This window comes from Ruegeria sp. SAZA006 (assembly GCF_059613465.1).
Genome location: NZ_JBXWSO010000014.1, coordinates 1 through 54,589, shown reverse-complemented (window position 1 = coordinate 54,589; position 54,589 = coordinate 1). Strand labels below are relative to the sequence as shown.

Below are 54,589 nucleotides of genomic sequence, written 5' to 3'. Positions count from 1 at the left end.
CCCCGGCGGCATACAGGTCGTCGGCGAACCGGGCCAGTTGCGAGCCATTGGTGGTCAGCGTCAGCTCTTTCAGTGCGCCGCTGTCCAGATGCCGGGTCATCGAGTCGAAGAAGCCCATGATCCCACGGCGCACCAGCGGCTCGCCGCCGGTGATCCGCAGCTTTTCCACGCCCAGCCGGATGAAGGTCGAGCACATCCGGTCCAGTTCTTCCAGCGTCAGCAGTTCATTCTTGGGCAGAAAGGTCATGTTCTCCGACATGCAGTAGACACAGCGGAAATCGCAGCGGTCCGTGACGGAGACGCGGAGATAGGTGATTGCGCGGGCAAACGGGTCGATCAGCGGAGCAGTCATGCTCAATAGGTAAAGCGCACGGTGCCTTGCGACAAGTCAGAACTGCGCTTGAGGGGTGGAACGCGGGCGCGGGCAGGGGTAGGCTGGTCGCATGCGATACCTGTTTGTCCTTCTTCCTGCGTTTCTGACCGGCTGTGATGCGGTGCGGCAAGGCCTTGATCGCGCCCCGGATGCGGAACCTGCGCAAGCGACAGAAGCCGCCGCTGCCACCGAAGAGGTGGCAGCAACGCCTGTTGCGGCTGTGAACACCGGATGGGCCGGTGCCAAGACAACGATTGCCGGACTGGGCGATCCGAACAAACCCGGACGCTGGCTTGAAACGCCGTTGGTCGAAACTGAGATCAATGGCCGGGTGGTCGTACCCAAGACGGGCGCGCAGGCTTACATCACCCTTGTGCCAGCACCCTCGGGCGGCAGCCGCCTGTCGGTTGAGGCGATGCGTGCGCTGCTGGTGCCGTTTGACGAACTGGTCGAACTGGACGTTTATTCCAATTGATCTTTCAGGTACTTGCCAGCCTCTTTGCGGGCAAAGGGCTTCATCGCGTCACCGTACGTGACCAGAAACGCCCGGACCCGATTGGGATCGTGTTTGGACAGGTCGCGCAGCCACCAGGCCACCGCCTTCTGGATGAACCAGTCGCGATCGGGGACATACTTGGCGGCCCAACCCAGGATGCGGTCGCGGCGCTGTAGGTCCTCGGGCTTGGGGTGGTTTTGCTTTGTCCAGGGCAGGGTGGCGACCAGTGCCGCGCGTCGGGTCCACATGTGATCCGAGGTCGTCCAGCCTTCGACCTGATCCAGCCGCGACGGATCGGCCCACAGGCGCTTTTGCATGGCCATGCTGGCATGGTCGGCCACCGCCCAAGCGTCGAAATCGGACAGCCAGCTTCGCAGCAGGTCCCAAACCGCCTGATCGGGGCGGATGCGCGCCTGCGTCAGCAGCTTGGCGGCGGCCAGCCGCGCCTCGTGAATGTTGGTCTGCCACAGCTGATCGGCCAGCGCGACACGGGCGTCCACGTCCATCTGCTGCCGCCAGCTTTTGGTCAGATCATTCAGCACCGGGTTCGGTACACCAAGATAGGGGCGATCGACCTTGTGATAGGCCGCCATCTGGGCGGCCCGGTCCGGGTCGGCATACGCCTTGATCTGGTCCAGAGGGCTGTCCGGCATGACGGCTTACTCGACCGTGACGGATTTCGCCAGGTTGCGCGGCTGGTCCACATCGGTGCCCTTGGCGACCGCCGTGTGATAGGCCAGTAGCTGCGCGGGCACCGAATACAGGATCGGCGCGACCGAGGCTTGGGCATGTGGCATGCGGATCGTGCTCCAGACCCCGTCCTTGGCATCTGCGATCCCGTCGTCGTCCGAGACCAAAATGACCTTGCCCTTGCGCGCCATGACCTCTTGCATGTTCGACACGGTCTTGTCGAACACCGCATCGCGCGGGGCCATGACCACCACCGGCATGTGCTTGTCGATCAGGGCGATAGGGCCGTGCTTCAGCTCGCCCGAGGCATAGCCCTCGGCGTGGATATAGCTGATTTCCTTGAGTTTCAGCGCGCCTTCGAGGGCCAGCGGGTACATCAGGCCGCGTCCCAGGAACAGAACGTCGCGCGCCTCGGACAGGCGCTGGGCGGATTTCCGGATCGCCTCCTCCTGGTCCAGCGCGGCATTCAGCAGTGTCGGCAGACCGCGCAGCGCGGTGGCGTGATCGGCCAGCGCATCGTCGTCCAGTGTGCCCCGGTCGGCCGCGGCCTTGAGCGCCAGCATCAGCAGAACGCTCAGCTGGCAGGTGAAGGCCTTGGTCGAGGCCACGCCGATCTCGACCCCGGCATGGATGGGCAGTGCCACGTCGCTTTCCCGCGCGATCGAGCTTTCGGGGACATTGACCACCGAAACGATCTTGTCGGCCTTGCCCTCGCAATAGCGCAGCGCGGCCAAGGTGTCGGCGGTTTCGCCCGACTGGCTGACGAACAGGGCCAGCGTGCGGTCGGTGATCGGCGGTTCGCGATAGCGGAACTCGCTGGCGATATCGACCTCGACCGGCATCCGGGCCAGCTGCTCGAACCAGTACTTGGCGGTCAGACAGGCATAGAAGGCCGTGCCGCAGGCCACCATGGTCAGGCGGTCCAGCTTGGAGAAATCAAGATCAGTGTCCGGCAGAACCACCCGGTCGCCGCCGGTGGGCAGGTACGAGCGGATCGCCTCGGCCACCACCACCGGCTGTTCGGCGATTTCCTTGGCCATGAAGTGCTTGTGCCCGCCCTTGTCGGTCCGGGTCTGATCCAGCTGGATCTTGCGGATCTCGCGATTTGCGATCTCACCGGCCTCGTTGCGGATCTCGACCGAAGTGCGGGTGACCACGGCGCGGTCGCCTTCCTCCAGATAGGTGATCCGGTCGGTCAGCGGCGCCAGCGCAATGGCGTCCGAGCCGACGAACATCTCGCCATCCCCGTGCCCGATGGCCAGCGGCGAGCCTTTGCGGGCGGCGACGATCAGGTCATCTTCGCCGTCGAACAGGAAGGCCAGCGCAAAGGCGCCTAGCAGCCGGTCAATGGTCTTGAAGGCGGCCTCGACCGGGCTCAGCCCCGATTTCATGTAGAATTCCGTCATCAACGCGACGGTTTCGGTGTCGGTCTCGGTCTGGAAATCGATGCCGTTCTCAGCCAATTCGGCCCGCAACTCGCGATAGTTTTCGACGATGCCGTTGTGGACCACGGCGACCGGCCCGGCCTGATGCGGGTGCGCGTTGCTGACAGAGGGTGCGCCATGGGTCGCCCAACGCGTGTGCCCGATGCCGGACTTGCCAGGCAGGGGGTCATGCACCAGCAGGTCACTGAGATTGACCAGCTTGCCCACCGCGCGCCGACGGCCCAGCTTGCCGCCGTTTACGGTTGCGATGCCCGCACTGTCATAGCCGCGGTATTCCAGTCGTTTCAGTGCTTCGACCAGGATGGGCGCCGCCTCGTGCTTGCCCAATACGCCAACAATTCCACACATTTACTCAGGCTCCCTTGTCCCGGCGTGCCTTTTTCGCCTTCAGCATCTCGAACAGCTTGCGGGCATAGCCCGGCTTGTTTTCCTGTTTGGCGCGGCCCACCGCCAGGGCGTCGGGTTCGACGTCGCGGGTCACGATGGTGCCGGTGGCCGTCATCGCGCCGCTGCCCACGGTGACCGGGGCCACCAGCATGGTATTCGAGCCGACAAAGACATTCTCGCCGATCACCGTGCGGTGCTTCATCACGCCATCATAGTTGCAGGTGATGGTGCCCGCGCCGATATTCGTACCCGCGCCCACCGACGCATCCCCGACATAGCTGAGGTGATTGACCTTTGCGCCCTCGGCAATCTCGGCATTCTTGATCTCGACGAAATTGCCGATGCGGGTGTTTTCGGCCAGTTCCGCCCCAGGGCGCAGGCGGGCATAGGGGCCGACCACGGCGCCGCGGCTGACATGGCAGCCTTCCAGGTGCGAAAACGCCCGGATCGTCGCGCCGCTTTCGACCGTGACACCGGGGCCGAAGACCACGTTGGGTTCGATCACCGTGTCGCGGCCGATCACCGTGTCGGCGGCCAGATAGACCGTCTCGGGGGCCATCAGGGTGACGCCCAGATCCAGCAGCTCGGCCCGGGCGTGGGCCTGGAACACGGCGTCGGCTGCGGCCTGATCAGCGCGCGAGTTCACGCCCAGCGTCTGCGCCTCGTCGCACGAAACGGCGGTGACCTTCAGGCCGCGGTCGCGCGCGATCTCGACCACGTCGGTCAGGTAGTATTCGCCCGACGCGTTGTCGTTTCCGACCGCGTCGATCAGGTCGAACAAGGTGCCCGCGTCACACGCCAGAAGGCCGGAGTTGCAGAAGGTTATGGCGCGTTCTTCATCTGACGCGTCCTTGAACTCGACGATCCGCTCCAAGGTGTCGCCGTTCATCACCAAGCGGCCATACCGGGCCGGGTCGGCGGCCTCGAAGCCCAGGATCACCAGATCGTTGTCAGCCCGCGCGGCGATCATGCGCTCCAACGTGTCGGGCTGCAGAAACGGGGTGTCGCCGTACAGAACGACCACGTCGCCGGTGAACCCGTCCAAAGCCGCGCGTGCCTGGGCGACGGCATGGGCGGTGCCCAACTGTTGGTCCTGCACGACGATGCGGGCGTCTTCATCCTCGGCCCGCGCGACCTTGGCCACCTCCTCAGCGCCGTGGCCGGTGACGATGACCGTGCGTTCGGGGGCCAGAACCGACCCGGCGCGCATGGCGTGCACCAGCATCGGAACCTGGGCGATCGGGTGCAGAACCTTTGGGATATCCGAATTCATCCGGGTGCCTTTTCCGGCGGCAAGGATGACAAGGGCAGTGCTCATGAATGCGTTTTCTCTTTTGTTTTGTCGCGGTCCGTTTTATCCGCTGAGGGCAAAGGCGCAAGCCGTTCGGCCATCAAACAAGATTGCCGTTTGCAACACGACATGGCGGAAAACTGCCGAGCAAGGAGACAGAATGCGCACGGTCATCTTCGATCTGGACGGGACTTTGGCCGATACGTCGGGCGATCTGCTGGCGGCGGCGAACCACTGTTTCCGGCAGATGGGGCATGGCGATGTGCTGGTGCACGGGCAGGATGCGGCGGTGGCTTTGCGCGGCGGGCAGATGATGCTGACCCACGGTCTGAAACGTCTGGGCGCCTACGACGAAGAAACCGTGAATGCCTATTACCCGGTCCTTCTGGATGCTTATGCGCAGGCAATCGACACCCACACCACCTTCTATCCCGGCGCGCTGCAGGCGGTCGAGGCGCTGAAGGCCGCCGGGTACGGTGTCGGCATCTGCACCAACAAGCCGGAGGCGCTGGCCGAGCTGCTGATGACGCGGCTGGGCGCGCGGGCGCTGTTCGGCTCGCTGGTGGGGGCGGATACGCTGCCAGTGCGCAAGCCCGACCCCGCGCCGCTGCGTGAAGCGGCGCGCCGGGCCGGTGGGCATCCCGACCACTGCATTCTGGTGGGCGACTCGGATACCGACAGGAACACGGCCCGTGCCGCAGGGGTGCCTTCGATCCTTGTGACCTTTGGCCCATCCGGCGATGACATGGCCGCGCTGCAGCCCGAGGCGCTGCTGCACCATTTCGACGATCTGCCCGCAATCGTCGCCGAGCTTGTGAGCGCGGCGGTCTGATCCCTTGACCCGCGCTGCGACTGGCCCCACAAACGACGCCATGACCGAGCGATTTTCTGGCAGTTTCACCCAGCAAGAGCCGATCCCCGACGAGGCGATCGAGGCTGCGCTGGCTGTTCTGCGTCACGGGCGGTTGCACCGCTACAACGTGGCCCCCGGAGAGTTGAGCGAAACCGCCCTGTTGGAACAGGAATTTGCCGCGCAGATGGGCGCGAAATACTGTCTGGCCGTGTCCTCGGGCGGCTATGCGCTGGCCACGGCCCTGCGTGCCGTGGGGGTCCAGCCGGGGGATGCGGTTCTGACCAACGCTTTCACGCTGGCCCCGGTGCCGGGGGCGATCGCCTCTGTCAATGCGCGCCCGGTTTTCGTGGGCGTGACCGAGGGGCTGACCATCGATCTGGACGATCTGGAAGCCAAGCTGGACCGCGCCAAGGTTCTGATGCTCAGCCACATGCGCGGGCATCTGTGTGACATGGACCGGTTGATGCAGATGTGCGACGCCGCCGGAGTGACGGTGATCGAGGACTGCGCCCACACGATGGGCGCCGCCTGGCGCGGGCAACTGTCCGGCCGTCAGGGGGCGATCGGCTGCTATTCCTGCCAGACCTACAAACATGTGAACTCGGGCGAGGGTGGTCTGCTGGTTACAGATGACGAGATGCTGGCGGCCAAGGCCACAATGCTTTCGGGCTCGTACATGCTGTACGAACGCCACCTTGCGGCGCCGGGTCCCGAGGTGTTCGAGCGGATCAAGTACACCACGCCGAACGTGTCGGGGCGGATGGACAATCTGCGCGCGGCGATCCTGCGGCCCCAATTGCGCGATCTGGATCGGCAGGTGCGGCGCTGGAACGAACGTTATGCCGAGATCGAGTCGGGCCTGCGCGGCACGCCCGGCCTGACCATCGTCGAGCGGCCAGCCGAGGAGAGCTATGTCGGCTCGTCGATCCAGTTCCTGCTGCTGGATTGGGTGCCTGAGCAAATCGCCGAGGTTTTGCGGCGCTGCGCAGATCGCGGGGTCGAGCTGAAATGGTTCGGCGGGGCCGAGCCAACCGGGTTCACCTCGCGCTATGACAGTTGGCGCTATGCCGAGTCGGAGCGGATGCCCGAGACCGACCGGATTCTGCGCGGGATCATCGACATGCGCGTTCCGCTGACCTTCTCGCTGGACGATTGCCGCCTGATTGCCGGCATCATCCGCGCCGAGGTCGGCGCTGTTTTCCGACAGTAAATCAATCGAGTGCGCCATGCGGCGCATGCTCGAACCCTGCAAAAGCCGCTCAAGGGGCGGCTTTTTCATTTGGGTCACGCGATGATTGACCGCGCGGGGAAAGGTCTGTATCAGTTTATTGAACACCTGTTCATTAACGCGAAAGAGGAGAGCGCGGATGTTCACGGCGACAATGCAATTCGATCTGGGTGAAGATGTGAACGCGCTGCGCGAGATGGTGCACCGCTGGGCGCAGGAGCGGATCAAGCCGATGGCGGCCGAGATCGACAAGTCCAACGCCTTTCCCAACGAGCTGTGGAAGGAAATGGGTGAACTCGGTCTGCTGGGCGTAACCGTTCCCGAACAGTATGGAGGCGCTGAGATGACCTATCTGGCGCATACGATCGCGGTTGAAGAAATCGCACGCGCTTCGGCATCGGTGGCGCTGTCCTACGGGGCGCATTCCAACCTCTGCGTCAACCAGATCAAGCTGAACGGCACTGAAGAGCAGAAGCAGAAATATCTGCCGCGCCTGATTTCAGGCGAACACGTAGGTGCCCTGGCAATGTCGGAACCCGGCGCGGGGTCTGATGTTGTGTCGATGAAGCTGCGGGCGGAAAGGCGCAACGACCATTACCGCCTGAACGGCAACAAATACTGGATCACCAACGGTCCGGATGCCGATACGCTGGTTGTCTATGCCAAGACCGACCCGAAGGCTGGCTCCAAGGGCATCACCGCCTTCCTGATCGAGAAGGACATGAAGGGATTCTCGACCTCGCCCCATTTCGACAAGCTGGGCATGCGCGGTTCGAACACGGCCGAACTGGTCTTTGAAGATGTCGAGGTGCCGTTCGAGAACGTGCTGGGCGAAGAGGGCAAGGGCGTTGCGGTGCTGATGTCGGGCCTCGACTATGAGCGTGTGGTGCTGGCCGGGATCGGCACCGGGATCATGGCGGCCTGCCTGGACGAGATCATGCCCTATCTGGCCGAGCGCAAGCAGTTCGGCAAGCCGATCGGAACCTTCCAGCTGATGCAGGGCAAGATCGCCGACATGTACACGGCGATGAACTCGGCCCGGGCCTATGTCTACGAGGTCGCCAAGGCCTGTGATCGGGGCGATGTAACCCGGCAGGATGCGGCGGCGTGCTGCCTTTACGCCTCCGAGCAGGCGATGGTGCAGGCGCATCAGGCCGTTCAGGCCATGGGCGGGGCCGGGTTCCTGGCGGATGCGCCGGTCAGCCGGATCTTCCGCGACGCCAAGCTGATGGAGATCGGAGCGGGCACCAGCGAGATCCGCCGGATGCTGATCGGCCGCGAATTGATGAACAAAATGCTTTGAAGAAAAACGCCTCGCCGACGAGGTCACGGCGAGGCGTTTCCGATCAAGGGATCAGAAGCGATGGACGTAGGACACGCCAACCAGCCACGGATCGATCTCGGCCTTGCCGATGTCTGCTCCGTTGAGGGTGACGTCCGAGTCGATGTCGAACCAGCGGACGTTCAGGCGAACCGCGCCCTTGTCCGTGACCATGTAGTCCAGACCGGCCTGCAGCGACACGCCGAACGAGTCGTCGACCTTCAGATCGCCCAGCGGCGATTCCTCGTCAAAGAACACGGTGTAGTTCAAACCGGCGCCGACATAGGGTTTCCAAGAGCTGTTGGTTGCAAAGTGGTAGTTCAGCGACAGTGTGGGCGGCAGGTGCTTGACGCTGCCCGCGTCGACGCTTCCGCCCAACGTGATGTCATGGCTGAACGGCGTTGCGGCCAAAAGTTCGATGCCCAGATTATCGCGGATGAAATACTCGGCGGTGAAGATCGGGCGGGTGTCCGAGTCGACGTCGGCGCTGAAGCCGGCGAGGGACCCGTTGTCGGATTTCGGGTCGAGGTAGCCGATACCGACACCAACGGTCCAGTCCCCCTGAGACTGGGCGAATGCGGGGGCCGAAACAGCGGCCAACGCGGTGGAAAGGGTGAGGATGGCGAGTTTGCTGGTCATGTTCTTGCCTTTGGTTTTGTGTGCAAGCCGACCATGCCCGCAGGACGGGGCGCCCACTCTGATCTGCATCAAGTTTCGACGATGTTCGATATTCAACTTGGCGCAGCAACATGTATAAATATAAGGGAAAAACGCCATGTGTCCCGCTGAGCTCATACCGGGTTTGCGGTCTGGTGGCAGCTGGGACATACCGCCCAGGCTGAACATGGCGCACCAGTGTCTCTCGCGGCCCGCTGAGCAGGTGGCGATACTCGATCTGTCTTCCGCGGCTACGACCGAGATCACTTATGGTGAACTTGAACTAATGACCGACCGGCTGGCGCGCGGGTTGCTGGGCCGCGTGCAACCCGGCGACCGGGTCGGCGTGCTGCTCAGCCAGTCGCCGTGGTGCGCGGCGGCGCATCTGGCCATCTGGAAGATCGGTGCAATCTCGGTGCCGTTGTTCAAGCTGTTCAAGCGCGATGCCCTGGCCTCGCGCATCGGCGATGCGGGGGCCGGGTATGTGCTGACCGACGGCGAGGGCGCCGATATGCTGGGTGATCTGGCGCAGCCGCTGATCGTGTCCGAGCTGGGGGCGGACGGGCCCGCCGTGGATTTTGCTGACACCGGCCCCGAGGATCCGGCGGTGCTGATCTATACCTCGGGCACGACGGGCAAACCCAAGGGTGCGCTGCATGGGCACCGGGTGCTGACCGGGCATCTGCCGGGCGTTTCGATCAGCCACAACCACCTGCGCGCGGGCGACTGCCTGTGGACGCCGGCCGACTGGGCCTGGATCGGCGGGTTGTTCGACGTGCTGATGCCCGCGCTGGCGCTGGGCATTCCGGTCGTCGCCGCGCGGCTCGACAAGTTCACTCCCGAGGCCTGCTTGGACGTGATTGCGCGCGGCGGCGTGCGCAACGTGTTCTTCCCGCCCACGGCGCTCCGGATGCTCAAGGCCGCCGACGTAGCGATCCCCGGCCTGCGGTCCGTTGCCTCGGGCGGCGAGCCGCTGGGCGCGGAAATGCTAGCGTGGGGGCAGGGGGCCTTTGGTCTGACGATCAACGAATTCTACGGCCAGACCGAATGCAACATGGTCGTCTCGTCCTGTGCCGAGGATTTCCCCGCGCGCCCCGGCTGTATCGGCAAGCCGGTTCCGGGGCATGAGGTCGCGGTGATAGACGCGGACGGCAACCCGACCGACGCCGAGGGTGACGTGGCCATCCGGCGCGGCTCGACCTCGATGCTGCTGGAATACTGGAACAACCCGCAGGCCACGGCCGAGAAGTTTCGTGGCGATTGGCTGATCACCGGTGACCGCGGTATGTGGGAGGGCGACTATCTGCGCTTTGTCGGCCGCGAGGATGACGTGATCACCTCGGCCGGGTACCGCATCGGCCCCGCCGAGATCGAGGATTGCCTGCTGACCCATCCGGCGGTGGCCACCGTGGGCGTGGTCGGCAAACCCGATCCGCTGCGGACCGAGATCGTGAAGGCCTATGTGGTGCTGAAACCGGGGTCTGAGGCCTCGGAGGCCGAGTTACAGGATTGGGTCAAGGACCGTCTGGCGCATTATTCCTATCCGCGAGAGGTGGCATTTGTGCAAGACTTGCCTTTGACCGTGACGGGAAAAGTCATTCGCAAGGAATTGAAGGCACGGTCGGCGGGGGAGTTAAGCAGGTGATATTCAAATTGAGAAACTTATTTGTTTTGGTGACTGCGCTGACTGCAGTCAGCGTAGCAACACCATCCGAGTCAGCGAGCCCCGACAGTTTTGATACAGTGGCATTTTTGCGAGCTTGCAGTGATCTGGTTCCAAATGTCGACTATGCGCTTCCTATGGATGTGGAATGTATCAGCCAAAGTCATAAGATGTGTGAGTTGGCGGATCCGTTTGCTGAGGCCCAAAAATGCGTTTCGATCGTTTCCAATTGGATGCGAGACGAAACGATCTTGGAATGGTCTCAAATCCCAGAAGAAAACCGACTGGGTTATGAAAACCCTCCCGCTGCGCGAGAGGTAGTAAGAGATGCAAAGAGAATATTCGACGGTGACATACTGGCACGATTTGCACCAGCGATATCTGATTGCGAAGATATTCAGATCGAAGGCGTCTCTGAGCAGGTTGCTTGCGGTTATGCGGACGCGTTGGCCGGCTGGCTCACGCTAAGAATTCTCCAACGTGCGGCTGAACGTGCCGAAGAAAAACGGGTACCTTAGATATGAAGCTTTCCTCCAAAGCCATGCCCACATCCGAGGGCTTCAAAGCTAACCGTACTGCCCATCTCGAAGCGTTGGCGCAGATATCTGAGGCCGCCGAGGCCGCGCGCATGGGCGGGGGCGAGAAATCGCGCGAACGCCATGTGTCGCGGGGCAAGATGCTCCCAAGACGCAGGGTAGCGAACCTGCTGGACCCGGGGTCTCCGTTCCTCGAAATCGGCGCGACGGCGGCGCATGGCATGTACGGTGGCGCGGCCCCCTGTGCCGGTGTCATCGCGGGCATCGGCCGGGTGCAGGGGCAAGAGGTCATGGTGGTGTGCAACGACGCCACCGTGAAGGGCGGCACCTACTATCCGATGACGGTCAAAAAGCACCTGCGCGCGCAGGAGATCGCCGAGGAAAACCATCTGCCCTGCATCTATCTGGTCGACAGCGGCGGCGCGAACCTGCCCAACCAAGACGAGGTCTTTCCCGACCGCGACCATTTCGGTCGCATCTTCTACAACCAGGCCCGGATGAGCGCCAAGGGCATTCCGCAGATCGCTGTGGTGATGGGCTCGTGCACCGCTGGCGGCGCATATGTGCCGGCCATGTCTGACGTGACGATCATCGTCAAGGAACAGGGCACGATCTTTCTGGCCGGTCCCCCTCTGGTCAAGGCGGCGACAGGCGAGGTCGTCAGCGCCGAAGACCTGGGCGGCGGCGACGTGCACACGCGCCTTTCGGGCGTGGCCGATTATTTGGCCGAGGACGACGCCCACGCGCTGGCTCTGGCCCGCCGGGCCGTTGGCTCACTCAATCGCCGCAAGCCGCAGACGGTGGATTGGGCCAGCCCCGAAGACCCGGCCTATGACCCCGAGGAAATCCTGGGCGTTGTCCCGGCCGATCTGCGCACCCCGTACGACATCCGCGAGGTGATCGCGCGTCTGGTCGATGGCTCGCGTTTTGACGAGTTCAAGCCTCGGTTCGGTGAAACGCTGGTGACCGGCTTCGCCCATGTCAAAGGCTGCCCCGTCGGGATCATCGCCAACAATGGCGTGCTGTTTTCCGAGGCCGCGCAGAAGGGCGCGCATTTCGTCGAACTGTGCAGCCAGCGCAAGATCCCGCTGGTCTTCCTGCAGAACATCACCGGCTTCATGGTGGGCCGCAAGTACGAGAACGAAGGCATCGCGCGCCATGGCGCCAAGATGGTGACCGCCGTGGCCACCACAAGCGTGCCCAAGATCACCATGCTGGTGGGCGGCTCGTTCGGGGCCGGGAACTATGGCATGGCCGGGCGCGCCTATCAGCCCCGCTTCCTGTGGACGTGGCCAAACAGCCGTATCTCGGTCATGGGCGGCGAGCAGGCCGCCGGTGTTCTGGCGACAGTCAAACGCGACGGGATCGAACGGCAGGGTGGCACATGGTCGGCCGACGAAGAGGCCGAATTCAAACGCCCGACGCTCGAGATGTTCGAGGAACAGTCGCACCCGCTCTATGCCTCTGCCCGTCTTTGGGATGACGGCATTATCGACCCGCGCAAAAGCCGCGACGTGCTGGCCCTGTCGCTGAGCGCCGCGTTGAACGCACCCATCGAGGACACGCGCTTTGGCGTGTTTCGGATGTAGAGGGGTGGGGTGATGCTGGAAAACCTGAAAGAAAGATATCCTGGGGCCGAGACCTTTCAGTTCGGCGACAACCGCGCATTGTGCGACGAGTTGCTGGCTCTGGTCCGCTCGGGGCGCAAGACAGCGACATGTGGCGCGTTGCGTGACTTTACGGCGGGTGGCGAGGCAATGCCGCAGGCAGGCCGCCGCGACATCGCTTTGGACTGGGACGGGCAGCCCGCGCTGGTCATCGAAACGGTCGATGTGACGGTCCGGCGCTATTGCGATGTGGACGAGGCATTTGCTCTGGCTGAGGGCGAAAACGACAGCCTGGAAGGCTGGCGCGAGGATCATCGCAGATATTTCGAACGGAACGGCGGCTTCGACCCCAAGATGGAGTTGGTCTGCGAACGGTTTCGCCTTGTGGAAGATCTGGCAGGGAAAGGGTAACGGCCATGTTTGACAAGATCCTGATCGCCAACCGGGGCGAGATTGCCTGCCGGGTCATCGAAACCGCGCGCAAGATGGGCGTGGCCTGCGTTGCCGTATACTCGGATGCCGACGCGGCCGCCAAACATGTGCAGATGGCGGATGAGGCCGTGCATATCGGCGGGGCGGCTCCGGCCGACAGTTATCTGAAAGGCGACGTGATCATTCAGGCCGCGCTGGATACCGACGCGCAGGCGATCCACCCCGGCTATGGGTTTCTGTCCGAGAACCCCGATTTCGTGGATGCCGTGCAGGCCGCGGGCCTGACCTTCATCGGCCCCTCGGCGGATGCGATCCGCAAGATGGGCCTGAAGGATGCCGCCAAGGCGCTGATGGAGCAGGCTGGCGTCCCGGTCGTGCCCGGCTATCACGGCGACAACCAGGACCCCGAGCATCTGGCCGGTGCGGCCGACACCATCGGCTATCCGGTTCTGATCAAGGCGGTGGCCGGCGGTGGTGGCAAGGGGATGCGGCTGGTCGAGAGGCCGGCGGATTTCGCCGCTGCTCTGGACAGCGCCCGCGGCGAGGCCAAGACCGCCTTTGGCAATGATGCCGTTCTGGTCGAGAAATTCGTGGCCAAGCCCCGCCATATCGAGGTTCAGGTTTTTGGCGACGGCACCCATGCCGTGCATCTGTTCGAGCGTGACTGCTCGCTGCAGCGCCGCCACCAGAAGGTGATCGAGGAAGCACCCGCGCCCGGAATGACGCCCGAGATGCGCGAAGCGATGGGGCAGGCGGGCGTGCGCGCGGCCGAGGCCATCGGCTACAAGGGCGCAGGCACCGTGGAGTTCATCGTCGATGCCTCGGACGGGCTGCGCCCTGACCGCTTCTGGTTCATGGAGATGAACACCCGCCTGCAGGTCGAACACCCGGTGACCGAGGCCATAACCGGCATCGACCTGGTCGAATGGCAGTTGCGGGTTGCGGCCGGGGAAAGCCTGCCCAAGCGGCAGGCAGAGCTTTCGATCAACGGCCATGCCTTCGAGGCCCGGCTGTATGCCGAGGACGTGCCCAAAGGGTTCCTGCCCGCGACGGGCACCCTGACCCATCTGGAGTTTCCGCACGGCTGCCGCGCCGACAGCGGCGTGCGGGCGGGCGACACGATCAGCCCGTGGTATGACCCGATGATCGCCAAGGTGATCGTGCACGGCCCGACTCGCGCGGTGGCGCTGGAACAACTGCACCGCGCGCTGCGCCGGACGCAGGTGGCGGGAACCGTCACCAACCTGTCTTTCCTGGGCGCACTGACCCGGCACGCCGGGTTTGCGGCGGGCGATGTCGATACCGGGTTGATCGGCCGCGATCTGGACGATCTGGTGCGCGAACCCGCCGTCACCCCGGCAATGACCGTTGCGGCGGCGATGGCCGCGACCGGACTGGACAAACCCGCCCAGGACACCGGATTTACCCTCTGGGCCCCGCTGCACCGGGCGCTTCAGCTGAAGCGCGACGGCGAGGTTCTGGATCTGGACGTCCAGGTCGCAGGGCCGGACCGGCAGGACTGGCAGATCGGCGGGGCCACCGTGATCGTCGAACGGGTCAACGGCCGCTGGATCATCGACGGCCAGCCGATGCCGCCAGTTGCGATTGCGGGCCACGATGTCACCGTGTTCGACGCCTATGGCGTGAGCTTCGAGATGCTGGACCCGCTGGACCGCGATGTCAGCGCCGCCGGTGACACCAACGTGGTCGAAGCGCCGATGCCCGGGCTGGTCAAGGCGGTGTTCGCCGCGCCGGGACAGGCGGTGAAGGAAGGCGACCGGCTGGCCATCCTCGAGGCCATGAAAATGGAGCATTCGCTGCTGGCCGCCCGCGACGGTGTCGTGGCCGAGGTTCTGGCAGAGGCCGGATCGCAGGTCGAGGCCGGTGCGGCGCTGGTCCGGCTGGAAGACGACTGAAACCCTGAACGCCCGCCCTGAACGGGGCGGGCCGGGACTGTACAGGAGGGCACCGCCATGGCGGAACGTGTCGAGATTTTTGAAGTGGGGCCGCGCGACGGGCTGCAGAACGAAAAGCGTGAAATCCCGGTTTCCGAGAAGATCGCGCTGGTCGACTGCCTCAGCCGGGCGGGGTTCAGCCGGATCGAGGTGGCCAGTTTCGTGTCGCCCAAATGGGTGCCGCAGATGGCCGGCAGCGCCGAGTTGTTGGCCGGGATCACCCGCGCTCCCGGCGTGCGCTACGCCGCGCTGACCCCGAACATGCGCGGCTATGAGGACGCGCTGGCTGCCGGTGCGGATGAAATCGCGGTGTTTGCCTCGGCGTCGGAGGGGTTCTCCAAGGCCAACATCAACGCGACCATCGCCGAATCCATCGAGCGGTTCGTCCCGATCCTCGAGGCGGCGCGCCATATCGACCTGCCGGTGCGGGGATACGTCTCTTGCGTGACCGATTGCCCCTATGACGGGCCGACGCCGCCCGCCAAAGTGGCCGAGGTGGCCGACCTGCTGTTCTCGCACGGCTGTTACGAGATCTCGCTGGGCGACACGATCGGGCAGGGGACACCCGACAGCATCGCACGCATGTTGCTGGCGGTGCGTGAATACGTGCCCGCGACCCGTCTGGCGGGGCATTTCCACGACACCAACGGGCGGGCGATCGACAATATCGACGCCTCGCTTGCGCTGGGCGTCCGGGTGTTCGACGCCGCCGTGGGCGGATTGGGCGGCTGCCCCTACGCGCCTGGCGCGGCCGGGAATGTGGCCACCGAAGCCGTTGCCGCGCATCTCGAACGGCTGGGCTATGACACCGGGCTGGACGTTGCCGTGCTGAACCAAGCGGCGGAAATGGCCCGCGCGATGCGGGCGGGATAAGAGGCTGACATGTTTGAGACCATCTCGATCTCCACCGATTTGCGCGGCGTTGCCACGCTGACGCTGAACCGGCCGGAAAAACACAACGCGATGTCGGCGCAGATGATCGCCGAGCTGACCCGGGCCGCCGCGCAACTGGGGAAAACCGACGACGTGCGCGTCGTAGTTCTGACCGGCGCGGGCAAAAGCTTCTGCGCCGGGGGTGACCTGGGCTGGATGCAGGCCCAGATGGCCGCCGACCCCGAGACCCGCTTTGTCGAGGCGCGCAAGCTGGCCGAGATGCTGAACGCCCTGAACACCCTGCCCAAGCCGTTGATCGGCGCGCTGCAGGGCAACGCCTTTGGCGGCGGCGTGGGCATGGCCGCGGTCTGTGACGTGGCCGTCGGCGTGGACAGCCTGAAGATGGGGCTGACCGAAACCCGGCTGGGGCTGATCCCGGCCACCATCGGGCCCTATGTCATCGCCCGCATGGGCGAGGCCCGCGCGCGGCGCGTGTTCATGTCGGCCCGTCTGTTCGACGCGGCCGAGGCGGTGGATCTTGGCCTGTTGGCGCGGGCCGTTCCGGCGGATGAGCTGGATGCCGCGATCGAAGCCGAAGTGCAGCCCTATCTGTCCTGTGCGCCGGGCGCCGTGGCCTCGGCCAAGGCGTTGGTTCGGGACCTCGGGCCGCGCATCGACGACGCGGTGATCGACCACACGATCCGGGCGCTGGTCGACCGATGGGAAACGGACGAGGCGCATGAGGGAATCAGCGCTTTCTTCGACAAGCGAAAACCTTCATGGAATAGTGAGGTTTGACCGTCCGCGACCATTTGAAGCCAAGGGCTTGCGCCTAGTGCAGCGCTGGGCGTTGGCAAGCCGAATATTCGGTGCCATGCGCGCTTGTGCTCGGTTGACCCTCTGACCCCGCGCGGATAGAGAATGTCCAGTCAACACGCCAATTGACGGCGCGTCTCGTTCGGGATGCGCAGGAAAGGAGCCACTCGTGGAAGAGCTGTTGCGGGAATATCTCCCGATCCTGGTGTTTCTGGCCGTCGCCGTGGGCCTTGGAATCGTCCTGATTCTGGCCGCCGTCGTTCTGGCAGTCCGCAATCCCGACCCCGAAAAGGTCAGCGCCTATGAATGCGGGTTCAACGCGTTCGACGATGCGCGGATGAAGTTCGATGTCCGATTCTATCTGGTGTCGATCCTGTTCATCATCTTCGACCTCGAGATTGCGTTCCTGTTTCCCTGGGCCGTGGGCTTCAAGGACATCAGCGATGTCGGCTTCTGGTCGATGATGGTGTTCCTCGGCGTTCTGACCATCGGCTTTGCCTATGAATGGAAGAAGGGGGCCTTGGAATGGGAGTGATGACGGGTGCAAACACCGCTGGCGTCGACAAGGAAGTCGCCACCCAGGCCCTGAACGCCGAGTTGCAGGACAAAGGGTTCCTGCTGACTTCGTCCGAGGACATCATCAACTGGGCGCGCACCGGCTCGCTGCACTGGATGACCTTTGGTCTGGCCTGCTGTGCGGTCGAGATGATGCACACCTCGATGCCGCGTTACGACGCCGAACGCTTCGGCATCGCGCCGCGCGCATCCCCGCGCCAGTCGGACGTGATGATCGTGGCCGGTACGCTGACCAACAAGATGGCCCCGGCGCTACGCAAGGTCTATGACCAGATGCCCGAGCCGCGCTATGTGATTTCGATGGGGTCCTGCGCCAATGGCGGTGGCTACTACCACTATTCCTATTCCGTCGTGCGTGGGTGCGACCGCATCGTTCCGGTGGACATCTATGTGCCCGGCTGCCCGCCGACGGCCGAGGCTCTGCTGTACGGTCTGCTGCAACTGCAGCGCAAGATCCGCCGCACCGGCACCATCGTCCGCTGAGGAGGGACCGAGATGAGCGAAGCACTCAAGGAACTCGGCACGCATATCGAGCTTAAGCGCACGGACTGTGTTCTGTCATGGAGCATTGCCCATGACGAGCTGACGGTTGATGTTGCGCCCTCGAGCCTGGTGGAATTTGTCGAGTTTCTGAAAACGGATCAGAACTGCAAGTTTTCTACCTTGGTCGACATTACCGGAGTTGACTACCCCGAACGCGCCAAACGGTTCGACGTGGTTTACCACTTTCTTTCGATGTACCAGAACCAGCGCATCCGGATCCGGATCTCGGTGCGCGAGGAAGACATGGTTCCGTCGATCGTCGATGTGCACCCCTCGGCCAACTGGTTCGAGCGTGAAGTGTTCGATATGTTCGGCATCCTGTTCTCGGGCCACCCGGACCTGCGTCGCATTCTGACCGACTATGGCTTTCGCGGCTATCCGTTGCGCAAGGATTTTCCGACCACCGGGTATATCGAAGTCCGCTATGACGAAGCGCAGAAACGGGTCGTGTACGAACCGGTCTCGCTGGTTCAGGAGTATCGCCAGTTCGATTTCATGAGCCCGTGGGAAGGTGCGAACTATGTTCTGCCGGGGGATGAAAAACAGGAGACCTGACAATGGGTGGCATCTGGTGGCTGATCCTTTCTGCACTGACCATCATTCCGATGGTGAAGATTTTGCCGTTTTTCGGGATCAACAAATACTGGTGCCTCCTCTGCCTGGTCCCATTCGGCACGATCGCGTTGCTGTGGTGGGTCGGGTTGAAACTGCAGGAACTGGAGCGCCGCTGAGATGGTCATGCTGCTGGGGGAACTGATTGCGTTGGGTGCGCTGGGGGTCCTGCTGGCGGGGGCCGCAGCCAAAGCGCTTGAGGCGGAAAAGGTCCGGGTTCGGGCCGAAGCGAAAAAGAAACGAGGGCGTTGATGGACGGCTCAAGATACGATGACGGCAGCACGGACGCGCTGAGCGGAGAACAGAAGATCCGCAATTTCAACATCAACTTCGGCCCGCAGCACCCTGCGGCGCACGGAGTTTTGCGTCTCGTGCTTGAGCTGGACGGCGAGATCGTCGAGCGTTGCGACCCGCATATCGGCCTGCTGCACCGCGGTACCGAAAAGCTGATGGAAAGCCGGACCTATCTTCAGAACCTGCCGTATTTCGACCGATTGGACTATGTGGCGCCGATGAACCAGGAACATGCCTGGTGCCTGGCCATCGAAAAGCTGACCGGCGTCGAAGTTCCACGCAGGGCCTCGTTGATCCGGGTCCTGTATTCCGAGATTGGGCGCGTTTTGAACCATCTGCTCAACGTGACTACGCAGGCGATGGACGTGGGCGCGCTGACCCCGCCGCTGTGGGGCTTTGAAGAGCGTGAAAAGCTGATGGTGTTCTACGAGCGTGCCTGCGGTGCGCGCCTGCACGCGGCCTATTTCCGCCCCGGCGGTGTGCATCAGGACCTGCCGCCCGAGTTGCTGGACGACATCGAGACCTGGAGCCACGAGTTCCCCGCCGTTCTGGACGACATTGACGGACTGCTGACCGAGAACCGGATCTTCAAACAGCGCAACTGCGACATCGGCGTGGTGACCGAGGACGAAATCCAGCAATATGGCTTCTCGGGCGTGATGGTGCGCGGATCGGGCCTGGCCTGGGACCTGCGTCGCGCGCAACCCTATGAATGCTACGACGAGTTCGAGTTCCAAATCCCCATCGGCAAGAATGGGGACTGCTATGACCGCTACCTGGTGCGGATGGAAGAGATGCGCCAGTCGGTGTCGATCATCCGTCAGGCCATCGCCAAGCTGCGCGACTGCCCGGGCGACATTCTGGCCCGCGGCAAGATCACGCCGCCGAAACGCTCGGACATGAAGACCTCGATGGAGAGCCTGATCCATCACTTCAAACTGTACACCGAAGGGTTCCACGTTCCGGCGGGCGAAGTCTATGCCGCCGTCGAAGCGCCCAAGGGCGAGTTCGGCGTCTATCTCGTCGCCGACGGCACCAACAAGCCGTACCGCGCCAAGCTGCGTGCGCCCGGTTTCCTGCACCTGCAAGCCATGGACCACGTCGCCAAGGGCCACCAACTGGCCGACGTCGCCGCCATCATTGGCACCATGGACGTCGTATTTGGAGAGATTGACCGCTAATGCTCCGCCGTCTTCATCCCGAACAACCTGATAGCTTTGCCTTCACTCCCGCCAATATGGATTGGGCCAAGGCGCAGATCACCAAGTACCCCGAGGGCCGTCAGGCCAGCGCGGTCATCCCGCTGCTGTGGCGCGCACAAGAGCAGGAGGGCTGGCTGAGCCGTCCGGCGATTGAAACCGTCGCTGACATGCTGGGCATGTCGTACATCCGGGTGCTCGAAGTTGCGTCCTTCTACTTCATGTTCCAGCTGCAACCGGTTGGGTCCGTTGCGCATATTCAGGTCTGTGGCACCACGTCCTGCATGATCTGCGGGGCCGAGGACCTGATCGCGGTCTGCCGCGAAAAGATCGCGCCCAAGCCGCACCAACTGTCGGCGGACGGCAAGCTGAGCTGGGAAGAGGTCGAGTGCCTGGGTTCCTGCACGAACGCCCCGATGGCACAGATCGGTAAAGACTATTACGAGGACCTGACCGCCGAGAGTTTTGGTCGGATCATTGATGAACTGGTCGCTGGCAAGGTTCCGGTGCCGGGTCCCCAGAATGGGCGCTATGCGGCCGAGCCTCTGGGCGGGGTGACCAGCCTGAAGGACTACGAGGGTGGCAAGGCAAAGCACAATGCCAGTGTGCAACTGGCCACGGAACTGGGCGATACCGTCAAACGCATCGACGGAACCGAGGTTCCGATTTTGACGCCTTGGTTGGGCAAGGATGGCAAGGCCGCCGGCGCGAAAGCCGCGCCCAAGCCGCCGAAGGTGCCAGAGCAGGGCAAACCAGCCGCCCGCCAGGCCGCACCCAAGAAATCCGCCAAGGCCGAGCCATCTTCGCCCGAGGGCGCCGCGGCCAAGCCGGAAACGACTGAGGCTCAGCCCGAAACGCTGAGCAGTGCGCGCGACGGCAAGCCCGACGACCTCAAGCTGCTGAAAGGTGTGGGGCCGAAGCTCGAGCAGACGCTGAACGGGCTCGGGTTCTACCACTTCGATCAGATCGCGGCCTGGATGCCGGAACATGTGGCGTGGGTTGATTCCCGGCTGAAGTTCAAGGGCCGGATCGAACGCGATGGCTGGATCGAGCAGGCGGCCAAGCTGGCTGCTGGTGAGGAAACCGAATTTGCCAAACGTGCCAAGCAAGACGGCACCTACGAAGACTGAGAGACGGTGCCCGATACGGGCATCGGAGTGTGATGGACAAGGACAAGGAACAGGCCATCGCCCGCAAGGGCCGACATATCGGCGTGGTCATCGCGGTGACCATGCTGTTGTGGCTTGCCATGACCCTGTTCATCGGCCCGGCGCTGGAGCTGCCGGGACGCTTTGCGCTGCTGTTCGATTTCGCCGCGATCGCGGCGTTCATCTATTCGGGCGTCAACATATTTCAACTCTGGCGCATGCGTCAGGACAGCTGAAGGTAACACGCGATGCTGAAGGATCAGGACCGGATCTTTACCAACATCTACGGGATGCACGAGCGCACCTTGAAGGGCGCCCAGGCCCGGGGGCATTGGGACGGCACTGCTGGCCTGATGGAAAAGGGTCGCGACTGGATCATCCAGACGATGAAAGACTCAGGGTTGCGCGGGCGTGGCGGTGCGGGCTTCCCGACCGGCCTGAAATGGTCGTTCATGCCGAAGGAAAGCGATGGCCGCCCGTCCTATCTGGTGGTCAACGCCGACGAATCCGAACCGGGCACCTGCAAGGACCGCGAGATCATGCGCCACGATCCGCACACGCTGATCGAAGGCTGCCTGATTGCGTCTTTCGCGATGAATGCGCACACCTGCTACATCTACCTGCGCGGCGAGTACATTCGTGAGCGCGAGGCACTGCAGGCTGCAATCGACGAGGCCTATGATGCGGGCCTGCTGGGCAAGAACGCCGCCGGATCGGGATGGGATTTCGACCTGTTCCTGCACCACGGGGCAGGCGCCTATATCTGTGGCGAGGAAACCGCGCTGATCGAAAGCCTGGAAGGCAAGAAGGGCATGCCGCGCATGAAGCCGCCTTTCCCGGCTGGGGCGGGTCTGTATGGCTGCCCGACCACGGTGAACAACGTGGAATCCATCGCGGTTGTCCCCACGATCCTGCGGCGTGGCGCGGACTGGTTCGCCGGTTTCGGCCGCCAGAACAACGCGGGCACCAAGCTTTTTGCGATCTCGGGTCACGTCAACAACCCCTGCGTGGTCGAAGAGGCGATGTCGATCAGCTTTGAAGAATTGATCGAGACTCATTGCGGCGGCATCCGCGGCGGGTGGGACAACCTGTTGGCCGTGATCCCCGGTGGCTCGTCCGTGCCCTGCGTGCGGGGCGAGAACATGCGCGACGCGATCATGGATTTCGACTATCTGCGCAACGATTTGGGCTCGGGGCTTGGAACGGCAGCGGTGATCGTGATGGACAAGTCCACCGACATTATCAAGGCCATCTGGCGCTTGTCGAAGTTCTACAAGCACGAAAGCTGCGGTCAGTGCACGCCCTGCCGCGAGGGTACGGGCTGGATGATGCGGGTGATGGACCGCCTGGTGCGCGGCGAGGCCGAACTGGAAGAGATCGATATGCTGTTCGAGGTGACCAAGCAGGTCGAAGGCCATACGATCTGTGCGCTGGGTGACGCGGCGGCTTGGCCGATCCAGGGCCTGATCCGCAATTTCCGCGAAGAAATCGAAGACCGCATCAAGGCTCAGAAATCGGGCCGTATGGGTGCGATGGCGGCGGAGTGACAACGATGGAAGCCTATGCAGAGTATTCCCACGCGATTGCGTCTTTGGTGATTTTCACACTGGTCGTTTTGTTCCTGTCGCCGTTTTCGGCACTGGCGAAACAGGGCAAGGGGCTGGCTCCCGGCGCGACCCCCGACCAGGACTACGCCGACAAGGCCTATCGCCTGAACCGTGCCTACCTGAACGGCACCGAGACATTGCCCGCGTTTCTGACCGTTACTGTGGCAGCCATTCTGTTGGGCGCCAGCCCGTTCTGGGTGAACTGGCTGGCCGCGATTGCCTTGGTCGCGCGGCTGGTGATGCTTGTCGTACACATTCAGGGCGTTGGCAAACCGCATAGCGGTATTCGTTCAGTCCTGTATGTGGTGGCCTGGGCCTGTATGTTTGTGCTTGGGATACTTGCATTGGTGGCTGCGTTCTGATGGCCGTCACACTTGTTGATATCACCGCGAACCTGCGTCGCCCGGCTGTCGGTGTGCTTGTTCTGCTGACGCTGCTTTCGGCCTGCGGGACGGCTCCAACAAACGACCGGATCCTGTTTGACGGCAAGTCGTTTCGGGCCAAGGCAAAGCCGGTCGACAAGAAACGGTCGCCTGCGGATTTCACCGTGACGATCAAAGGTGTGTCAGCCTCGCTGGATGGCGCGCGCGAAGCTGGTCGGTACGAGGGCACCCGGTTCTGCATTCAGAATTTCGGTTCCTCCCGCATTGCGTGGAAGGTTGGTCCTGACACCGAACCGCAGAACCTGCGCATCGAAAACGACAGCCTGACATTTGCCGGAGCCTGTCAACGACCATGAGCTGCGCTATTGCATATCCTGCGCTGATCGGGCGGCCGTTATTGCATAACAGCCGTGCCGCGGGACGTCTTGGGGAACCCAAGACGAAAGGATATGTCATGAAATTTGTGAAACTTGCCGCATTTGCCTGTGCGACGGCGTTGCCCGTCTCGGCGGACGCCAAGCCGCCCTTGCGCGAAGTCAAGGAAATCGACAACGAGCTCTACTACATCGCCATCGCAAATGAGATCTCGGAATACTGCCCGTCGATCAGTGGGCGGCGAATGAAGGCAATCGGTGTGATGTGGAGCCTGCGGTCCAAGGCCAACAGCCTGGGTTATTCGGACGGCGAGATCCGGGCCTATGTCGAGTCGGACTCAGAAAAAGCGCGGATGCGGGCCAAGGGCGAGAAGTACCTCGCGCAGAACGGCGTGAGCTACGGAAAAGCTGAATCATTCTGTGCCCTGGGGCGCAAGGAAATCGAACGAAACAGCGCCATTGGCGTGTATTTGAGGGCGAACTAGACCATGTCTGACCTCCGCAAGATCGTAATCGACGACAAGGAAATCGAAGTCGATGGCGCGATGACCCTGATTCAGGCCTGCGAGCAGGCCGGGGTCGAGGTGCCGCGGTTCTGCTATCATGAACGCCTGTCGATTGCCGGCAACTGCCGCATGTGCCTGGTCGAGGTCGTGGGCGGGCCGCCGAAGCCGGCCGCTTCGTGCGCGATGCAGGTGCGTGATCTGCGCCCTGGACCGGAAGGCCAGCCGCCGGTGGTCAAGACCAACTCGCCCATGGTCAAGAAGGCCCGGGAAGGGGTCATGGAATTTCTGCTGATCAACCACCCTTTGGATTGCCCGATCTGCGACCAGGGCGGTGAATGCGATCTGCAGGACCAGGCAATGGCCTACGGTATGTCGGCCAGCCGGTTCAAAGAAGCCAAGCGGGCCGTGGATGATCTGGATCTGGGTCCGCTGGTTGGTACGGCCATGACCCGCTGCATCAGCTGCACCCGCTGTGTGCGTTTCACCACCGAGATCGCGGGTATCGACCAGATGGGCCAGACGGGCCGGGGCGAGGATGCGGAAATTACCTCGTACCTGAACCAGACGCTGGATTCGAACCTGCAAGGCAACATCATTGACCTTTGTCCGGTGGGGGCGCTGACTTCCAAGCCTTATGCCTTTACCGCACGCCCGTGGGAACTGACCAAGACCGAAACCATCGACGTTATGGATGCCTTGGGGTCGAACATTCGTGTTGATACCAAGGGTCGCGAAGTGATGCGCATTCTGCCGCGCAACCATGATGGCGTGAATGAAGAGTGGATCTCGGACAAGACGCGTTTTGTCTGGGACGGTTTGCGCCGTCAACGTCTGGACACGCCTTATATCCGCGAAAACGGTCGCCTGCGCGCCGCCAGCTGGCCCGAGGCTTTGGCCACCGCCGCAGCGGCGATGAAGGGCAAGAAGGTTGCAGGCCTGATCGGCGATCTGGTTCCTGTCGAAGCCGCCTTTGCGTTGAAGCAGATGATTGAGGGGTTGGGTGGCACGGTCGAATGCCGAACCGACAATGCCCGCCTGCCTATCGGTAACCGTTCGGGCTATGTCGGCAATGTGACGATCGAGGAGATCGACACGGCGAAAGAGATCATTCTGATCGGCACCAACCCGCGGGACGAGGCCCCGGTGCTGAATGCGCGCATCCGCAAGGCGTGGCTGGCGGGCGCCGATGTCAAATTGATCGGCCCGGCCGTTGATCTGACTTATGACTACGAACATCTTGGCACCGACCGCGATGCGCTGGCCAAGGCCAAGGCAAGCAACGAAGCCGTTGTGATCGTCGGACAGGGCGCCGTGTCCGAGGCCGACGGTCTGGCCGTTTTGGCCGCTGCGCGCGCGCTGTCGGGTCGGCTGCTTGTTCTGCACACAGCGGCGGCCCGCGTCGGTGCGATGGATGTGGGGGCAGTTACGGAAGGTGGCCTTGAGGCTGCAATCGACGGCGCCGAGGTGATCTTCAATCTGGGTGCGGACGAAGTCGATATCGATGCGGGGCCGTTCGTCATCTATCAGGGCAGCCACGGTGACCGCGGTGCACATCGCGCCGACGTCATCCTGCCAAGTGCGGCCTATACCGAGGAAAACGGTCTCTTCGTCAACACTGAGGGTCGCCCTCAATTGGCGATGCGGGCCGGATTTGCGCCGGGCGAAGCCAAGGAAAACTGGGCGATCCTGCGGGCGCTTTCGGCGGAGTTGGGCGAGAAACTTCCTTATGACACTTTGGCCCAGCTGCGGCAAAAGCTGATCGAAGCAGTGCCGCATCTGGCCGGGATCGACCAAGTGCCCGAGAACGAAGAACAGGCAATCGAGGCCGGACCTTTGGGGCAAGCCGATTTCCGGACCGTGATCAAGGATTTCTATCTGACCAACCCGATCGCACGTGCCTCGCAGTTGATGGCCGAGCTTTCGGCGCTGGCCAAGGCGCGCGGTGACCAAAAGATTGCTGCGGAATGAGGCTTGCGACGACCATAAACAGCACAGAGGGCGGAAGCCCGAGCTCGTTTTTCCGAGAGGAGATACGAGGGGCGTGGTCGTGTGTTTTGCCGAATGAAATGAAGGAAAAAGGTGGCGTGCAGGCAGCGGATGCTGTTTACACCAATTCGCCAAACCAATCGCAGGCGACGCGAGTCTCCGACCGGCCGGTCGGGCCTCGCGATGGCAGCGGAAAACGGAATACCCACGGTGTGAGGACCAATGGCTGAATTCTTTGACACCCCAGGCGGAATAGCCCTGATCATATTGGCGCAGGTGCTGGCCGTCGTGGCCTTCGTGATGATCTCGCTGCTGTTTCTGGTCTATGGCGACCGCAAGATCTGGGCCGCGGTCCAGATGCGTCGCGGCCCCAACGTGGTTGGCGTTTATGGCCTACTGCAATCGGTGGCGGACGCGCTGAAATACGTCGTCAAAGAGGTGGTGATCCCTGCCGGCGCCGACCGGACTGTGTTCATCCTCGCGCCGCTGACGTCGTTCGTACTGGCCATGATCGCCTGGGCGGTCATTCCGTTCAATGACGGCTGGGTCCTGTCCGACATCAACGTGGCCATCCTTTACGTGTTCGCAGTGTCCTCGCTCGAGGTTTACGGCGTTATCATGGGCGGATGGGCGTCAAACTCGAAATACCCGTTCCTGGGTTCGCTGCGCTCGGCCGCGCAGATGATTTCTTATGAGGTTTCGATCGGCCTGATCATCATCGGGGTGATCATTTCGACGGGCTCGATGAATTTTGGCGACATCGTGCGGGCGCAGGATGGCTCGTTCGGGTTCTTCAGCTGGTACTGGCTGCCGCATTTCCCAATGGTCTTCCTGTTCTTCATCTCGGCTTTGGCTGAAACCAACCGCCCGCCATTCGACCTGCCCGAAGCGGAATCGGAACTGGTCGCAGGCTATCAGGTCGAATACTCGGCAACGCCCTTCCTGCTGTTCATGGCGGGCGAATACATCGCCATCTTCCTGATGTGCGCCCTGACCACGCTGCTGTTCTTCGGCGGCTGGCTGTCGCCGATCCCGGGCCTGCCTGATGGTGTGCTGTGGATGGTCGCCAAGATGGCGTTCTTCTTCTTCCTGTTCGCGATGGTCAAGGCAATCACGCCCCGCTACCGCTACGACCAACTGATGCGGCTGGGCTGGAAAGTGTTCCTGCCGTTCAGCCTGGTGTGGGTGGTATTCGTGGCCTTTGCGGCGAAATTCGACTGGTTCTGGGGTGCATTCGCCCGCTGGAGCGTAGGAGGCTGACAATGGCAAATATCGATTATACCCGCGCGGCCAAATACTTCCTTCTGCAGGATTTCTGGGTCGGCATGAAGCTAGGGCTGAAGTACTTCTTCGCGCCCAAGGCCACCGTGAACTACCCGCACGAAAAGGGTCCGCTGTCGCCCCGGTTCCGCGGTGAACACGCCCTGCGCCGTTATCCCAACGGCGAGGAGCGCTGCATCGCCTGCAAACTGTGCGAAGCTGTGTGTCCCGCACAGGCCATCACAATCGATGCTGAGCCGCGCGAAGACGGCAGCCGCCGTACCACGCGCTATGACATTGACATGACCAAGTGCATCTACTGCGGCTTCTGCCAAGAGGCCTGCCCGGTCGATGCCATCGTCGAAGGGCCGAATTTCGAATTCGCCACCGAAACCCGCGAAGAGCTGTTCTATGACAAGCAGAAGCTGCTGGACAACGGTGAACGCTGGGAAGCCGAGATCGCCCGCAACCTAGAACTGGACGCGCCCTACCGATGAGCGATCCGGCAAAAAACCCATTCGAGCAGATGCTCAGACAGGCACATGACATGGCCAAGGCGTTCAATCCGGCGCTGGAGAGCTATTCGCCCGTCGACGCGATGCGCGGCTTCGAGGCGCTGTGGCCGACCATGCCCAAAGAGGTCATGGAAATGATGTTCGGCAACACCGTCAATCCGGGCGGACTGGATGCCAAGACCCGCCTGTTGCTGACGCTGGCCGGGCTGACCTGTCAGGGCGCACAGGCCGATACGGCCATTCGCCAGACGGTGCGCCACGCCATCGAGGCAGGGGCCAAGAAACAAGAGATCGTGGAAACGATCGGTCAGATGTCGGTCTTTGCCGGCATTCCGGCCATGACCCGGGCGCTGGAATTGGCGCAGGAGGCCATGGGCGAAAACGAGGAAGATGACCAATGAGCGTATTTGCCTTTTACCTCTTTGCCATCAGCGCCATCACCGGCGGGCTGTTCACCGTGATCAGCCGGCAGCCGGTGCATTCGGTGCTGTGGCTGATCCTGGCCTTCCTGTCGTCGGCGGGGCTGTTCGTGCTGCTGGGGGCGGAATTCGTCGCCATGCTGCTGATCATCGTCTATGTCGGCGCGGTGGCGGTGCTGTTCCTGTTCGTGGTGATGATGCTGGACGTGGACTTTGCCGAGCTCAAGGCCGAGATGGCGCGCTACATGCCTTTGGCCCTGCTGATCGGGCTGGTCATCCTGATGCAGTTCGTCATGGCCTTCGGCGCCTGGGAAAGCGCACAAGGCGCGGCCGCCAATCTGGCCCAGCCGATCCCGGCCGACCGCCACAACACCGAGGCACTGGGTGTCATCCTTTACGATCAATACTTCCTTCTGTTCCAACTGGCGGGCCTGATCCTGCTGGTGGCCATGATCGGCGCCATCGTGCTGACACTGCGCCACCGCAAGGACATCAAGCGTCAGGACATCGTCGGTCAGATGATGCGTGACCCGGCCAAGGCGATGGAGTTGAAGGACGTGAAACCGGGGCAGGGACTTTGAGACGATGATCGGACTTGAGCACTATCTTACCGTCGCGGCGACGCTGTTCGTCATCGGCATCTTCGGTCTCTTCCTGAACCGCAAGAACGTCATCATCCTGCTGATGAGCATCGAACTGATGCTGTTGGCGGTGAACATCAACCTCGTGGCGTTTTCCAGCTTTCTCGGCGATCTGGTCGGGCAGGTTTTCACGCTGTTCGTGCTGACTGTGGCCGCGGCCGAGGCTGCGATCGGGCTGGCCATTCTGGTCTGCTTCTTCCGCAACCGCGGTACCATCGCGGTTGAAGACGTCAACATGATGAAGGGGTAAGGGATCATGGAAACCACAATCCTCTTTGCCCCGCTCGTGGGCGCGCTGATCTGCGGCTTTGGCTGGAAGTTCATCGGCGAAAAGGCTGCGCTGTGGACGGCAACGGGCCTGCTGTTCCTGGCCTGTTTGCTGTCGTGGATCGTCTTCTTCAGCTTTGACGGGCAGACCCAGCAGATCGAGATCATGCGCTGGATCGAAAGCGGCTCGCTCTCGACCTCGTGGGCCGTTCGTCTGGACCGGCTGACCGCCATCATGTTGATTGTCGTCACCACGGTTTCGGCGCTCGTGCACCTTTATTCGTTCGGCTACATGGATCACGACCCGCAGTGGCGCGAGGGCGAAAGCTACAAGCCGCGCTTCTTTGCCTATCTGTCCTTCTTCACCTTCGCCATGCTGATGCTGGTGACGGCCGACAACCTCGTACAGATGTTCTTCGGCTGGGAAGGCGTGGGCGTCGCATCGTATCTGCTGATCGGTTTTTACTATCGCAAACCTTCGGCCAATGCGGCGGCGATGAAAGCGTTCATCGTCAACCGTGTGGGCGACTTCGGCTTTGCGCTTGGGATATTTGCGCTGTTCTTCCTGACCGACAGCATCAACTTCTCGGATATCTTTGCCGCTGCACCCCAGCTGGCGGAAACGCAACTGACCTTCCTGTGGGGCGAATGGACCGCGATCGAGGTCATCTGCGTACTGCTGTTCATTGGTGCGATGGGCAAATCGGCGCAGCTGATCCTGCACACCTGGTTGCCGGACGCGATGGAGGGCCCGACGCCCGTGTCGGCGCTGATCCACGCGGCCACCATGGTCACGGCCGGTGTGTTCCTGGTTTGCCGCATGTCGCCGCTGATGGAATTCGCACCGGGTGCAACCGGGTTCGTCACCGTGCTGGGGGCTGCCACCGCGTTCTTTGCCGCGACTGTGGGCTTGGTGCAGACGGACATCAAGCGCGTGATCGCCTATTCGACCTGTTCGCAGCTGGGCTACATGTTCGTGGCCGCGGGCGTGGGCATGTATTCGGCGGCGATGTTCCACCTGTTCACGCATGCCTTCTTCAAGGCGCTCTTGTTCCTTGGCGCGGGCTCGGTGATCCACGCCATGCACCACGAACAGGACATGATGAACTATGGCAACCTGCGCAAGAAGATCCCCTATACCTTCTGGGCGATGATGATCGGTACTCTGGCCATCACCGGTGTCGGCATCCCGCTGACCACGATCGGCTTTGCTGGCTTCTTGTCCAAGGACGCCATCATCGAAAGCGCCTATGCCGGCGGATCGGCCTTCGGGTTCTGGGCGCTGGTGATCGCCGCCGCGATGACCTCGTTCTACAGCTGGCGCCTGATCTTCCTGACCTTCTATGGCGAGGAGCGGGGCGACAAGCACACGCATGAGCACGCGCATGAAAGCCCGATGGTCATGCTGGTGCCGCTGGGTGTTCTGTCGCTGGGCGCCGTGTTCGCGGGTATGATCTGGTACAACAACTTCTTCGGTCACGCCGATCAGGTGGGCAAGTTCTACGGCATTCCGGTTGCCGAGGCGCATGCCGAGGCCGGTGACCATGCCAAGGCCGATGACCATGGCGACGACACGCATGCCACCGAATCCCATAGCGACGAAGCTGCGCACGACGATAAGGCCAAGGGCGGAGATCACCACTATGCCTTTGTCGGCAAACCGGGCGAGGGCGCGCTGTACATCGCGCCGGACAACCATGTTCTGGACGACGCGCATGCGGCGCCGAAATGGGTCAAGGTCTCGCCGTTCATCGCAATGGTTCTGGGCTTTGGACTGGCTTACCTGTTCTACATCGTGAACCCGGCGCTGCCGGGCCGCCTGGCCGAGAACCAGCGTCCGCTGTACCTGTTCCTCAAGAACAAGTGGTACTTTGACGAAATCTACGACGCGATCCTTGTCAAACCGACCGTGGCCCTGGGCCGGTTCCTGTGGAAGGGCGGTGACGGCAAGACGATCGACGGTTTCCTGAACGGAGTAGCAATGGGCGTCGTTCCCTTCTTCACCCGCCTCGCAGGCAAGGCGCAGACGGGCTACATCTTCACTTACGCCTTCTGGATGGTTCTGGGGATCGCCGCCCTGGTCACCTGGATGTCGATCGGCGGAGGCGCAAACTGATGGACAATATCCTATCCATTGTAACGTTCATTCCGGCCATTGCCGCCGGTCTGATGGCGCTGTTCCTGCACGGGAACGATGTGGCCGCACAGCGCAATGCCAAGTGGATCGCGCTGGTTGCGACCACAGTGACCTTCCTTGTTTCGATCGGGATCTATACCGAGTTCGACCCCTCGAACACCGGCTTTCAGATGGTGGAAGAGGGTCAGTGGCTGCTGGGCCTGAAGTACAAGATGGGCGTGGATGGCATCAGCGTTCTGTTCGTGCTGCTGACCACCTTCATCATGCCGCTGACCATCCTGGCCAGCTGGAACGTGACCGACCGGGTCAAGGAATACATGATCGCCTTCCTGCTGCTGGAAACGCTGATGCTGGGCGTATTCATGGCGCTGGACCTGGTGCTGTTCTACCTGTTCTTCGAGGCCGGGCTGATCCCGATGTTCCTGATCATCGGGATCTGGGGCGGCAAGGACCGGATTTATGCCAGCTTCAAGTTCTTCCTCTACACCTTCCTCGGCTCGGTTCTGATGCTGGTGGCGATGGTGGCTATGTATGCGGATGCAGGCACCACGGACATTGCCGCGCTCATGACGCACCAGTTCTCGTCCGAGGGCTTCAGCGTGCTGGGTGTCCACATTGTCGGCGGTATGCAGACGCTGATGTTCCTCGCGTTCTTCGCGTCCTTCGCGGTGAAGATGCCGATGTGGCCCGTGCACACCTGGCTGCCTGACGCGCACGTTCAGGCACCGACGGCGGGCTCGGTCGTGCTGGCGGCAATCCTGCTGAAGATGGGTGGTTATGGCTTCCTGCGTTTCAGCTTGCCTATGTTCCCTGTCGGCTCGGCCGTAATGACCGATCTGGTGCTGTGGCTGTCGGCCATCGCCGTGGTCTACACCTCGTTGGTGGCGCTGGTGCAGGAGGACATGAAAAAGCTGATCGCCTATTCCTCGGTCGCGCATATGGGTTTTGTGACCATGGGCATCTTTGCGGCGAACCAGCAGGGCATCGACGGGGCGATCTTCCAGATGCTCAGCCATGGGTTCATCTCGGCCGCGCTGTTCCTTTGCGTCGGCGTGATCTACGACCGGATGCACACTCGCGACATCGAGGCCTATGGCGGGCTGGTGATCCGCATGCCGGCCTATGCGCTGGTTTTCATGCTGTTCACGATGGCCAACGTGGGCCTGCCGGGCACCAGCGGGTTCATCGGCGAATTCCTGACGCTGATGGGCACCTTCCAGGTCAACACCTGGGTGACCGCAGTGGCGGCCAGCGGTGTGATCTTCTCGGCAGCTTATGCGCTGTGGCTGTATCGACGTGTGGTCTTTGGCGACCTGATCAAGGAAAGCCTCAAGTCGATCACCGACATGAGCACACGCGAACGCCTGATCTTTGCGCCGCTGATCGTCATGACCATCCTGCTGGGCGTCTATCCGTCGCTGGTCACCGACGTGATCGGCAATTCGACCGCTGCGCTGATTTCGAACTATGACACGGCTCTGGCCGCGGCCCAGGCCGCGACCCAGGTCGCTTCGCACTAAGGGAGCTTTGGAGACATGATCCAGGCTGATCTCACTGTAATTCTGCCGGAAATCATTCTGGCGATCTATGCGATGGCGGCGCTGATCGGAGCTGTCTACACCAGCAAGGACGCGCTGGCTCCGGTTCTGGTCTGGACGACGGCCGGACTGATGGCGGCGCTGTCGTTCTGGATCGCGTCGAACGGCTCGGGGACCAACGTGGCCTTCAACGGCATGTTCATCGACGACGGGTTCGCCCGATTTGCAAAGGTCGCAATTCTGCTATCTGCCGCCGCGGTTCTGGTCATGAGCCAGGAATACATGGCGCGCCGGAACCTGTTGCGTTTCGAGTATCCGTTGCTGGTGGCTTTGGCTGCGGTCGGCATGATGATGATGGTCAGCGCCGGCGATCTGATGTCGCTCTATATGGGGCTCGAGCTGCAGTCGCTGTCTCTGTATGTCGTGGCGGCCCTGCGCCGTGACAGCGCCAAATCGACCGAAGCAGGGCTGAAGTATTTCGTTCTGGGTGCGCTCAGTTCGGGATTGCTGTTGTTCGGTGCATCTCTGGTCTATGGCTTCACCGGTACGACGCTGTTCTCGGGCATCATCAACACGGTGCATCACGGGGATGTCTCGGTTGGCCTTCTCTTTGGGCTAGTTCTGCTGATCTCGGGTCTGGCATTCAAGATTTCGGCGGTTCCGTTCCACATGTGGACACCGGACGTTTACGAGGGCTCGCCCACTCCGGTGACGGCTTTCTTTGCAACCGCACCCAAAGTTGCCGCAATGGCCTTGTTCGCGCGCGTTCTGCATGATGCATTCGGCGGTGCCATCGCGGACTGGCAACAGGTGATCGTGCTGCTTTCGGTCCTGTCGATGTTGCTGGGGGCTGTGGCCGCCATCGGGCAGCGCGACATCAAACGGCTGATGGCCTACTCGTCAATCGCACATATGGGGTACGCGCTGATCGGCCTGGCCGCAGGCACCGAATTGGGTGTCAAGGCGATGCTGATGTACCTGGCGATCTATGTGACCATGAATATCGGCACCTTCGCCTTCATCCTGATGATGGAGCGCGACGGCAAGCCGGTGACGGACATCGACGCCCTGCGCCAGTATTCCAAGCGGGATCCGGGCAAGGCGCTGGCCGTGCTGATCCTGATGTTCAGCCTTGCCGGCGTGCCGCCAATGCTGGGGTTCTTCGCCAAGTTCGGCGTTTGGCAGGCCGGTGTGCAAGCTGACCTGATTGGGTTGGTCATCGTATCGGCAATCGCCTCGGTGATCGGTGCCTTCTACTATCTGCGGATCGTCTTCTACATGTATTTTGGCGACGAAAATGAAGATCCGATCGAAACCCGCTCGACCCCGGTATTGTGGGTTGCTCTGATGGGGTCGGCCGCATTGATGTTGATCGGTGTGGTCTACCAGTTCGGGATCGAGGGCGCAGCGGCAGCCGCGGCGACGACACTTGTCAACTGATCCGTTCAATAAAGCTTGGAAAGGGGCTCGGCCATCAGGCCGGGCCTTTTTGGCATGAACACCTGGCCCCAAGGATACGGTCTGCATATCCTGCAGGAAGTTGACAGCACCCTGAACGAGGCTGCTCGGATCGCACCCACTGCTGCGGGTCCGGTCTGGATCATGGCGCATCATCAAACCGCTGCGCGTGGCAGGCGCGGCCGGGCGTGGTCCAACCCCCAGGGCAACCTGGCAGCGACCTTGTTGCTTCGGCCCGAGGGCAATCCAGAGCAGGCGGCCCTGCGCAGCTTTGTGGCGGCACTGGCGCTTTTTGATGCCTGTGTCTCGGTCACCGGTCGCGCGCAGGGGTTCGCACTGAAATGGCCGAATGACGTTCTGTTGAACGGCGGGAAACTGGCTGGCATCCTGCTGGAAAGCACGGGGCAGGGGCGGGGCGTATCCCATCTTGCGATCGGTGTCGGGGTGAACCTCGCGGACGCGCCCGCTCCGGAGACAGTCGAGCAGGGGGCTCTGCGGCCAGTTTCGTTGCTGTCGGAAACCGGGGCTCAGGTGTCCGCCGAGGATTTTCTGACCGAACTCGCCGATGCCTACGCGAAGCTCGAAAACCAGTTTGTCACCTACGGGTTTGAACCGATCCGCAAAGCGTGGCTGGCTCGGGCGGCGAAGCTGGGCGAGGTGATCACCGCGCGCACAGGTGCTTCGGAAACCGTCGGGACCTTTGAAACGGTGGACGCGGGCGGTAACCTTGTCCTAAACACCGCCAAGGGCCGCGTCAGCATTCCGGCGGCAGACGTGTATTTCTGAAAGGGGCGCATATGCTTCTGGCCATTGACTGCGGCAACACGAACACCGTTTTCTCGATCTGGGATGGCGAGAAATTCCTGTGTACGCTGCGCACCTCGACCCACCATGCCCGCACGGCCGACGCTTACTTCACCTGGTACTCGACCTTGGTGAAACACTACGGGATCGAAGCTGACATCACCGACGTCATCATCGCCTCGACCGTGCCGCGGGTGGTGTTCAACCTGCGCGTCTTTGCCGACCGGTTCTTTGGATGCCGGCCGCTGGTGGTGGGCAAGCCCGATTGCGAGTTGCCGGTGGCGCCGCGCGTTGATGAGGGGACGATTCCCGGTCCTGACCGGCTGGCGAATGCGGCCGGTGCATTTGATCGACACGGCGGGAATGTCGTGGTGGTGGATTTCGGAACCGCCACGAATTTCGATGTGGTCGCTGCCGATGGCGCCTATGTCGGGGGGGTAATCGCCCCCGGCGTGAACCTCAGTCTCGAGGCCTTGCACCAGGGCGCTGCAGCTCTGCCGCATATCGACGTGACGCGACCCGAGAAAGTCATTGGCACAAACACTGTTGGATGTATCCAATCAGGTGTGTATTGGGGGTATTCCGGCCTCATCGAAGGCTTGATCGACAGGATCAAGGCGGAATACGGAATGCCCATGAAGGTCATAGGGACTGGCGGTCTTGCACCGCTGTTTGATCAGGCCGATGTGGGCTTTGATGCAATTGAAGACGATCTGACGATGCACGGGCTTACCGTGATCCATCGCTACAACAAGGATACTGGCTCGGCATGAGCAGCGAAAGACTGATCTACTTGCCGCTCGGCGGCGCGGGCGAAATCGGTATGAACGCCTATGTCTACGGCTATGGCAAACCCGGTCAGGAACGACTAATCCTGGTCGATCTGGGCGTGACCTTTCCCGACATGGATACAACGCCGGGCGTCGATCTGATCTACGCCGACATTTCGTGGTTGAAGGAACGTGCGGATCGGCTTGAGGCGATCTTCGTCACCCATGCGCACGAGGATCACGTTGGCGCCGTGGCCCATTGCCATGAGGCCCTTGGCGCGCCGGTCTACGCGCGTGCCTTCACCGCAAATATCGCGCGCCGCAAAATGGAAGATGCCGGACATCCCCCCGAAGCTGTGCGCATCGTGTCCGCCTGGCCCGAGCAGATCAAGGCTGGTCCGTTTACGGTCGGGTTCCTGCCCGTTTCGCATTCGATCCCCGAGAGCGCGGCGCTGGTGATCGATACACCGGCCGGCCGTGTCGTGCATACCGGTGATTTCAAACTGGACACCAATCCGGTTGTGGGCGAACCGTTTGATCCCGATCTTTGGGCCGAAGTGGCCAAGCCCGGGGTCAAGGCGTTGGTTTGTGACAGCACCAACGTGTTTTCCTCGCATCCCGGCCGTTCGGAGTCGGAGGTCGGGCCGGCCATCACTCAATTGGTCGAAGACGCGACCGGTATGGTGGTTGCAACGACCTTTGCGTCGAATGTCGCGCGGGTCAAAACGCTGGCCGAGGCCGGGCAGCGGGCGGGTCGGTCGGTGGTTCTGTTGGGCCGGGCCATGCGCCGCATGATCGAGGCTGCGACCGAAACCGGTATCCTGTCTGATTTTCCCCGCGTGATCAGCGCTGAGGAAGCCTTGGATCTGCCCCGCCAGAACCTGATGCTGATCGTCACCGGCAGCCAGGGTGAGCGCCGCGCGGCCAGCGCGCAGCTGGCGCGTGGCAAGTACCGGGGGATCGAGCTGAAGGATGGCGACCTGTTCCTGTTCTCCTCGAAGACCATTCCGGGGAATGAACGCGGTGTGATCCGCATCATGAACCAACTGAGCGAAAAAGGCGTCGACGTGGTCGATGACAGCGCTGGCTTGTATCACGTTTCCGGCCACGCCAACCGCCCCGATCTCGAGCAGATGCATGCCTTGGTCGATCCTCAGATCGTCGTTCCAATGCACGGTGAACACAGGCATCTGCGGGAACACGCCAAGCTGGCCGAGGTCGGGGGGCGTGCCGGAGTTCTGGCGGTCAATGGAACGATGCTGGATCTGTCCGGGAACGCGCCCGAGGTCGTGGATTATGTCGAGACCGGCCGGACCTATCTGGACGGTTCCGTCAAGATTGGCGCGCTGGACGGTGTGGTGCGGGACCGTATCCGCATGGCCCTGAACGGGCACGTGACCGTAACTGTCATCCTGGACGAAGACGACGAGCCACTGGGCGAACCTTGGTGCGATACCATGGGCCTGCCGGAAACAGGGGTGTCCCGGGCCGGATTGATCGAGGTGCTGGAAGAGGACCTGAACCAGTTCCTGATGCGGGCTGAGGTCAAAACGCTGCGTGACGATGACAAGCTGGAAGAAGCCATGCGTCGCATCGTTCGCCAAAGTTCGCAGATCGAAATCGGCAAAAAGCCCGAAGTCACAGTTGTGGTAAGCCGAATGAAATAGGGTGGCTCAGTCTGCTTCGGGCATCGGGTGGCCCTTGAGGCGCTGGAACAGGCTGGCTTCTTCGTTGTTCAGAAAGAACGGCACAGAGTCGGGGGGCGTTGTATCTGATACGCGCGCCTCGACTTCCGACAGAACAACCTCGGTGATGAACGGCAAGTCGAACTCCCGCGCCTGTTCCAACGGAATCCACTGTAGATGTGACAGCTCATCTGAAGCCTGGCTGAAGTCGTCCAGATCTCCGTCGATGGCATCTGCGTCCAAAAGAAAAAACCGGGCGTCGAACCGTCGTGGGCGTCCGGGCGGGGTAACCGCGCGGAACACGAACTGCAGCGCTTCAGCCGACGGAATGTAGCCTCTTTCCGCGAAGCCGGTCCAGGCATGTGGAACCGGACCCGGCCAGGTATCCCGGGCACCGAGGATAAGGCCGGTCTCCTCCCACAACTCGCGAATTGCCGCCGCCGCCAGTGGCACATGCAGCCCGGCAGGGGCCTGATCGCTCAGCCGTTGCCGGCAAATCTCCGGTACCGGAGTGGCCAGCGGAACTAGCGCGTCCTCGGCATCCACGGCACCTCCCGGAAACACGAACTTGTTCGGCATGAAGGCCGCCGCGGCACCACGTTGGCCCATCAGGATCGATGGGGTTCGAAAACGGTCGCGCAAAACGATGATCGTCGCGGCGTCGCGAATTGCGGATTTGTCCACGGTCATGAGAGGCTCAGCTGCATTAACGGATCACTTGCTGTCGTCGAACCCGTGCATCTTCCGGGCCCATTGAAAGCCGACGACCGCTCCTTTGAGTCTGGGCAGAAGGAACAGCGACAGCGCAACGCACGCGATCGAAAAGCCGATTGCCATGGCCCACGGAGACGGGCGCAGGCCGACGTAAGTGACATGCAGCGCCGGAGCCAGAAGGTGTCCGACCAGCAGAATGGTCAAATAGGCCGGCCCGTCATCTGCCCTGTGGTGAAACAATTCCTGACCGCAGTTTGCGCAGGTATCATTCACCTTCAGGTAGCTATGCAACAGCTTGCCTTTGCCGCAGTTGGGGCATTTGCACCGGAACCCTTTCACGATGGCGGGCCACGTGGGGCGTTCCTCCTGAGGGAGGGTGTCGATGGTTTGATCTGTCATCTTGATACTCGCGCTCGGATTTCGGGGATATTGCGCTTGTTCCATCCCGCAGAAAAGGGGGGTGCGTCGCTTTGCACCGACCCTCTCAAAAATATTGACCCGAAATGCAGGTTTCAATGCCGGAAAAAAATTTGCGGACAGCGACGGAAACTTTGCCGGTCCGCGTTTGAATGAATGTAAGCAGCGGCACAGGGCCGCGACAACAAAGGAAACGAGCAATGAAGAGCGCAAAACTTATCTCGGCCATCATTCTGTCTGCAGTTGCCGTCACCGGGACGGCTGCGCTGGCCAAAGGACCTCGCGACCGTGAACCGGTCAGCTTTCAGGAGCTGGATGCCAACGGTGACGGCCAGGTGACCAAGGCCGAGATGGAGGCCCATCGCCTGCAGAAGTTCACCTCGGCCGATACCGACGGTGACGGAAAGATCAGCGTCGAAGAAATGCAGGCCGAGGCCCAGAAGAAGGCAAACGACCGCGTTTCCGACATGTTCGAGCGTCATGATGCCGACAAAGACGGTTTTCTGACTACGGACGAGTTGCCGAAACCGCGCCGGGCTGACAAGATGTTTGACCGCCTCGATGCGGATGGAAACGGATCTCTGTCCGAGCAGGAGTTCGCCAATGCACGGGATGGAATGGGTCGGCACCACAAGAAGGGTGGCCGCCCGGACCCAGACAACAACTGACGCAGGATAAGGGACGTGCCGTCCTCTGCGCATACTGTCCGCGGCGACACGGTCGCCGCGGATGCCTGCAGCGACGACGTGTTGCTGAAACGGTTTGCCGAAGGCGACGCTCAGGCAGCACGCCTGCTGACCGATCGGTTGGGGCCGCGGTGCTATTCGGTTGCTCTGCGTATGTTGAACAACAGAGCAGAGGCCGAAGACGTAACCCAGGAAGCGATGCTTCGGCTGTGGAAAGTGGCGGCGGACTGGGTTCCGGGGCAGGCCAAGATCTCGACCTGGTTGTACCGCGTGGTCTTGAACCTGTGTGTCGATCTGCGGCGGAAGAAAACGGCAGGCACATTGGACGATGTGCCAGAGCCTGAGGACGACCAGCCCAGTGTCGTGGATCGTATGCAGCAGAACGCCCGCGTGGACGCGTTGCAAGCGGCCTTGGCACAATTGCCCGAACGGCAGCGCGAAGCTGTCATACTCAGGCATATCGAGGAGTTGTCCAATCCGGAAATCGCGGGAATCATGAGGATTTCCGTAGAAGCGGTGGAAAGTCTTGTTGCCCGCGGAAAGCGGTCGTTGACGGCCATACTGTCAGGCCGTCAGGAAGAGTTGGGGTATGACCATGTCTGACCAAGATACAGAACTGGATCTTTTGTTTGCCGAGGCACGGCAGGCACATGTTGATCTGCCCGACGATTTGGCCGTTCGTATCCTGACGGATGCCGAGGCCATCCGGCTTGCGGCAACGAAAACAGCGAAACCCAAGTCACAAGGGTTTCTGGGCAATCTTATTGCCGGTCTCGGGGGCTGGCAGGCGCTCAGTGGGCTTGCGGCGGCCAGCGTGGTTGGCGCATGGGTCGGCTTTGCCGCGCCGTCCTTTCTGCCGGACCCGGCAAATTACATAATGACCCAGGATGCATCCTACCTGGTCGCCAATCTCGGTCTCGAGGCCGCGTTTCTGGAGGAAGCGGAATGAATGAAGACGTCAAACCCCCACGGCGCTGGGTGCCTGTGCTTCTGGTTGTTTCCCTTGGCCTGAACCTGCTTGTCGCCGGGGTGATCATCGGGACTGCGCTGCGCTTTCATGGTGCGCGGGAAAATGTTCCTCCCGGATTTGGACCTGCCCTGTACCGCGCTCTTCCCGATCCGGAGCGCAAGGCGCTGAGAGGCGATCTGGCCGACAAGCATCGGCGCGGGGCCGAGAAAAGGTCTCGTGATTTCAAGGCGCTTGGCAAGGCACTGCGGGCCGTTCCGTTCGACCGCGATGAAGTCCAGAACCTGCTGGAAGAACAAGCTAGGGCGAATGACGAAATCCAGGCGGCTCTGCAAGAGCAATGGCTGGCTCGGGTTTCGGCCATGTCCGACGAAGAACGAAAAGCTTATGCCGACCGCTTGGAAGACGTGTTGAAGCGGCGCCCGGATCCCAAGAAACGCAAAGACTGACCCGCTTAGGCCGCGTTCTGTTTCATCCACACCTGGTTCCGGCCGGCCTGTTTTGCCGCATAAAGCGCCTTGTCCGCGCATTTGATCAGGCTTTCGGCTGACAGTGAGCTGTCCGGAAGTAGGGAGAAGGGTGGCTCGCACACCTTCAGCCCGATGCTGACCGTCACCGGAAGCCGGGCAGGAATGTCCGGCAGGACGATCGGTAAGCTGCTGACGCCGCTGCAAATATCGGCCGCCTTCCTGAGCGCCTTTTCGCGGGTCGCGTTTGGCAGTCCGAACAGGAACTCCTCTCCTCCGATGCGGGCGAGGAAACCGTCAGGCCCGAAAGCACGTTTCATCCGTTTTCCGGCCTCGACCAAAACCCTGTCGCCGGCACTGTGGCCGTAACGGTCATTGATGGATTTGAAATGGTCCAGGTCGGCCAGCATGATCGCAAAACCCCGCTGCTTGTGCACCGAACTGTTCAACAATTGGTCCATAGCGGTCTGTGCGAAACGACGGTTGTTCAGGCCGGTCAGCGTGTCGATCCACGATTCCTCAAGCCCACGGCGCAACGAGTCGCGCATTTGCTCGTCATGCGCCTTGCGTGCAATCAACGCCTCGACCCGAAGAGATACTTCGTCAGGGCAGAACCCTCCGAGGCAAATTGCATCGGCGCCACGATCCAAGGCCTCGGCGGCAAGAGTGGCGTTGTCATCGGGAATGATTCCGATCAGAGCGGTTCGCCGGGTGCCGGTGCGGGACTTGAGGTCGGCCAACATGTTCAGCCCGGATGGATCGCTGTTCAGTTCGACAACAATCGCGTCAGGTATGGTGCCGGACAAGACGCCGCTGAGGTTGGGCAGGGTATGGCTGCACACCGAATGCTGCGTTCGCCCGTTCAGGGCTTTGTGCCACAGCGTGCGAGTACGTGCGGTGTGGGCCAAGACGGCGATCTGGCCATGCCGCTTGGGCGTGATCATTGCAGCGGGGGCTTCGGCAAATCCCACGGATTGAGGGTTGCCACTGTTCTTCAGATCCTGAGTTTCCGCACGGGCGCGCAGCAGGCTTCGCACACGCGCCAGCAACAGCGTATCTTTGAACGGATAGGCCAGAACGTCATCCAGCCCCTCGGACAGGTTCCGCAGCCGGGCGGTCCGGTCGTTCTGAGGCGCAATCGCGACCACAGGGACATCCTGCAGGGCCGGATCGGACAGCATCAGTCTTTTGACGTCGGCCGCGTCTCCGTCTGGCAGTGTCTGGGCCGTCAGCACCAGATCCGGCCGGGTCCGCCGCAGCAACGCCCCAAGACCAGCCAGCTTCTCGCCCTGCACAACATGATACCACGCCGCCGTCAGCTGCACCTTCAGCATGATGCGATTGGTCGAGACCCCGTCGAGGACAAGGATGGTTCCCTGCACGGACATTGTTTTCACCGTAGATTGCATGCCTTGCCAAAGTGTTTATGAGTCTGGTTAACAAACCCTTTCCAAATCTTCGAACCGGGGCCTGATCATGCCGATCTCTGCCGAATTCGCTGAAACTTTGGCCTTGAAAGCGCTTGGGTGGCTTGTTGGGAACGATGAATTGTTGCCTGTTTTCCTTGGTTCGACCGGCGCGTCGACGGATGACCTGAGGGACCGCGCCACAGAGCCCGAGTTTCTTGCTTCGGTGCTGGAATTTCTGATGCTTGACGATTCGTGGGTGTTGGCCTTTTGTGACGCAAACGCTGTCCCCTACGATCAACCGGCCCAGGCCCGAAGCGTCCTGTCAGGCGGCGCGGATGTTCATTGGACCTGAACGGGTCCGCGCAGGAGCAAGAATGCATGTCGATTGATGCGCTGGTTTTTGACAAGGACGGAACCCTGTTTGATTTCGCCGCCACCTGGGGGGCGTTCGGCAAGGCGGTGCTGCTGCGTCTGAGCGAGGGCGACAATGCGCGTGCGTCCGTGCTTGGAAAGAGCATTGGCTTTGACTTTGCGACAGAGACCTATTCCGAGGACAGTATCGTGATCGCTGGCACCGTTGATGAGGTCGCCGACGCGTTGTTCCCCGACCTTGACGGCTGGTCCCGCGAGAATCTGATCCAGGCTCTGAATGCGGCCTCTGCTCATGCGCCTCAGGTCGAGGCCGTTGCGCTTGCACCGTTTCTGCAATCCTTGAAAGACGCCGGCAAGAAGCTGGGTGTTGCGACCAATGACGGCGAGATGCCGGCGAAACGGCACCTGGCCTCGGTCGGAATCGAGGCCTATTTCGATTTCATTGCGGGGTATGACAGTGGCCACGGGTTCAAGCCTGGGCCCGGCCAGTTGTTGGCTTTTGCCCAGCATGTTGGCGTCCCACCGGACCGGATCGCCATGGTCGGCGACAGTCTGCACGATCTGGAGGCCGGTCGCGCCGCCGGCATGACCACGATCGGTGTTCTGACCGGATTGGCCAAGGTTGAGGATCTTGCACCGATGGCAGATGTCGTTCTTCCCGATATCAGCCACATCCCCGGCTGGCTGAACCTTCGTTAAAGCACCTTGCCTGAAAATCGGCGGTTCATGAGTTGAAACCGACCTTGGCTGTCGCAGACAGAGCGGCCAGAGGCCGGACTTCGGGTCTTGTTTGAGAGTAACAAACGCCGGAGGAACAGATGGCCGACACGAATACTCGCAAGCGCAGGGGTGGTGGACGCGCAGGCGCTGCAGCGCGCCGAGGTGCGGCAGTCATCGACCAGATGCCATGGAATCCACCGATCAACATCGACCGGCCAACCGAACCGTTGGGCCCGGAGGGCGTCGAAGCCATCCATGACGGCGCCATGCGTATTCTCGAGGAAATCGGCATCGAGTTCTACAATCAAGAAGCCTTGGAGATCCTGCGTGAGGCCGGATGCATCGTCAACGGCGACAACGTGCGCATGGGTCGTGACTTCGTTATGGAAATGGTCGCCAAGGCGCCGTCGACCTTTACCATCACGCCGCGCAACCCGAACCACACGATCGAGATCGGCGGCAAGACGATGTTGTTCGGAAATGTCTCGTCACCGCCGAACTACTGGGACATGGAGATCGGCAAGAAGGTACCCGGCAACCGTGAAATGTGCCGGAACCTGTTGAAGCTGACGCAGTATTTCAACTGCATCCATTTTGCCGGGGGCTACCCGGTCGAGCCGGTTGACCTGCACGCCAGCGTCCGGCACCTGGATGTCCTGTATGACAAACTGACGCTGACGGACAAGGCGATGCATGCCTATTCGCTGGGCAAAGAGCGCGTCGAGGATGTCATGGAAATGGTGCGCATCGCAGGCGGTCTCAGCCACGAGGAATTCGAGGCGTCACCGCGCATGTACACCAACATCAACTCGACCTCGCCTCTGAAACACGACCACCCGATGATCGACGGGTGCCTGCGTCTGGCCCGGCGGGGGCAGGCGATCGTCGTCACGCCTTTCACGTTGGCGGGGGCGATGGCCCCGGTTACGATGTCTGGGGCAGTTGCGCAGTCGCTGGCCGAGGCGCTGTGTGCGATTGCCTTGTTCCAGTACGTCCGGCCCGGCATCCCCTGTGTCATCGGGACATTCACCTCGAATGTCGACATGAAGTCCGGTGCGCCCGCGTTTGGCACGCCTGAATACATCCGGTCGACCCAGATGACCGGCCAGATGGCGCGGTTCTATGGGCTGCCCTTGCGCTCGTCCGGTGTCTGCGCGGCCAATGTGCCGGACGGCCAGGCCGTCTGGGAGACGTCGAATTCACTCTGGGCGGCGGTGCAGTCGGGGACCAATATGGTCTATCACGCAGCCGGATGGCTGGAGGGCGGTCTGATCGCGAGTCCGGAGAAGTTCATCATGGACTGCGAGATATTGCAGCAAATTCAAAGGTATATGCAGCCTGAGATCTGCGCCACAGGCCCAGACGAAATCGCACTGGAAGCCATCCGCGCGGTCGGGAACGATGGGCACTTCTTTGGCATCCAACACACCCAGGATCGCTATACCACCGCGTTCTATCAACCCTTCCTGAGCGATTGGAAAAACTACGAGGGCTGGGAAGTCGCGGGTGGGATCTGGACAGCCGAACGGGCGCATCTGATGTTCAAGGAGATCATCAACAGTTTTGAGGCTCCGCCGATGGATGAAGCCATCCGAGAGGAACTGGCTGACTTCGTCGCACGGCGCAAAGCCGAAGGGGGCGCGCCGACCGATTTCTGATAGCGCCCCACCGGGCAGGCAGCTGGAACGGCAGGATGTCTCAGTCTGAGATTTTGGTTAATTTTCCCCATCTTGAACTTCCGCATTTGGCCTTTGTTAAGATCTTTGAGGTGGGATCGGGCATGAAACCTTTTTGAGGGCATTCATGCACGGATTGATCAACAAGGCAGTTCAATCGTTTGTATGCGCGACGTATGGGCGTGAGCGCTGGCTTCGGGCGACCGAGGCCGCTGAACTTGGGTTCGCCGAGTTCGAAGCGATGCTCGTATACGACCGGGAAAAGTCATATCGCCTGCTGGACGTGGTCTGCGATCAACTGAACCGTTCGCGGGACGAGTTCCTGGAGGATCTCGGAACCTATCTGGTCTCACACCCCAACATGGAAGGGTTGCGGCGCCTTCTGCGCTTTGGCGGCGTCACCTATGTCGAGTTTCTGCAGTCTTTGGATGATCTGGCCGATCGGGTCAAACTGGCGGTCTCTGACCTTGAGTTGCCTGCCCTGGAACTGCAGGAGCGCTCGCCCACCGAATTCGAACTGCACTGCCATCCCGGGCTGGATGGCTATGCCAATGTCATGATCGGGATTTTGCGAGCAATGGCGGACGACTATGGCGCGCTCGTGATTCTGACGCATGCCGGGCATCAAGGCGGGGTGGACGTCATCTCGATGGTTCTGGTCGAAAGCGCCTTTGCCGAGGGGCGTCACTTTGATCTGGGAGCGCGGAACTGATGATGGATCTGGATCAACTGGGCAGGATGTTGGAGACGTTGTGCCCAATGTTCACCTTGGTGGATCAGGATGGGCGTATCCTTCAGGTCGGGCCGACACTGCAAAAACTGCGCCCGGACCAGCCAATGGTTGGCAGCGATTTTCTGGAAATATTTGAACTGGTAAGGCCCAGAACCGTGACGACCCTGCCGGCATTGATGGCGACGGCAGGTACCAAGCTTCATCTCAAGTTTCACGATGAACCGCGCACAGCATTGAAGGGGTTGGTGGCACCGCTGCCTGACGATGCAGGTGCGGTTATCAACCTGTCCTTCGGGATCTCGATCCTGGACGCCGTACGTGACTATGCCCTGACAAGCGCGGATTTCTCGGGAACCGATCTCGCGATTGAATTGCTATATCTAGTCGAGGCCAAGTCTGCAGCGATGGAGGCTTCGAGGTCGTTGAACCTGCGGCTTCAGGGGGCAATGCTTGCGGCCGAGGAACAGGCCTATACCGATACTCTGACCGGCCTCAAGAACCGGCGCGCGATGGACCATATCCTCGAGCATTTGGTTTCAACGAAATCCACTTTTGCCTTAATGCATCTGGATCTGGATTTCTTCAAAGCCGTGAACGACGAATTGGGACATGCCGCGGGCGACTATGTCCTGTCCCAGGCCGCCCGGATCATGCTGGAAGAAACCCGCAGCGACGATACGGTCGCCCGGATCGGCGGCGATGAATTTGTTCTGATATTCAAAAGCCTGTCGAGCAGGGCTCAACTTGAACGGATCGCCAATCGCCTGATTGGCCGCCTTCAGAAACCAATGGTTTTCGAGGGCGAGACCTGCGCGATTTCGGCGAGCATCGGGACCGCCCTAACGACACAGTTCCTGTCCCCGAAACCGGCTGAGATTCTGCACGCGGCGGATTTGGCCCTGTACGAGGCCAAGCGAAACGGTCGGTCTTGCCATCGCTTCTATTCCGAAGAAGCGCGCGCAGCAGAGTAGACCGGTGCGTCGATAGGCTGGCTGCTTGGCTAAGCAGCGAAAGCCCCGTCCAATGTCCGCGCGATATGCGACTGGATTTCATCCAACTCGCCGACCACAGGCAGCACCGGGCCACGAAAAGCGGCCTTGCCCAGCTCGGCGGGAATATCATCCAACACGTGGCCCCCGGTGCAGGCAAAGAACGGCAGGCAGATCGCATGGTCCCCGGTCATCTTCGCAGCGTCACTGATCGATGGGGCTTCTTCGACGAATCCGCAGCGGGTTGATTTCAGTGATATCAACCCGGCCAAACGGTCAGCGAATTCGTGGGTGACGGCTGCCGGGTTGCGGCTGCGGCCTGAGCCGTGTGCGGCAATCAGCAGATCCGTCGACGTGGTGCTCCAACCTTGCTCGTCGATCAAAGGTCGCAGGGCGCGCGCCACCAGGTTGGGTAGCTGCGGGTCAACGCCCAGCGGGTCGAGTTGCCGTACTGCACGCCCTTCAAGGCGTTTGGGAAGCGCAGAAGTCACAAACCACCCTTTCGCCATAAACAACGGATAAATCACGCTGCCGTCCGGAATGTCATCAAGGACTTTTTCCAATGCACCTGGCGAGGCGAGGGTCGCCGATCTGACTGTGACTCTATCCGTCAGTTGATCGATCCGAGTGGCCAGTTTGGCCAGGGATGCCTCGGCCGGGTCTGGGTCGGAGGGTTGGCCATGCGCTACGATGACGGCAGTCGGCATACTCGGGCTTCCTTATTCTGTTTCGGGATAGGTGTGGCGCCCTCCCGCAAAGTCAATTCGTCTTTACCCGAGCAACGTCAACCACATCCATACCGTAAGAATGGACACGCCTGTGCCGATCAATACCGAAGAGGCGGCAACTCGTTTGGCCCGGCCGTACATATTGGCGAAAATGTAGGCGTTGAAACCGGGCGCCATCGCCGCGTTCAGAACGCCCGAGCGGAAAAGATCTTGCGGCAGGGCGGTCGCTGTACCGAACAGCCAAACCAGGCTTGGATGCAGAACAAGTGAAACGCAGCAAACATAGCCGATTGTCCGCAGGTCGCCTTCGGGCTTGTATTTGACCAGAACTCCGCCCAGGGCGAATAGGGCGCCGGGCAATGCGGCGCGGGTCACCAGGCTCAGGGCCTCGTCTGCCACAGCCGGAATACCGACACCCGTGAGATTGACGATGAAGCCCAGAGCGATACCCAGGATCAGCGCGTTCTTGAACATTGCCGAAAGCACGGATCGGGCCATGCGCATACCGCCATTGCCTCGGTTGCGGATGACCTCCATCACGGTAATACCGACGCAGTAGCAGAACGGCGAGTGGAACGCGATGATCGCATAGTTTCCGGTCAGGTTGTCGGGCCCATAGGCGCGTTCGGTGATTGGCAGGCCCAGCAGGACCGAGTTCGAAAACAGGCAGCAGAACCCGATCGCGACGCAGTCTTCCCATTCGCGCTTGAATATCAGGCGAGCGCCGAAAACCCCCGCAAGGAAACACAGAGCTGCGGCGGTATAGAAACTGCCCAGAAGGCGCGGGTCAAAGCTGGCGCTCAGGTCCAGATGGGCGATGGCCAGAAACAGCAGGCAGGGGATTGCGAACCCCTGCGTGAACTTCATCAGCCCGTCGATATGCACTTCTTTGAAGTAACCCGTCAGCGTCGAGACATAGCCGGCCCCAATCACAAGAAAGACCGGAAGGATGACGTCGATCAGGCTTTGCAACATGTCACGACCTCAATCCAGGCAGTTCGGTCAGAGCTGGGGGAAGCGCGTGCAATCCGATGTCCTACAATGGCTGCCGGATCACCATGCCGTCATAGGCAGGCTCGACATGGTCCGGGGTCTCGGCATCGACGACTGCATAGTCCAGATCGATGTGCATATTGGTCAGAACCGCCCGAGCAGGCTTTAGCTGTTCGATCCAGCCAAGGGTCTTTTCCAGGTGGGCATGGGTCGGATGCGGGTTCCGGCGCAGCGCGTCAATCACGAGGCAGTCCAATCCCTGAAGCTCGGGCCAGGCATCATCGTAGATTTCCGCAACATCAGGCAGATAGGCCAAGTTGTTCATACGAAAACCAAGCGCATCGATCGATCCGTGGTTCACCTTGAACGGGCGAAACGGGATTGATCCTCCCGGACCGTCTATCTCGAACGGGCCGTCAATGGTCTTCAGGTCGAGGATCGGTGGATAGGGCGAGCCTTCGGGTTGAATGAAGGCGTAGCCGAACCGCCCCAGCAATGCGTTTTGCGTGTCGCCATCCGCCCAAACGGGTACCCGCGCGCGCATGTTGAAAACGATCATGCGCAGGTCATCGATGCCGTGGACATGATCGGCATGCGAGTGTGTGTAGACAACGGCGTCGAGGCGTCCGGTTCCGGTGTCCAGCAGTTGGCTGCGCATGTCCGGGGTCGTGTCGATCAATACCGAGGTCGTGCCGTCCGGCCCGTCCCGTTCAACCAGCATCGAGCATCGGCGGCGGATATTGCGCGGATTTTGCGGGTCACAATCTCCCCAATGCCCACCCAACCGGGGGACGCCGCCAGAGGAGCCACAGCCCAGGATGGTGAACCGCAGCATGCTCATGCGGCAACCGGGTAGGCGGCCGCCTTCGCAAACAGTCGATCAAAGTTCTCTTGGGTCTGCGCGGCAAAGTCCGGGTAGTCCATGCCAAACAGCTCGGCGCCGACCCGGGCGGTGAAAGCGGTATAGCCGGGCTCGTTCCGCTTGCCCCGGTGGGGCGGCGGGGCCAGATATGGCGCGTCGGTCTCTACCAGAATTCGATCGACAGGCGCTGCCGCAAAGATATCCCTCAGCTCTTGGCTTTTTGGAAATGCCGCGATGCCGGACATGGAGAGGTAGAACCCCAAATCCAACGCCGCCCGTGCCAGTTCGGCCGAGGACGAGAAGCAATGCATCACACAGGAGTAAGGTGCGTTCCGAAACTCGTCTTGCAGGATTGTCACCATGTCCTCGTCGGCTGCACGGGCGTGAATGATCAGCGGCAAGCCTGTACTTTGGGCGGCCTGAATGTGAACCCGCAACGAGCGTTTTTGGATTTCGGCGCTGTCGGCGGTGTAGTGATAGTCCAGCCCGGTTTCGCCGATGCCGACAAATTTCGGATGTCGGGACAATTCGACAAGTTCGTCGACGCTTGCCAGTGGCTCTTCGGACGCGCTCATGGGGTGGGTGCCGGCAGCGTAGAAAACCGGGGCATATGTTTCGGCGATCGCGCGCACGGTCGGTTCATTGCGCAGACGCGTGCAGATCGTCACCATGCGCGTCACGCCGGCTTCGGCCGCACGAGCGATGATTGCGTCCAGCTGGCCCTCGAAATCCGGGAAATCCAGATGGCAATGGCTGTCAGTGATTGCGGGAGGTTGGGGCGTGTCGCTCATCTGCTCGGACCGGCGGTTTCCTGAATCTTGAACACCGTATCTAGGACGACGGCGACAGGGTCAAGGTTCACCGCCTGCCCGTGCCGTGCACGGGCCGTGATGATGGATGCGGCCTCGGCCCAGCCCAAGGCTTGGGGGCGCGAGGATGACAGGCGCAATAGCACTTCGGACTCGTTTGGCGCAGCTTCGGGCTGCGGAGGCGCGCCGGTCGCACCTGTCAGAGCAAGGCGAGAAAGGGCGATGTCAATCAGATTCAAAAGCAGGTCATAGCGCTCGGCTGCTCCGCGCTGCGCGGCCGCTTCGGCCAAAGCCAGCGCGCGCTGGCGGTCGAGGCGGGGCAGGGTGCCAAGTATCTGGATCAGCTCGGCATAAATCTCCATTCCGCCCAGATTGATCAGCCGTACCGCGTCGCCTACGGAACCGGCGGCCAAAGCCGGGAGGTGATCGGATTGCGGAGGCAACTCGGCGCCGGTCTGTGCCAGCGCCGATTTCATATCCTCCGGCGACAGCGGTGACAGGCGCAGGGTGCGGCACCGCGAGCGGATCGTCGGCAACAGCCGTGACGGCTGATGCGAAACCAGAAGCAGTGTCGTGCGGGCAGGGGGCTCTTCGAGCATTTTCAACAACGCGTTTGCGGCGCTGACATTCATTTCGTCCGCCGCATCCACGATAACCACGCGGCGCCCTCCGTCCGCTGAACTGAGGCCGAAGAAGCGCCCCAGTTTTCGGATGTCATCGACAACGATCTCGTTGCGCAGGCGGCCCTGATCATTCAAGGATCTGGTGATCGCGGCCAGACCGGGTTCGGCGCCGGCCAGCATCCTTGCTGCAACCGGGTGGTCCGGCGCGATGTCGAGTGTCGTCGGAGCCTCGGGCGCACCGAACAGCCCGTCATCCTGTTGCAGCGGCGTGGCCAACAGAAACCGCGCGATGCGCCATGCCAGCGTGGCTTTGCCCACGCCGCGAGGGCCGGTCAGAAGCCACGCGTGATGCAGCCGGTCAGACGCAAAGGCGGTCAGGAAGGCTTGCTCGGCCGCATCCTGTCCAAACAGCCTGCGTGTTTCGCGCGGGTGAAGCGCGCCGGGCGCCTGGTCCGGTGTGGGTGTGTCGTCGCTCATTCGTGAATTACCGCAGAACCTTCAGGACGGTTTCTCTCACATCCACGGCCACGCTGTCCACGTCGCGATTGCCATCGATCACACGGAACCGGTCTTTGAACTCGTCCGCCAGCGCAAGGAAACCCGAGCGCATGCGTTTCTGAAGGGCCGGGCCAAAATCCTCGAACCGTTCTTCGGTGCCTTGCCGGCCTTTGGCGCGGGAGAGCCCGATTTCCGGATCCATATCGATCAGCAAGGTCAGATCGGGCTCGCGGCCGATCATCAGGCCGTGGAGTTGGTCCACCAGCGCGCGCAGATCTCCGCGCGACAGGCCCTGATACATTCGGGTGCTGTCGGCGAACCTATCGCAAATCACGATCTTACCGGCATTCAAGGCCGGTTCGATCGTGCGCTCCAAATGATCGCGTCGTGCGGCCGTGAACAGAAGAATTTCGGTTTCCGCCGACCACCTGTCGGGGTCGCCTTCCAGGACCAACCGGCGAATTTCTTCGGCCCCGGGCGAACCGCCCGGCTCGCGCGTCAGAACAACGTCATATCCGGCCGCCTCGAGGCTTTCTGCCAGCCTGCGGGCCTGCGTGGACTTGCCCGAACCGTCGATCCCCTCGAATGTCAAGAACAGATCGCGCGGGCTCACATCGACTCCAGTGGGGTATTGATCATGTCTTTCAGGACGATGCCGCCCACGGTCAAAAGCCGCACCAAAAACCCGCCCATCGCCACATCCTCGGCCGCGACAAGGGGACGCCGGATTTCGGGCAAACCTTCGGGTTGTATCACAAGTTCGGCCAGTTGTTGGCCCTTGGCGATCGGAGCGTTGATCGGGCCTTGATACACGACTTCGGCCTGCACGTTCTGATCGCCCAGAACGGGAAACAGAAGGGTGAGGTCACCGTCGGGCACAAGCCCAACCGTCTTTTGTGCGCCCATCCACACTTTGGCCTGTGCTATCGGCGTTTCGGCGTTGGCAACTGTCCTCTCGATAAAATTTCGAAACGACCAGTTAACCACCGCCTCAGCCTCCTCTGCCCGGCGAGAGATGCTGTCGAGCCCGGAAAGAACGAAGACCACCCGGCGATCGCCTTGCTTGGCCGAACCGACAAGGCCATAGCCCGCCTCTTGCGTGTGGCCGGTCTTCAGACCATCGGCACCGATATTCAGTTTCAGCAACGGGTTGCGGTTGTTCACGTTCGACGGGGCGCGGCCGTCAAATTCGAAGGTTTCCTCGGCAAACAGCGGATAGTATTCGGGAAAATCGGTGATCAGCCTGTCGGCCAGCACGGCCAGATCATGCACCGACATCATGTGACCTGCAGCAGGCCAGCCGTTCGAGTTGGTGAAGTTCGAGTGGTTCATGCCCATCTGCCTGGCGCGTTGGGTCATGTAGCGCGCAAAGCCGGCCTCGGTGCCGTCCGGGCTGAGCGCTTCGGCGATCACGACACAGGCGTCATTGCCGGACAGGACGATGATGCCCCGCAGCAGGTCCTCGACCCGGACCCGGTCCTGCGTGTTCAGGAACATGGTCGAGCCGCCATAGCTCATGGCATGTTCCGAGACCGGAAGCGTTTCATCCAGCGTCAGTCGACCGTCGCGCAGAGCTTCGAACGCAACGTAGAGCGTCATCAGCTTGGACATCGATGCCGGTGGAAGCGGTTCATCGGCATTCTTCGACAACAGCACAGTGCCTGTCGTCTGATCGATCACATAGGCCGCGCGCGCGGACGTGTCGAAGGCGTGAACCGGCAGGGCCAGCAGGGCAAGGCCCGCGGCCAGAACAGCCGATTTGAGTGAGGTCAGCATTGGACCCTCCTGTTCAGTTCTTCACGATAAAGGCATCGGTAAAGCCCAGGTCTTTCATATCTCCGAGGATCGCTTTGCGTTCGGCGCGCGTTGTGGCAGGGCCGACCAGAACACGCCAGACCGACTTGCCAGCCGACTCCAGTTCCAGAACTTCGGCCGCCAATCCGTTCGTGCGGACCTTTTCGGCGGCGGCCTTCGCGTTCGCTTCAACTCCGAACGTTCCGATCTGAACATAGGGTTTGGTCAGGTTCGACGATGCGGCTGTGGCACTGGCCGCAGCAACCGGAGTTGGCTCGGATGCGTCAATGGCGGCCGCGGCACCTGCGATCGGGTCCAACGGCGTCTCGGTAATTTCATTGGGATCTTTCTTCTGCCACCACTTGCGTTTCTTCGGGGCGGGCGGCGGTGCGACAACCGGATCCGTCAATGCAGCGGTCGCGGACGCATCTGCCGCTTCCTCAATCGCGGGCGCAGTTTCTTCGGCCGCTGCGCTTGCTGCCGCTCCGGCCGCGGCAGCACCGGCGACCATGGCACCGGTGTTTTCAGGTGTCTTTTTCTGCCACCATTTCCGCTTGGCCGGCTTTTCTTCGACCTTTTCGTCGGGCCCGGCCGTTGTGGTTTCTTCGGCTGCGGTTGCTTCGGCGGCGTCTGCAGTTTCTTCGGTCGGGGCTGCTTCGGGTTCCGGCGCAGGCTCCGGCTCGACCGTTTCACGGCGGAGTGCAACCACCTGCAGACGGGCAGGAGCGCCGGCAAGCATTCCCAGTTTTTCAGCCGCTGCCGAGGACACCTGAATGGCTGGCCCGGGCAGGTTTCGTTCCCGGCGGAACAAGGCGCCCGTCACGGTTTTGTTGTTGCTTGTGTTCTTGATGGCGACCCGCTCGGGCTGAGATGCGCTGGGGTGCGCCACCCAGATGCCACCCAACGAGGGACGCCCATCCCATAGCCCGGCCTCGGTCACTTCGAAGACGTCCGGCGCTTCAATATCGCGCTGAGAGCCGCTGGCGACTTCGGGGAACAGTTCCGTGGTGTTGCTTTGGGTCTGCCCATCGTCACTGGCTGCCTCAGAGGAAGACTTGCCTGCGTTCAAAGTTTCGTCGCATCCCGTCAGCGCAGTCAATGCAACAACCAGCACCGCCAACGGCCGCGGTCCAAAGCGTGTCTCTGTCGCTCGCTTCATATTGTGTTATCCCTTGCCTGTAGGGCCCTTGCGTGGCTGGCCCCAACCGCGGTTCGACCGGTTCTTTTGCCGGCCTCCTGCAGTCATTGCGCAAATCATAACCTGCGGGTTGTTTCAAGGAAAGACCGCGGGTCCGGCTTCGGCAAGAAATCCCTCTTTTGGACTTGCCACCAACCGATGTTCGTCCTAGACCGCTGCCTGCGCCGGGGAGGTGGCAGAGTGGTCGAATGCGGCGGTCTTGAAAACCGTTGGGCGTGAGAGCGTCCCCAGGGTTCGAATCCCTGTCTCCCCGCCACTCATACCTGTCTCACTTCAGTTGTATTTTCTGATCCGGAATTGTTACGCAATTCCCGCGCGTTGGCGCATGCGCTTTCAATCAGAGACGAAGCAAACCGTACATTCAGAGGACAATTCAGGCGCGAGTCTCAGTGTCGCATTTTAGCGGGGTCGCTTTGGGCTGGATTTCCCTGATAACCTGCAATTTACAGGGAATATTCGCAAACCGGGACTGACTTCCGTCATTTCTTCTATCAGAACTGTATGTTTCTCAGGGTCTTGTCAGAAGAACTTGTCTTGAGGCAGGCAGGACGGTTGCGTAGCTTTTGCCCATGACCAAACCTGCCTCTTT

The 54,589-nt window shown here is 61.6% G+C and carries 60 protein-coding genes and 1 tRNA gene (1 of these 61 cut by a window edge); 45 read left to right on the top strand and 16 right to left on the bottom strand.

All coding sequences use genetic code 11. The features are described from left to right. Positions 1-352: the beginning of a GTP 3',8-cyclase MoaA gene (gene moaA / locus AC2FNZ_RS12390; protein ID WP_496840838.1), read on the bottom strand. Its footprint begins 656 nt before the window's first position; 352 of the gene's 1,008 nt are visible here — the first part of the coding sequence; its start codon is at positions 350-352; the stop codon falls past the left edge of the window. Positions 353-443: 91 nt separating this feature from the next. Between moaA and AC2FNZ_RS12385 the strand changes: the two genes are divergently transcribed. Beyond that, the gene (locus tag AC2FNZ_RS12385; protein ID WP_093964890.1) at positions 444-848 is read left to right on the top strand and encodes a hypothetical protein; all 405 of its coding nucleotides are present in this window, start codon (positions 444-446) and stop codon (positions 846-848) included. Here AC2FNZ_RS12385 and AC2FNZ_RS12380 read toward each other — a convergent pair. Genes AC2FNZ_RS12380 through glmU form a run of 3 tightly spaced genes read right to left on the bottom strand, consistent with a single transcriptional unit; the run spans position 836 to position 4,709 of the window. Continuing rightward, entirely contained in the window at positions 836-1,522 is a 687-nt protein-coding gene (locus AC2FNZ_RS12380) for a DNA alkylation repair protein (protein ID WP_496840837.1), read from the bottom strand. The two genes, AC2FNZ_RS12385 and AC2FNZ_RS12380, sit on opposite strands and share 13 nt — an antisense overlap. Positions 1,523-1,528: 6 nt before the next feature. After that, positions 1,529-3,352, bottom strand: a complete 1,824-nt coding sequence (gene glmS, locus AC2FNZ_RS12375) for a glutamine--fructose-6-phosphate transaminase (isomerizing) (RefSeq protein WP_496840836.1) — start codon at positions 3,350-3,352, stop codon at positions 1,529-1,531. A 4-nt stretch (positions 3,353-3,356) separates the two neighbouring features. Next, positions 3,357-4,709: a bifunctional UDP-N-acetylglucosamine diphosphorylase/glucosamine-1-phosphate N-acetyltransferase GlmU gene (glmU, locus tag AC2FNZ_RS12370; RefSeq protein ID WP_496840835.1), complete on the bottom strand. Its 1,353-nt coding sequence runs from the start codon at positions 4,707-4,709 to the stop codon at positions 3,357-3,359. Between the two features lie 133 nt (positions 4,710-4,842). Here glmU and AC2FNZ_RS12365 point away from each other — a divergent pair, with 133 nt between their 5' ends. The 3 genes from AC2FNZ_RS12365 to AC2FNZ_RS12355 all read left to right on the top strand — a co-directional run bounded on the left by AC2FNZ_RS12365 (position 4,843) and on the right by AC2FNZ_RS12355 (position 8,066). Next, positions 4,843-5,514 (top strand): HAD-IA family hydrolase, encoded by a 672-nt coding sequence (locus tag AC2FNZ_RS12365; protein WP_496840834.1) that lies wholly within the window; start codon positions 4,843-4,845, stop codon positions 5,512-5,514. Positions 5,515-5,554: 40 nt separating this feature from the next. Continuing rightward, entirely contained in the window at positions 5,555-6,745 is a 1,191-nt protein-coding gene (locus AC2FNZ_RS12360; protein WP_496840833.1) for a DegT/DnrJ/EryC1/StrS family aminotransferase, read from the top strand. A 157-nt stretch (positions 6,746-6,902) separates the two neighbouring features. After that, on the top strand, positions 6,903-8,066 hold the full coding sequence (locus AC2FNZ_RS12355) for an isovaleryl-CoA dehydrogenase (RefSeq protein ID WP_496840832.1): 1,164 nt from the start codon (positions 6,903-6,905) through the stop codon (positions 8,064-8,066). 51 nt (positions 8,067-8,117) lie between these two features. Here AC2FNZ_RS12355 and AC2FNZ_RS12350 read toward each other — a convergent pair whose 3' ends face one another. Then, complete coding sequence (locus tag AC2FNZ_RS12350) at positions 8,118-8,723, bottom strand: OmpW/AlkL family protein (RefSeq protein WP_170368170.1); 606 nt, start codon at positions 8,721-8,723, stop codon at positions 8,118-8,120. Positions 8,724-8,859: 136 nt separating this feature from the next. Here AC2FNZ_RS12350 and AC2FNZ_RS12345 point away from each other — a divergent pair, with 136 nt between their 5' ends. The 31 genes from AC2FNZ_RS12345 to AC2FNZ_RS12195 all read left to right on the top strand — a co-directional run bounded on the left by AC2FNZ_RS12345 (position 8,860) and on the right by AC2FNZ_RS12195 (position 37,327). Then, complete coding sequence (locus tag AC2FNZ_RS12345) at positions 8,860-10,386, top strand: AMP-binding protein (protein WP_496840831.1); 1,527 nt, start codon at positions 8,860-8,862, stop codon at positions 10,384-10,386. Beyond that, a complete protein-coding gene (locus AC2FNZ_RS12340; RefSeq protein WP_496840830.1) occupies positions 10,383-10,922 on the top strand; it encodes a hypothetical protein in 540 nt (179 codons plus the stop codon). The genes AC2FNZ_RS12345 and AC2FNZ_RS12340 overlap by 4 nt, the downstream gene beginning before the upstream one ends. Positions 10,923-10,924: 2 nt before the next feature. Further along, positions 10,925-12,529, top strand: coding sequence for a carboxyl transferase domain-containing protein (locus AC2FNZ_RS12335; RefSeq protein WP_496840829.1), 1,605 nt, complete (start codon positions 10,925-10,927; stop codon positions 12,527-12,529). Between the two features lie 12 nt (positions 12,530-12,541). Then, the gene (locus AC2FNZ_RS12330; protein WP_496840828.1) at positions 12,542-12,958 is read left to right on the top strand and encodes an ASCH domain-containing protein; all 417 of its coding nucleotides are present in this window, start codon (positions 12,542-12,544) and stop codon (positions 12,956-12,958) included. Positions 12,959-12,963: 5 nt separating this feature from the next. Next, on the top strand, positions 12,964-14,895 hold the full coding sequence (locus AC2FNZ_RS12325) for an acetyl/propionyl/methylcrotonyl-CoA carboxylase subunit alpha (protein WP_496840827.1): 1,932 nt from the start codon (positions 12,964-12,966) through the stop codon (positions 14,893-14,895). Between the two features lie 57 nt (positions 14,896-14,952). Then, the gene (locus AC2FNZ_RS12320) at positions 14,953-15,807 is read left to right on the top strand and encodes a hydroxymethylglutaryl-CoA lyase (protein WP_170454658.1); all 855 of its coding nucleotides are present in this window, start codon (positions 14,953-14,955) and stop codon (positions 15,805-15,807) included. Positions 15,808-15,816: 9 nt separating this feature from the next. Then, entirely contained in the window at positions 15,817-16,605 is a 789-nt protein-coding gene (locus AC2FNZ_RS12315; RefSeq protein WP_496840826.1) for a crotonase/enoyl-CoA hydratase family protein, read from the top strand. 187 nt (positions 16,606-16,792) lie between these two features. Continuing rightward, complete coding sequence (locus AC2FNZ_RS12310) at positions 16,793-17,158, top strand: NADH-quinone oxidoreductase subunit A (RefSeq protein ID WP_093964903.1); 366 nt, start codon at positions 16,793-16,795, stop codon at positions 17,156-17,158. Continuing rightward, positions 17,149-17,682 (top strand): NuoB/complex I 20 kDa subunit family protein, encoded by a 534-nt coding sequence (locus AC2FNZ_RS12305; RefSeq protein WP_093964904.1) that lies wholly within the window; start codon positions 17,149-17,151, stop codon positions 17,680-17,682. The genes AC2FNZ_RS12310 and AC2FNZ_RS12305 overlap by 10 nt, the downstream gene beginning before the upstream one ends. A 12-nt stretch (positions 17,683-17,694) precedes the next feature. Then, positions 17,695-18,297 (top strand): NADH-quinone oxidoreductase subunit C, encoded by a 603-nt coding sequence (locus AC2FNZ_RS12300; protein ID WP_496840825.1) that lies wholly within the window; start codon positions 17,695-17,697, stop codon positions 18,295-18,297. A 2-nt stretch (positions 18,298-18,299) separates the two neighbouring features. Further along, positions 18,300-18,473, top strand: coding sequence for a hypothetical protein (locus AC2FNZ_RS12295; protein WP_010442775.1), 174 nt, complete (start codon positions 18,300-18,302; stop codon positions 18,471-18,473). Positions 18,474-18,480: 7 nt separating this feature from the next. Continuing rightward, positions 18,481-18,606, top strand: coding sequence for a hypothetical protein (locus AC2FNZ_RS12290; RefSeq protein WP_261391884.1), 126 nt, complete (start codon positions 18,481-18,483; stop codon positions 18,604-18,606). Then, positions 18,606-19,829: an NADH-quinone oxidoreductase subunit D gene (locus AC2FNZ_RS12285; protein ID WP_170341006.1), complete on the top strand. Its 1,224-nt coding sequence runs from the start codon at positions 18,606-18,608 to the stop codon at positions 19,827-19,829. The genes AC2FNZ_RS12290 and AC2FNZ_RS12285 overlap by 1 nt, the downstream gene beginning before the upstream one ends. Continuing rightward, on the top strand, positions 19,829-20,977 hold the full coding sequence (locus AC2FNZ_RS12280; RefSeq protein ID WP_496840824.1) for an NADH-quinone oxidoreductase subunit E: 1,149 nt from the start codon (positions 19,829-19,831) through the stop codon (positions 20,975-20,977). Before AC2FNZ_RS12285 ends, AC2FNZ_RS12280 begins: the two co-directional genes overlap by 1 nt. A gap of 32 nt (positions 20,978-21,009) precedes the next feature. Then, positions 21,010-21,231: a DUF5337 domain-containing protein gene (locus AC2FNZ_RS12275; RefSeq protein ID WP_496840823.1), complete on the top strand. Its 222-nt coding sequence runs from the start codon at positions 21,010-21,012 to the stop codon at positions 21,229-21,231. 12 nt (positions 21,232-21,243) lie between these two features. Beyond that, positions 21,244-22,542 carry an NADH-quinone oxidoreductase subunit NuoF gene (nuoF, locus tag AC2FNZ_RS12270; protein WP_496840822.1) on the top strand — a complete coding sequence of 433 codons (1,299 nt, stop codon included), beginning with the start codon at positions 21,244-21,246 and terminating at the stop codon, positions 22,540-22,542. Positions 22,543-22,547: 5 nt separating this feature from the next. Further along, positions 22,548-22,964, top strand: a complete 417-nt coding sequence (locus tag AC2FNZ_RS12265; RefSeq protein WP_093964910.1) for an MAPEG family protein — start codon at positions 22,548-22,550, stop codon at positions 22,962-22,964. Further along, positions 22,964-23,341: a hypothetical protein gene (locus AC2FNZ_RS12260; protein ID WP_496840821.1), complete on the top strand. Its 378-nt coding sequence runs from the start codon at positions 22,964-22,966 to the stop codon at positions 23,339-23,341. Before AC2FNZ_RS12265 ends, AC2FNZ_RS12260 begins: the two co-directional genes overlap by 1 nt. Beyond that, positions 23,338-23,844 (top strand): DUF5333 domain-containing protein, encoded by a 507-nt coding sequence (locus AC2FNZ_RS12255; RefSeq protein ID WP_496840820.1) that lies wholly within the window; start codon positions 23,338-23,340, stop codon positions 23,842-23,844. Before AC2FNZ_RS12260 ends, AC2FNZ_RS12255 begins: the two co-directional genes overlap by 4 nt. 3 nt (positions 23,845-23,847) lie before the next feature. Beyond that, positions 23,848-25,833 carry an NADH-quinone oxidoreductase subunit NuoG gene (gene nuoG / locus AC2FNZ_RS12250; RefSeq protein ID WP_496840819.1) on the top strand — a complete coding sequence of 662 codons (1,986 nt, stop codon included), beginning with the start codon at positions 23,848-23,850 and terminating at the stop codon, positions 25,831-25,833. A 240-nt stretch (positions 25,834-26,073) separates the two neighbouring features. Beyond that, entirely contained in the window at positions 26,074-27,111 is a 1,038-nt protein-coding gene (gene nuoH, locus AC2FNZ_RS12245) for an NADH-quinone oxidoreductase subunit NuoH (protein WP_170340401.1), read from the top strand. 2 nt (positions 27,112-27,113) lie between these two features. Further along, a complete protein-coding gene (gene nuoI / locus AC2FNZ_RS12240) occupies positions 27,114-27,608 on the top strand; it encodes an NADH-quinone oxidoreductase subunit NuoI (RefSeq protein ID WP_093964915.1) in 495 nt (164 codons plus the stop codon). Next, positions 27,605-28,027, top strand: a complete 423-nt coding sequence (locus AC2FNZ_RS12235) for a carboxymuconolactone decarboxylase family protein (RefSeq protein WP_093964916.1) — start codon at positions 27,605-27,607, stop codon at positions 28,025-28,027. Before nuoI ends, AC2FNZ_RS12235 begins: the two co-directional genes overlap by 4 nt. Further along, complete coding sequence (locus AC2FNZ_RS12230) at positions 28,024-28,626, top strand: NADH-quinone oxidoreductase subunit J (protein ID WP_093964917.1); 603 nt, start codon at positions 28,024-28,026, stop codon at positions 28,624-28,626. The genes AC2FNZ_RS12235 and AC2FNZ_RS12230 overlap by 4 nt, the downstream gene beginning before the upstream one ends. A gap of 4 nt (positions 28,627-28,630) precedes the next feature. Then, positions 28,631-28,936 (top strand): NADH-quinone oxidoreductase subunit NuoK, encoded by a 306-nt coding sequence (nuoK, locus tag AC2FNZ_RS12225; protein WP_005984024.1) that lies wholly within the window; start codon positions 28,631-28,633, stop codon positions 28,934-28,936. Positions 28,937-28,942: 6 nt separating this feature from the next. Further along, the gene (gene nuoL / locus AC2FNZ_RS12220; protein ID WP_496840818.1) at positions 28,943-31,069 is read left to right on the top strand and encodes an NADH-quinone oxidoreductase subunit L; all 2,127 of its coding nucleotides are present in this window, start codon (positions 28,943-28,945) and stop codon (positions 31,067-31,069) included. Beyond that, positions 31,069-32,610, top strand: a complete 1,542-nt coding sequence (locus AC2FNZ_RS12215) for an NADH-quinone oxidoreductase subunit M (protein WP_496840817.1) — start codon at positions 31,069-31,071, stop codon at positions 32,608-32,610. The genes nuoL and AC2FNZ_RS12215 overlap by 1 nt, the downstream gene beginning before the upstream one ends. A 15-nt stretch (positions 32,611-32,625) precedes the next feature. After that, entirely contained in the window at positions 32,626-34,068 is a 1,443-nt protein-coding gene (gene nuoN / locus AC2FNZ_RS12210; RefSeq protein WP_170368179.1) for an NADH-quinone oxidoreductase subunit NuoN, read from the top strand. A gap of 54 nt (positions 34,069-34,122) precedes the next feature. Then, positions 34,123-34,872: a biotin--[acetyl-CoA-carboxylase] ligase gene (locus tag AC2FNZ_RS12205; protein ID WP_496840816.1), complete on the top strand. Its 750-nt coding sequence runs from the start codon at positions 34,123-34,125 to the stop codon at positions 34,870-34,872. A gap of 11 nt (positions 34,873-34,883) precedes the next feature. After that, positions 34,884-35,663, top strand: a complete 780-nt coding sequence (locus tag AC2FNZ_RS12200) for a type III pantothenate kinase (RefSeq protein WP_093964922.1) — start codon at positions 34,884-34,886, stop codon at positions 35,661-35,663. Then, positions 35,660-37,327: a ribonuclease J gene (locus AC2FNZ_RS12195; protein ID WP_496840815.1), complete on the top strand. Its 1,668-nt coding sequence runs from the start codon at positions 35,660-35,662 to the stop codon at positions 37,325-37,327. Before AC2FNZ_RS12200 ends, AC2FNZ_RS12195 begins: the two co-directional genes overlap by 4 nt. 6 nt (positions 37,328-37,333) lie before the next feature. Here AC2FNZ_RS12195 and AC2FNZ_RS12190 read toward each other — a convergent pair whose 3' ends face one another. Both AC2FNZ_RS12190 and AC2FNZ_RS12185 read right to left on the bottom strand, forming a co-directional pair. Then, positions 37,334-38,035, bottom strand: a complete 702-nt coding sequence (locus AC2FNZ_RS12190) for an NUDIX hydrolase (protein ID WP_496833846.1) — start codon at positions 38,033-38,035, stop codon at positions 37,334-37,336. Positions 38,036-38,059: 24 nt separating this feature from the next. Further along, complete coding sequence (locus AC2FNZ_RS12185) at positions 38,060-38,458, bottom strand: DUF983 domain-containing protein (protein ID WP_093964925.1); 399 nt, start codon at positions 38,456-38,458, stop codon at positions 38,060-38,062. 218 nt (positions 38,459-38,676) lie between these two features. On the opposite strand from AC2FNZ_RS12185, the gene AC2FNZ_RS12180 reads away from it, so the two are divergent. From AC2FNZ_RS12180 to AC2FNZ_RS12165, 4 genes are read left to right on the top strand one after another with little or no spacing between them, the layout of a single operon-like run. Beyond that, entirely contained in the window at positions 38,677-39,144 is a 468-nt protein-coding gene (locus AC2FNZ_RS12180; protein ID WP_496833845.1) for an EF-hand domain-containing protein, read from the top strand. Positions 39,145-39,159: 15 nt separating this feature from the next. Then, the gene (locus tag AC2FNZ_RS12175; RefSeq protein WP_496840814.1) at positions 39,160-39,765 is read left to right on the top strand and encodes an RNA polymerase sigma factor; all 606 of its coding nucleotides are present in this window, start codon (positions 39,160-39,162) and stop codon (positions 39,763-39,765) included. Further along, the gene (locus tag AC2FNZ_RS12170) at positions 39,752-40,111 is read left to right on the top strand and encodes a hypothetical protein (RefSeq protein WP_496840813.1); all 360 of its coding nucleotides are present in this window, start codon (positions 39,752-39,754) and stop codon (positions 40,109-40,111) included. Before AC2FNZ_RS12175 ends, AC2FNZ_RS12170 begins: the two co-directional genes overlap by 14 nt. Further along, entirely contained in the window at positions 40,108-40,578 is a 471-nt protein-coding gene (locus AC2FNZ_RS12165) for a periplasmic heavy metal sensor (RefSeq protein ID WP_496840812.1), read from the top strand. The genes AC2FNZ_RS12170 and AC2FNZ_RS12165 overlap by 4 nt, the downstream gene beginning before the upstream one ends. Before the next feature lie 5 nt (positions 40,579-40,583). Here the strand turns inward: AC2FNZ_RS12165 and AC2FNZ_RS12160 are convergent, their stop codons facing one another. Next, the gene (locus tag AC2FNZ_RS12160) at positions 40,584-41,984 is read right to left on the bottom strand and encodes a diguanylate cyclase (protein WP_496840811.1); all 1,401 of its coding nucleotides are present in this window, start codon (positions 41,982-41,984) and stop codon (positions 40,584-40,586) included. Between the two features lie 88 nt (positions 41,985-42,072). Here AC2FNZ_RS12160 and AC2FNZ_RS12155 point away from each other — a divergent pair, with 88 nt between their 5' ends. The 5 genes from AC2FNZ_RS12155 to AC2FNZ_RS12135 all read left to right on the top strand — a co-directional run bounded on the left by AC2FNZ_RS12155 (position 42,073) and on the right by AC2FNZ_RS12135 (position 46,477). After that, on the top strand, positions 42,073-42,357 hold the full coding sequence (locus AC2FNZ_RS12155; protein WP_093964931.1) for a DUF3572 domain-containing protein: 285 nt from the start codon (positions 42,073-42,075) through the stop codon (positions 42,355-42,357). Positions 42,358-42,383: 26 nt separating this feature from the next. Then, the gene (locus AC2FNZ_RS12150; RefSeq protein WP_496840810.1) at positions 42,384-43,076 is read left to right on the top strand and encodes an HAD family hydrolase; all 693 of its coding nucleotides are present in this window, start codon (positions 42,384-42,386) and stop codon (positions 43,074-43,076) included. A 119-nt stretch (positions 43,077-43,195) separates the two neighbouring features. Then, positions 43,196-44,755 (top strand): trimethylamine methyltransferase family protein, encoded by a 1,560-nt coding sequence (locus tag AC2FNZ_RS12145; protein WP_496840809.1) that lies wholly within the window; start codon positions 43,196-43,198, stop codon positions 44,753-44,755. A 145-nt stretch (positions 44,756-44,900) separates the two neighbouring features. Further along, positions 44,901-45,485: a heme NO-binding domain-containing protein gene (locus AC2FNZ_RS12140; RefSeq protein WP_480752887.1), complete on the top strand. Its 585-nt coding sequence runs from the start codon at positions 44,901-44,903 to the stop codon at positions 45,483-45,485. Then, positions 45,485-46,477, top strand: a complete 993-nt coding sequence (locus AC2FNZ_RS12135) for a diguanylate cyclase domain-containing protein (RefSeq protein ID WP_496840808.1) — start codon at positions 45,485-45,487, stop codon at positions 46,475-46,477. Before AC2FNZ_RS12140 ends, AC2FNZ_RS12135 begins: the two co-directional genes overlap by 1 nt. Positions 46,478-46,506: 29 nt before the next feature. Here AC2FNZ_RS12135 and AC2FNZ_RS12130 read toward each other — a convergent pair whose 3' ends face one another. From AC2FNZ_RS12130 to AC2FNZ_RS12095, 8 genes are all read right to left on the bottom strand, one after another. After that, on the bottom strand, positions 46,507-47,202 hold the full coding sequence (locus tag AC2FNZ_RS12130) for a CbiX/SirB N-terminal domain-containing protein (protein ID WP_496840807.1): 696 nt from the start codon (positions 47,200-47,202) through the stop codon (positions 46,507-46,509). A gap of 63 nt (positions 47,203-47,265) precedes the next feature. After that, on the bottom strand, positions 47,266-48,198 hold the full coding sequence (locus AC2FNZ_RS12125) for an AEC family transporter (RefSeq protein ID WP_170341050.1): 933 nt from the start codon (positions 48,196-48,198) through the stop codon (positions 47,266-47,268). Positions 48,199-48,259: 61 nt separating this feature from the next. Next, entirely contained in the window at positions 48,260-49,057 is a 798-nt protein-coding gene (locus AC2FNZ_RS12120; protein WP_496840806.1) for an MBL fold metallo-hydrolase, read from the bottom strand. Beyond that, the gene (locus tag AC2FNZ_RS12115; protein ID WP_496840805.1) at positions 49,054-49,869 is read right to left on the bottom strand and encodes a TatD family hydrolase; all 816 of its coding nucleotides are present in this window, start codon (positions 49,867-49,869) and stop codon (positions 49,054-49,056) included. Before AC2FNZ_RS12115 ends, AC2FNZ_RS12120 begins: the two co-directional genes overlap by 4 nt. Further along, complete coding sequence (locus tag AC2FNZ_RS12110) at positions 49,866-50,987, bottom strand: DNA polymerase III subunit delta' (RefSeq protein WP_496840804.1); 1,122 nt, start codon at positions 50,985-50,987, stop codon at positions 49,866-49,868. Before AC2FNZ_RS12110 ends, AC2FNZ_RS12115 begins: the two co-directional genes overlap by 4 nt. A gap of 7 nt (positions 50,988-50,994) precedes the next feature. Then, positions 50,995-51,621 (bottom strand): dTMP kinase, encoded by a 627-nt coding sequence (gene tmk, locus AC2FNZ_RS12105; RefSeq protein ID WP_496840803.1) that lies wholly within the window; start codon positions 51,619-51,621, stop codon positions 50,995-50,997. Beyond that, complete coding sequence (locus tag AC2FNZ_RS12100; protein ID WP_496840802.1) at positions 51,618-52,784, bottom strand: D-alanyl-D-alanine carboxypeptidase family protein; 1,167 nt, start codon at positions 52,782-52,784, stop codon at positions 51,618-51,620. The genes tmk and AC2FNZ_RS12100 overlap by 4 nt, the downstream gene beginning before the upstream one ends. A gap of 13 nt (positions 52,785-52,797) precedes the next feature. Further along, the gene (locus AC2FNZ_RS12095; protein WP_496840801.1) at positions 52,798-53,961 is read right to left on the bottom strand and encodes an SPOR domain-containing protein; all 1,164 of its coding nucleotides are present in this window, start codon (positions 53,959-53,961) and stop codon (positions 52,798-52,800) included. 205 nt (positions 53,962-54,166) lie between these two features. Between AC2FNZ_RS12095 and AC2FNZ_RS12090 the strand changes: the two genes are divergently transcribed. After that, a tRNA-Ser gene (locus tag AC2FNZ_RS12090) sits at positions 54,167-54,256 on the top strand. The last annotated feature ends 333 nt before the right edge of the window (positions 54,257-54,589 follow it).

Coding starts and splice junctions, on each gene's coding strand:
- nuoN (WP_170368179.1), top strand. CDS start 32,626: ATGATCCAGGCTGATCTCACTGTAATTCTGCCGGAAATCATTCTGGCG.
- nuoH (WP_170340401.1), top strand. CDS start 26,074: ATGGCTGAATTCTTTGACACCCCAGGCGGAATAGCCCTGATCATATTG.
- AC2FNZ_RS12110 (WP_496840804.1), bottom strand. CDS start 50,987: ATGAGCGACGACACACCCACACCGGACCAGGCGCCCGGCGCGCTTCAC.
- AC2FNZ_RS12305 (WP_093964904.1), top strand. CDS start 17,149: ATGGGAGTGATGACGGGTGCAAACACCGCTGGCGTCGACAAGGAAGTC.
- AC2FNZ_RS12290 (WP_261391884.1), top strand. CDS start 18,481: ATGCTGCTGGGGGAACTGATTGCGTTGGGTGCGCTGGGGGTCCTGCTG.
- AC2FNZ_RS12330 (WP_496840828.1), top strand. CDS start 12,542: ATGCTGGAAAACCTGAAAGAAAGATATCCTGGGGCCGAGACCTTTCAG.
- nuoK (WP_005984024.1), top strand. CDS start 28,631: ATGATCGGACTTGAGCACTATCTTACCGTCGCGGCGACGCTGTTCGTC.
- AC2FNZ_RS12205 (WP_496840816.1), top strand. CDS start 34,123: ATGAACACCTGGCCCCAAGGATACGGTCTGCATATCCTGCAGGAAGTT.
- AC2FNZ_RS12300 (WP_496840825.1), top strand. CDS start 17,695: ATGAGCGAAGCACTCAAGGAACTCGGCACGCATATCGAGCTTAAGCGC.
- AC2FNZ_RS12125 (WP_170341050.1), bottom strand. CDS start 48,198: ATGTTGCAAAGCCTGATCGACGTCATCCTTCCGGTCTTTCTTGTGATT.
- AC2FNZ_RS12260 (WP_496840821.1), top strand. CDS start 22,964: ATGGCCGTCACACTTGTTGATATCACCGCGAACCTGCGTCGCCCGGCT.
- AC2FNZ_RS12095 (WP_496840801.1), bottom strand. CDS start 53,961: ATGAAGCGAGCGACAGAGACACGCTTTGGACCGCGGCCGTTGGCGGTG.
- AC2FNZ_RS12115 (WP_496840805.1), bottom strand. CDS start 49,869: ATGAGCGACACGCCCCAACCTCCCGCAATCACTGACAGCCATTGCCAT.
- AC2FNZ_RS12155 (WP_093964931.1), top strand. CDS start 42,073: ATGCCGATCTCTGCCGAATTCGCTGAAACTTTGGCCTTGAAAGCGCTT.
- AC2FNZ_RS12230 (WP_093964917.1), top strand. CDS start 28,024: ATGAGCGTATTTGCCTTTTACCTCTTTGCCATCAGCGCCATCACCGGC.
- AC2FNZ_RS12235 (WP_093964916.1), top strand. CDS start 27,605: ATGAGCGATCCGGCAAAAAACCCATTCGAGCAGATGCTCAGACAGGCA.
- AC2FNZ_RS12275 (WP_496840823.1), top strand. CDS start 21,010: ATGGACAAGGACAAGGAACAGGCCATCGCCCGCAAGGGCCGACATATC.
- AC2FNZ_RS12170 (WP_496840813.1), top strand. CDS start 39,752: ATGACCATGTCTGACCAAGATACAGAACTGGATCTTTTGTTTGCCGAG.
- nuoI (WP_093964915.1), top strand. CDS start 27,114: ATGGCAAATATCGATTATACCCGCGCGGCCAAATACTTCCTTCTGCAG.
- AC2FNZ_RS12280 (WP_496840824.1), top strand. CDS start 19,829: ATGCTCCGCCGTCTTCATCCCGAACAACCTGATAGCTTTGCCTTCACT.
- AC2FNZ_RS12295 (WP_010442775.1), top strand. CDS start 18,300: ATGGGTGGCATCTGGTGGCTGATCCTTTCTGCACTGACCATCATTCCG.
- AC2FNZ_RS12150 (WP_496840810.1), top strand. CDS start 42,384: ATGTCGATTGATGCGCTGGTTTTTGACAAGGACGGAACCCTGTTTGAT.
- AC2FNZ_RS12355 (WP_496840832.1), top strand. CDS start 6,903: ATGTTCACGGCGACAATGCAATTCGATCTGGGTGAAGATGTGAACGCG.
- AC2FNZ_RS12135 (WP_496840808.1), top strand. CDS start 45,485: ATGATGGATCTGGATCAACTGGGCAGGATGTTGGAGACGTTGTGCCCA.
- AC2FNZ_RS12130 (WP_496840807.1), bottom strand. CDS start 47,202: ATGCCGACTGCCGTCATCGTAGCGCATGGCCAACCCTCCGACCCAGAC.
- AC2FNZ_RS12350 (WP_170368170.1), bottom strand. CDS start 8,723: ATGACCAGCAAACTCGCCATCCTCACCCTTTCCACCGCGTTGGCCGCT.
- AC2FNZ_RS12325 (WP_496840827.1), top strand. CDS start 12,964: ATGTTTGACAAGATCCTGATCGCCAACCGGGGCGAGATTGCCTGCCGG.
- AC2FNZ_RS12365 (WP_496840834.1), top strand. CDS start 4,843: ATGCGCACGGTCATCTTCGATCTGGACGGGACTTTGGCCGATACGTCG.
- AC2FNZ_RS12185 (WP_093964925.1), bottom strand. CDS start 38,458: ATGACAGATCAAACCATCGACACCCTCCCTCAGGAGGAACGCCCCACG.
- AC2FNZ_RS12265 (WP_093964910.1), top strand. CDS start 22,548: ATGGAAGCCTATGCAGAGTATTCCCACGCGATTGCGTCTTTGGTGATT.
- AC2FNZ_RS12255 (WP_496840820.1), top strand. CDS start 23,338: ATGAGCTGCGCTATTGCATATCCTGCGCTGATCGGGCGGCCGTTATTG.
- AC2FNZ_RS12345 (WP_496840831.1), top strand. CDS start 8,860: ATGTGTCCCGCTGAGCTCATACCGGGTTTGCGGTCTGGTGGCAGCTGG.
- nuoL (WP_496840818.1), top strand. CDS start 28,943: ATGGAAACCACAATCCTCTTTGCCCCGCTCGTGGGCGCGCTGATCTGC.
- AC2FNZ_RS12195 (WP_496840815.1), top strand. CDS start 35,660: ATGAGCAGCGAAAGACTGATCTACTTGCCGCTCGGCGGCGCGGGCGAA.
- AC2FNZ_RS12320 (WP_170454658.1), top strand. CDS start 14,953: ATGGCGGAACGTGTCGAGATTTTTGAAGTGGGGCCGCGCGACGGGCTG.
- AC2FNZ_RS12380 (WP_496840837.1), bottom strand. CDS start 1,522: ATGCCGGACAGCCCTCTGGACCAGATCAAGGCGTATGCCGACCCGGAC.
- AC2FNZ_RS12180 (WP_496833845.1), top strand. CDS start 38,677: ATGAAGAGCGCAAAACTTATCTCGGCCATCATTCTGTCTGCAGTTGCC.
- AC2FNZ_RS12145 (WP_496840809.1), top strand. CDS start 43,196: ATGGCCGACACGAATACTCGCAAGCGCAGGGGTGGTGGACGCGCAGGC.
- nuoF (WP_496840822.1), top strand. CDS start 21,244: ATGCTGAAGGATCAGGACCGGATCTTTACCAACATCTACGGGATGCAC.
- glmU (WP_496840835.1), bottom strand. CDS start 4,709: ATGAGCACTGCCCTTGTCATCCTTGCCGCCGGAAAAGGCACCCGGATG.
- AC2FNZ_RS12200 (WP_093964922.1), top strand. CDS start 34,884: ATGCTTCTGGCCATTGACTGCGGCAACACGAACACCGTTTTCTCGATC.
- nuoG (WP_496840819.1), top strand. CDS start 23,848: ATGTCTGACCTCCGCAAGATCGTAATCGACGACAAGGAAATCGAAGTC.
- AC2FNZ_RS12315 (WP_496840826.1), top strand. CDS start 15,817: ATGTTTGAGACCATCTCGATCTCCACCGATTTGCGCGGCGTTGCCACG.
- AC2FNZ_RS12100 (WP_496840802.1), bottom strand. CDS start 52,784: ATGCTGACCTCACTCAAATCGGCTGTTCTGGCCGCGGGCCTTGCCCTG.
- glmS (WP_496840836.1), bottom strand. CDS start 3,352: ATGTGTGGAATTGTTGGCGTATTGGGCAAGCACGAGGCGGCGCCCATC.
- AC2FNZ_RS12165 (WP_496840812.1), top strand. CDS start 40,108: ATGAATGAAGACGTCAAACCCCCACGGCGCTGGGTGCCTGTGCTTCTG.
- AC2FNZ_RS12140 (WP_480752887.1), top strand. CDS start 44,901: ATGCACGGATTGATCAACAAGGCAGTTCAATCGTTTGTATGCGCGACG.
- AC2FNZ_RS12360 (WP_496840833.1), top strand. CDS start 5,555: ATGACCGAGCGATTTTCTGGCAGTTTCACCCAGCAAGAGCCGATCCCC.
- AC2FNZ_RS12385 (WP_093964890.1), top strand. CDS start 444: ATGCGATACCTGTTTGTCCTTCTTCCTGCGTTTCTGACCGGCTGTGAT.
- AC2FNZ_RS12285 (WP_170341006.1), top strand. CDS start 18,606: ATGGACGGCTCAAGATACGATGACGGCAGCACGGACGCGCTGAGCGGA.
- AC2FNZ_RS12215 (WP_496840817.1), top strand. CDS start 31,069: ATGGACAATATCCTATCCATTGTAACGTTCATTCCGGCCATTGCCGCC.
- AC2FNZ_RS12190 (WP_496833846.1), bottom strand. CDS start 38,035: ATGACCGTGGACAAATCCGCAATTCGCGACGCCGCGACGATCATCGTT.
- AC2FNZ_RS12335 (WP_496840829.1), top strand. CDS start 10,925: ATGAAGCTTTCCTCCAAAGCCATGCCCACATCCGAGGGCTTCAAAGCT.
- AC2FNZ_RS12120 (WP_496840806.1), bottom strand. CDS start 49,057: ATGAGCATGCTGCGGTTCACCATCCTGGGCTGTGGCTCCTCTGGCGGC.
- AC2FNZ_RS12160 (WP_496840811.1), bottom strand. CDS start 41,984: ATGTCCGTGCAGGGAACCATCCTTGTCCTCGACGGGGTCTCGACCAAT.